The 54,844-nt window shown below is 67.8% G+C and carries 56 protein-coding genes and 1 tRNA gene (2 of these 57 running past the window's edge); 21 read left to right on the forward strand and 36 right to left on the reverse strand.

Annotated elements, in window-relative coordinates:
- The 8 genes from ptsP to AZOLI_RS12955 all read right to left on the reverse strand — a co-directional run.
- Positions 1-815 carry the 5' end (the start) of a phosphoenolpyruvate--protein phosphotransferase gene (gene ptsP / locus AZOLI_RS12920; RefSeq protein WP_014249106.1) on the reverse strand. It extends 1,057 nt beyond the left edge of the window, so the window shows 815 of its 1,872 coding nt (coding positions 1-815); the start codon lies at positions 813-815; its stop codon lies beyond the left edge, outside the window.
- The gene (locus AZOLI_RS12925; protein ID WP_014249107.1) at positions 805-1,107 is read right to left on the reverse strand and encodes an HPr family phosphocarrier protein; all 303 of its coding nucleotides are present in this window, start codon (positions 1,105-1,107) and stop codon (positions 805-807) included. The genes ptsP and AZOLI_RS12925 overlap by 11 nt, the downstream gene beginning before the upstream one ends.
- Positions 1,108-1,118: 11 nt before the next feature.
- Positions 1,119-1,517, reverse strand: coding sequence for a PTS sugar transporter subunit IIA (locus tag AZOLI_RS12930; protein ID WP_042690507.1), 399 nt, complete (start codon positions 1,515-1,517; stop codon positions 1,119-1,121).
- Positions 1,518-1,639: 122 nt separating this feature from the next.
- Positions 1,640-2,629, reverse strand: a complete 990-nt coding sequence (gene rapZ / locus AZOLI_RS12935; RefSeq protein ID WP_014249108.1) for an RNase adapter RapZ — start codon at positions 2,627-2,629, stop codon at positions 1,640-1,642.
- Positions 2,626-3,129, reverse strand: coding sequence for an HPr kinase/phosphorylase (locus AZOLI_RS12940; RefSeq protein WP_014249109.1), 504 nt, complete (start codon positions 3,127-3,129; stop codon positions 2,626-2,628). Before AZOLI_RS12940 ends, rapZ begins: the two co-directional genes overlap by 4 nt.
- 229 nt (positions 3,130-3,358) lie before the next feature.
- Complete coding sequence (locus AZOLI_RS12945) at positions 3,359-3,769, reverse strand: hypothetical protein (RefSeq protein ID WP_014249110.1); 411 nt, start codon at positions 3,767-3,769, stop codon at positions 3,359-3,361.
- 193 nt (positions 3,770-3,962) lie between these two features.
- Positions 3,963-5,666 carry a stimulus-sensing domain-containing protein gene (locus AZOLI_RS12950; protein WP_014249111.1) on the reverse strand — a complete coding sequence of 568 codons (1,704 nt, stop codon included), beginning with the start codon at positions 5,664-5,666 and terminating at the stop codon, positions 3,963-3,965.
- A gap of 43 nt (positions 5,667-5,709) precedes the next feature.
- Complete coding sequence (locus AZOLI_RS12955; protein WP_014249112.1) at positions 5,710-6,405, reverse strand: response regulator transcription factor; 696 nt, start codon at positions 6,403-6,405, stop codon at positions 5,710-5,712.
- 296 nt (positions 6,406-6,701) lie between these two features.
- Between AZOLI_RS12955 and AZOLI_RS12960 the strand changes: the two genes are divergently transcribed.
- The 3 genes from AZOLI_RS12960 to AZOLI_RS12970 all read left to right on the forward strand — a co-directional run bounded on the left by AZOLI_RS12960 (position 6,702) and on the right by AZOLI_RS12970 (position 10,964).
- A complete protein-coding gene (locus tag AZOLI_RS12960) occupies positions 6,702-7,523 on the forward strand; it encodes a HugZ family protein (protein ID WP_014249113.1) in 822 nt (273 codons plus the stop codon).
- Between the two features lie 527 nt (positions 7,524-8,050).
- On the forward strand, positions 8,051-9,874 hold the full coding sequence (locus tag AZOLI_RS12965) for a phosphoenolpyruvate carboxykinase (GTP) (RefSeq protein WP_044550167.1): 1,824 nt from the start codon (positions 8,051-8,053) through the stop codon (positions 9,872-9,874).
- Positions 9,875-10,154: 280 nt separating this feature from the next.
- A complete protein-coding gene (locus AZOLI_RS12970) occupies positions 10,155-10,964 on the forward strand; it encodes a DUF1003 domain-containing protein (protein WP_014249115.1) in 810 nt (269 codons plus the stop codon).
- A 27-nt stretch (positions 10,965-10,991) separates the two neighbouring features.
- Here the strand turns inward: AZOLI_RS12970 and AZOLI_RS12975 are convergent, their stop codons facing one another.
- Positions 10,992-12,722, reverse strand: a complete 1,731-nt coding sequence (locus tag AZOLI_RS12975; RefSeq protein ID WP_162488078.1) for a hypothetical protein — start codon at positions 12,720-12,722, stop codon at positions 10,992-10,994.
- Positions 12,723-12,838: 116 nt separating this feature from the next.
- Here AZOLI_RS12975 and AZOLI_RS12980 point away from each other — a divergent pair, with 116 nt between their 5' ends.
- Positions 12,839-13,087 carry a DUF1289 domain-containing protein gene (locus tag AZOLI_RS12980; RefSeq protein ID WP_065814219.1) on the forward strand — a complete coding sequence of 83 codons (249 nt, stop codon included), beginning with the start codon at positions 12,839-12,841 and terminating at the stop codon, positions 13,085-13,087.
- Here AZOLI_RS12980 and AZOLI_RS12985 read toward each other — a convergent pair.
- The 7 genes from AZOLI_RS12985 to AZOLI_RS13015 form a co-directional block, all read right to left on the reverse strand.
- Positions 13,071-13,307 (reverse strand): hypothetical protein, encoded by a 237-nt coding sequence (locus tag AZOLI_RS12985; protein ID WP_014249118.1) that lies wholly within the window; start codon positions 13,305-13,307, stop codon positions 13,071-13,073. The genes AZOLI_RS12980 and AZOLI_RS12985 overlap by 17 nt on opposite strands.
- A gap of 139 nt (positions 13,308-13,446) precedes the next feature.
- A complete protein-coding gene (locus tag AZOLI_RS12990) occupies positions 13,447-13,890 on the reverse strand; it encodes a ferritin-like domain-containing protein (RefSeq protein ID WP_014249119.1) in 444 nt (147 codons plus the stop codon).
- An 859-nt stretch (positions 13,891-14,749) separates the two neighbouring features.
- The gene (locus tag AZOLI_RS12995) at positions 14,750-15,031 is read right to left on the reverse strand and encodes a hypothetical protein (protein ID WP_014249122.1); all 282 of its coding nucleotides are present in this window, start codon (positions 15,029-15,031) and stop codon (positions 14,750-14,752) included.
- A 190-nt stretch (positions 15,032-15,221) separates the two neighbouring features.
- A tRNA-Gly gene (locus tag AZOLI_RS13000) sits at positions 15,222-15,295 on the reverse strand.
- A gap of 47 nt (positions 15,296-15,342) precedes the next feature.
- Positions 15,343-16,245 (reverse strand): lysophospholipid acyltransferase family protein, encoded by a 903-nt coding sequence (locus tag AZOLI_RS13005; RefSeq protein ID WP_014249123.1) that lies wholly within the window; start codon positions 16,243-16,245, stop codon positions 15,343-15,345.
- Between the two features lie 7 nt (positions 16,246-16,252).
- A complete protein-coding gene (locus AZOLI_RS13010; RefSeq protein ID WP_014249124.1) occupies positions 16,253-17,155 on the reverse strand; it encodes a GNAT family N-acetyltransferase in 903 nt (300 codons plus the stop codon).
- A gap of 389 nt (positions 17,156-17,544) precedes the next feature.
- The gene (locus AZOLI_RS13015) at positions 17,545-17,958 is read right to left on the reverse strand and encodes a MucR family transcriptional regulator (protein ID WP_014249126.1); all 414 of its coding nucleotides are present in this window, start codon (positions 17,956-17,958) and stop codon (positions 17,545-17,547) included.
- Positions 17,959-18,047: 89 nt separating this feature from the next.
- Between AZOLI_RS13015 and AZOLI_RS13020 the strand changes: the two genes are divergently transcribed.
- Positions 18,048-18,302, forward strand: coding sequence for a sulfurtransferase TusA family protein (locus AZOLI_RS13020; RefSeq protein ID WP_014249127.1), 255 nt, complete (start codon positions 18,048-18,050; stop codon positions 18,300-18,302).
- Positions 18,303-18,305: 3 nt separating this feature from the next.
- Here AZOLI_RS13020 and AZOLI_RS13025 read toward each other — a convergent pair whose 3' ends face one another.
- Entirely contained in the window at positions 18,306-18,776 is a 471-nt protein-coding gene (locus AZOLI_RS13025) for a GNAT family N-acetyltransferase (protein ID WP_014249128.1), read from the reverse strand.
- Positions 18,773-19,519 (reverse strand): tRNA (adenosine(37)-N6)-threonylcarbamoyltransferase complex dimerization subunit type 1 TsaB, encoded by a 747-nt coding sequence (gene tsaB, locus AZOLI_RS13030; RefSeq protein ID WP_014249129.1) that lies wholly within the window; start codon positions 19,517-19,519, stop codon positions 18,773-18,775. The genes AZOLI_RS13025 and tsaB overlap by 4 nt, the downstream gene beginning before the upstream one ends.
- 229 nt (positions 19,520-19,748) lie before the next feature.
- Between tsaB and ddpX the strand changes: the two genes are divergently transcribed.
- The 3 genes from ddpX to AZOLI_RS13045 all read left to right on the forward strand — a co-directional run bounded on the left by ddpX (position 19,749) and on the right by AZOLI_RS13045 (position 22,243).
- Positions 19,749-20,297, forward strand: a complete 549-nt coding sequence (gene ddpX, locus AZOLI_RS13035; protein WP_044550925.1) for a D-alanyl-D-alanine dipeptidase — start codon at positions 19,749-19,751, stop codon at positions 20,295-20,297.
- A 209-nt stretch (positions 20,298-20,506) separates the two neighbouring features.
- The gene (locus tag AZOLI_RS13040; RefSeq protein WP_014249131.1) at positions 20,507-21,559 is read left to right on the forward strand and encodes a polysaccharide deacetylase family protein; all 1,053 of its coding nucleotides are present in this window, start codon (positions 20,507-20,509) and stop codon (positions 21,557-21,559) included.
- A gap of 138 nt (positions 21,560-21,697) precedes the next feature.
- Positions 21,698-22,243 carry a hypothetical protein gene (locus tag AZOLI_RS13045; protein WP_244442488.1) on the forward strand — a complete coding sequence of 182 codons (546 nt, stop codon included), beginning with the start codon at positions 21,698-21,700 and terminating at the stop codon, positions 22,241-22,243.
- A gap of 39 nt (positions 22,244-22,282) precedes the next feature.
- Here AZOLI_RS13045 and AZOLI_RS13050 read toward each other — a convergent pair whose 3' ends face one another.
- Positions 22,283-22,486, reverse strand: coding sequence for a hypothetical protein (locus AZOLI_RS13050; protein ID WP_014249133.1), 204 nt, complete (start codon positions 22,484-22,486; stop codon positions 22,283-22,285).
- Positions 22,487-23,107: 621 nt separating this feature from the next.
- On the opposite strand from AZOLI_RS13050, the gene dnaK reads away from it, so the two are divergent.
- The 3 genes from dnaK to AZOLI_RS13065 all read left to right on the forward strand — a co-directional run bounded on the left by dnaK (position 23,108) and on the right by AZOLI_RS13065 (position 27,719).
- Positions 23,108-25,024, forward strand: a complete 1,917-nt coding sequence (gene dnaK, locus AZOLI_RS13055) for a molecular chaperone DnaK (RefSeq protein ID WP_014249134.1) — start codon at positions 23,108-23,110, stop codon at positions 25,022-25,024.
- Between the two features lie 152 nt (positions 25,025-25,176).
- Positions 25,177-26,328, forward strand: a complete 1,152-nt coding sequence (dnaJ, locus tag AZOLI_RS13060) for a molecular chaperone DnaJ (protein ID WP_014249135.1) — start codon at positions 25,177-25,179, stop codon at positions 26,326-26,328.
- 215 nt (positions 26,329-26,543) lie between these two features.
- On the forward strand, positions 26,544-27,719 hold the full coding sequence (locus tag AZOLI_RS13065) for a GGDEF domain-containing protein (protein ID WP_014249136.1): 1,176 nt from the start codon (positions 26,544-26,546) through the stop codon (positions 27,717-27,719).
- Between the two features lie 6 nt (positions 27,720-27,725).
- On the opposite strand, the gene AZOLI_RS13070 is transcribed toward AZOLI_RS13065, so the two are convergent.
- Positions 27,726-28,622 carry a helix-turn-helix transcriptional regulator gene (locus tag AZOLI_RS13070; protein ID WP_014249137.1) on the reverse strand — a complete coding sequence of 299 codons (897 nt, stop codon included), beginning with the start codon at positions 28,620-28,622 and terminating at the stop codon, positions 27,726-27,728.
- A gap of 120 nt (positions 28,623-28,742) precedes the next feature.
- Here AZOLI_RS13070 and AZOLI_RS13075 point away from each other — a divergent pair, with 120 nt between their 5' ends.
- The gene (locus tag AZOLI_RS13075) at positions 28,743-29,630 is read left to right on the forward strand and encodes an SDR family oxidoreductase (RefSeq protein ID WP_014249138.1); all 888 of its coding nucleotides are present in this window, start codon (positions 28,743-28,745) and stop codon (positions 29,628-29,630) included.
- A gap of 105 nt (positions 29,631-29,735) precedes the next feature.
- Here AZOLI_RS13075 and thpR read toward each other — a convergent pair whose 3' ends face one another.
- The 4 genes from thpR to AZOLI_RS13095 all read right to left on the reverse strand — a co-directional run bounded on the left by thpR (position 29,736) and on the right by AZOLI_RS13095 (position 33,303).
- Positions 29,736-30,278, reverse strand: a complete 543-nt coding sequence (gene thpR, locus AZOLI_RS13080) for an RNA 2',3'-cyclic phosphodiesterase (protein ID WP_014249139.1) — start codon at positions 30,276-30,278, stop codon at positions 29,736-29,738.
- A 162-nt stretch (positions 30,279-30,440) separates the two neighbouring features.
- Complete coding sequence (locus AZOLI_RS13085) at positions 30,441-31,496, reverse strand: NADP(H)-dependent aldo-keto reductase (protein WP_014249140.1); 1,056 nt, start codon at positions 31,494-31,496, stop codon at positions 30,441-30,443.
- A 28-nt stretch (positions 31,497-31,524) separates the two neighbouring features.
- Complete coding sequence (locus AZOLI_RS13090) at positions 31,525-32,676, reverse strand: FIST signal transduction protein (protein ID WP_014249141.1); 1,152 nt, start codon at positions 32,674-32,676, stop codon at positions 31,525-31,527.
- 6 nt (positions 32,677-32,682) lie between these two features.
- Positions 32,683-33,303 (reverse strand): arylesterase, encoded by a 621-nt coding sequence (locus AZOLI_RS13095; protein WP_014249142.1) that lies wholly within the window; start codon positions 33,301-33,303, stop codon positions 32,683-32,685.
- A 112-nt stretch (positions 33,304-33,415) separates the two neighbouring features.
- Here AZOLI_RS13095 and AZOLI_RS13100 point away from each other — a divergent pair, with 112 nt between their 5' ends.
- The 3 genes from AZOLI_RS13100 to AZOLI_RS13110 all read left to right on the forward strand — a co-directional run bounded on the left by AZOLI_RS13100 (position 33,416) and on the right by AZOLI_RS13110 (position 37,761).
- Positions 33,416-34,198: an ABC transporter ATP-binding protein gene (locus tag AZOLI_RS13100; protein ID WP_014249143.1), complete on the forward strand. Its 783-nt coding sequence runs from the start codon at positions 33,416-33,418 to the stop codon at positions 34,196-34,198.
- Positions 34,199-34,352: 154 nt separating this feature from the next.
- Complete coding sequence (locus AZOLI_RS13105) at positions 34,353-36,878, forward strand: ABC transporter permease (RefSeq protein ID WP_014249144.1); 2,526 nt, start codon at positions 34,353-34,355, stop codon at positions 36,876-36,878.
- Between the two features lie 145 nt (positions 36,879-37,023).
- Complete coding sequence (locus tag AZOLI_RS13110; protein ID WP_014249145.1) at positions 37,024-37,761, forward strand: Bax inhibitor-1/YccA family protein; 738 nt, start codon at positions 37,024-37,026, stop codon at positions 37,759-37,761.
- A gap of 80 nt (positions 37,762-37,841) precedes the next feature.
- Here AZOLI_RS13110 and AZOLI_RS13115 read toward each other — a convergent pair whose 3' ends face one another.
- From AZOLI_RS13115 to AZOLI_RS13145, 7 genes are all read right to left on the reverse strand, one after another.
- Positions 37,842-38,570, reverse strand: a complete 729-nt coding sequence (locus AZOLI_RS13115; protein WP_014249146.1) for an SAM hydrolase/SAM-dependent halogenase family protein — start codon at positions 38,568-38,570, stop codon at positions 37,842-37,844.
- 115 nt (positions 38,571-38,685) lie between these two features.
- Positions 38,686-39,390 carry a phosphate regulon transcriptional regulator PhoB gene (gene phoB, locus AZOLI_RS13120; protein WP_014249147.1) on the reverse strand — a complete coding sequence of 235 codons (705 nt, stop codon included), beginning with the start codon at positions 39,388-39,390 and terminating at the stop codon, positions 38,686-38,688.
- Positions 39,391-39,499: 109 nt separating this feature from the next.
- On the reverse strand, positions 39,500-40,246 hold the full coding sequence (gene pstB / locus AZOLI_RS13125) for a phosphate ABC transporter ATP-binding protein PstB (RefSeq protein WP_044550935.1): 747 nt from the start codon (positions 40,244-40,246) through the stop codon (positions 39,500-39,502).
- Between the two features lie 127 nt (positions 40,247-40,373).
- A complete protein-coding gene (gene pstA, locus AZOLI_RS13130; RefSeq protein ID WP_014249149.1) occupies positions 40,374-41,687 on the reverse strand; it encodes a phosphate ABC transporter permease PstA in 1,314 nt (437 codons plus the stop codon).
- On the reverse strand, positions 41,680-43,062 hold the full coding sequence (pstC, locus tag AZOLI_RS13135; protein ID WP_014249150.1) for a phosphate ABC transporter permease subunit PstC: 1,383 nt from the start codon (positions 43,060-43,062) through the stop codon (positions 41,680-41,682). The genes pstA and pstC overlap by 8 nt, the downstream gene beginning before the upstream one ends.
- A gap of 28 nt (positions 43,063-43,090) precedes the next feature.
- Complete coding sequence (locus AZOLI_RS13140) at positions 43,091-44,146, reverse strand: PstS family phosphate ABC transporter substrate-binding protein (RefSeq protein WP_014249151.1); 1,056 nt, start codon at positions 44,144-44,146, stop codon at positions 43,091-43,093.
- 120 nt (positions 44,147-44,266) lie between these two features.
- Complete coding sequence (locus AZOLI_RS13145; protein ID WP_014249152.1) at positions 44,267-45,913, reverse strand: ATP-binding protein; 1,647 nt, start codon at positions 45,911-45,913, stop codon at positions 44,267-44,269.
- Positions 45,914-46,051: 138 nt separating this feature from the next.
- Here AZOLI_RS13145 and AZOLI_RS13150 point away from each other — a divergent pair, with 138 nt between their 5' ends.
- Both AZOLI_RS13150 and AZOLI_RS13155 read left to right on the forward strand, forming a co-directional pair.
- A complete protein-coding gene (locus AZOLI_RS13150; protein WP_197541517.1) occupies positions 46,052-46,678 on the forward strand; it encodes a helix-turn-helix domain-containing protein in 627 nt (208 codons plus the stop codon).
- Between the two features lie 41 nt (positions 46,679-46,719).
- The gene (locus AZOLI_RS13155) at positions 46,720-47,259 is read left to right on the forward strand and encodes a GNAT family N-acetyltransferase (protein ID WP_244442489.1); all 540 of its coding nucleotides are present in this window, start codon (positions 46,720-46,722) and stop codon (positions 47,257-47,259) included.
- A 15-nt stretch (positions 47,260-47,274) separates the two neighbouring features.
- Here the strand turns inward: AZOLI_RS13155 and AZOLI_RS13160 are convergent, their stop codons facing one another.
- From AZOLI_RS13160 to AZOLI_RS13170, 3 genes are all read right to left on the reverse strand, one after another.
- On the reverse strand, positions 47,275-47,730 hold the full coding sequence (locus AZOLI_RS13160) for a PIN domain-containing protein (RefSeq protein ID WP_044550175.1): 456 nt from the start codon (positions 47,728-47,730) through the stop codon (positions 47,275-47,277).
- The gene (locus AZOLI_RS13165; protein WP_014249155.1) at positions 47,727-47,978 is read right to left on the reverse strand and encodes a type II toxin-antitoxin system Phd/YefM family antitoxin; all 252 of its coding nucleotides are present in this window, start codon (positions 47,976-47,978) and stop codon (positions 47,727-47,729) included. Before AZOLI_RS13165 ends, AZOLI_RS13160 begins: the two co-directional genes overlap by 4 nt.
- A gap of 105 nt (positions 47,979-48,083) precedes the next feature.
- Positions 48,084-50,348, reverse strand: a complete 2,265-nt coding sequence (locus tag AZOLI_RS13170; RefSeq protein WP_014249156.1) for an NADP-dependent malic enzyme — start codon at positions 50,346-50,348, stop codon at positions 48,084-48,086.
- Between the two features lie 331 nt (positions 50,349-50,679).
- Between AZOLI_RS13170 and rph the strand changes: the two genes are divergently transcribed.
- From rph to AZOLI_RS13190, 4 genes are read left to right on the forward strand one after another with little or no spacing between them, the layout of a single operon-like run.
- Positions 50,680-51,399: a ribonuclease PH gene (rph, locus tag AZOLI_RS13175; RefSeq protein ID WP_014249157.1), complete on the forward strand. Its 720-nt coding sequence runs from the start codon at positions 50,680-50,682 to the stop codon at positions 51,397-51,399.
- Between the two features lie 27 nt (positions 51,400-51,426).
- A complete protein-coding gene (gene rdgB / locus AZOLI_RS13180; RefSeq protein ID WP_014249158.1) occupies positions 51,427-52,026 on the forward strand; it encodes an RdgB/HAM1 family non-canonical purine NTP pyrophosphatase in 600 nt (199 codons plus the stop codon).
- On the forward strand, positions 52,014-53,183 hold the full coding sequence (gene hemW / locus AZOLI_RS13185; RefSeq protein WP_014249159.1) for a radical SAM family heme chaperone HemW: 1,170 nt from the start codon (positions 52,014-52,016) through the stop codon (positions 53,181-53,183). Before rdgB ends, hemW begins: the two co-directional genes overlap by 13 nt.
- 34 nt (positions 53,184-53,217) lie before the next feature.
- Entirely contained in the window at positions 53,218-53,712 is a 495-nt protein-coding gene (locus AZOLI_RS13190) for a dihydrofolate reductase (protein WP_014249160.1), read from the forward strand.
- A gap of 137 nt (positions 53,713-53,849) precedes the next feature.
- Here AZOLI_RS13190 and AZOLI_RS13195 read toward each other — a convergent pair whose 3' ends face one another.
- Together AZOLI_RS13195 and AZOLI_RS13200 are read right to left on the reverse strand one after the other, a co-directional pair.
- Positions 53,850-54,761: a ParB/RepB/Spo0J family partition protein gene (locus tag AZOLI_RS13195; protein ID WP_014249161.1), complete on the reverse strand. Its 912-nt coding sequence runs from the start codon at positions 54,759-54,761 to the stop codon at positions 53,850-53,852.
- Positions 54,758-54,844, reverse strand: partial view of a ParA family protein gene (locus AZOLI_RS13200; RefSeq protein WP_014249162.1) — the 3' end only. 711 nt of this gene lie beyond the right edge of the window; 87 of the gene's 798 nt are visible here — the last part of the coding sequence; the start codon falls outside the window, past its right edge; its stop codon occupies positions 54,758-54,760. Before AZOLI_RS13200 ends, AZOLI_RS13195 begins: the two co-directional genes overlap by 4 nt.

Genomic DNA, 54,844 nt, shown 5'->3' on the forward strand with positions numbered 1-54,844 from the left:
TGCAGGCCGTCGACGATCACCGTCACGCCGTTGCGCACACCCGCCAGCAGGCCGGGCGCGCCCAGCACCGCCGGCAGGCCGAGCGAGCGGGCGAGGATCGCCGTGTGGCCTTCCGCTCCGCCCAGCACGGTGGCGAAGCCGCCGACGATGGCGGGGTCGAGCAGGGCGGTGTCGGCGGGGGTCAGTTCCTCCGCCAGGATGATGCTGCCTGGGGGCAGGTTGCTGAAGGCCCGGAATTCCTGCTTCATCAGGTTGCGGGTCAGCCGCCGCCCGACCTCGCGGATGTCGTCGATGCGGCCGGCCAGATAGGCGTCGTCCATGCCGGCGAAGGTCGCGGCGATGGCGGTGATTTCCGCCTGGATGGCGGCCTCGGCGTTGATACGGTCCTGCTTGATGCGATGTTCCACCCCGCGGGTCAGGCGCGAGTTGGTGACCATCGACAGGTGGGCGTCCAGCAGGAAACCGATCTCTTCCGATGCCGAATCGGGCAGCACCAGAGCCTTGCTCTTCAGCTTCTTGATCTGGCGCCGGGCCTTGGCCGCCGCCTCGTTGAAGCGGGCGACCTCCGCCTCGACGGCTTGCGGTTCGACGGTGTATTCGGGAATGGCGACGGCGCCGCTTTCCACCACATGGGCCGGGCCGATGGCGATGCCGGGGGACACGCCCAGGCCGCGCAGGGCGCGCGCCGAACCGCTCCCCGAACCGCTCCAAGATTCGGGCGAGGGGACGCCGCCGGAACCGCCACCGGAGCCGCCGCGATCGGGACCGGCCACGGGGCCGTTGGCCGCGCCGGTTGAGGGCAGGTCACTCTTCATCGAACTTGCGATTGATCAGGTCCAGGAGGGCATCCATCGCCGCGTCGGCATCCGTGCCGGAAGCGCGCAGTTCCACCGTGGTTCCGGGGCCGGCGGCCAGCATCATCAGCCCCATGATCGACTCGCCGGACACGACGGACTCGCCGCGGCGCACCGAGATCTCGGCGTCGAATGTGGCGACCAGCTTCACGAACTTGGCCGAGGCGCGGGCGTGCAGGCCGCGTTGATTGGTGATGGTGGCGGTGCGGCGGATTTCACCGTCGGCGGGCGCCGTTTCGTCGGGGTGGCTCATCGCGGGCGGTTTCAGTCCGACAGGAGGGTGGAAGCGACGTTGATGTATTTCTGCCCGGCGTCGCGGGCGGCGATCACCGACTTGTCGAGCGGTTCGGTCTTCCGCACGCTGGCAAGCTTGATCAGCATCGGCAGATTGACGCCGGCGATCACCTCCACCTTCGCCTTGTCCATGATGGAGATGGCGAGGTTGGACGGCGTGCCGCCGAACATGTCGGTCAGCACCACGACACCCGACCCGTCGTCGACCTCCGCCACCGAGTTCAGGATGTCCTGGCGGCGCTGTTCCATGTCGTCGTCCGGACCGATGCACACGGCACGCACCTGCTGCTGTTCGCCCACCACGTGGAACAGCGCGGCGATGAATTCCTCGGCCAGCCGTCCGTGGGTGACAAGAACCATACCGATCATGGGACATCCTTCAAGGTTGGGTCCTCCCCGGAGACCTGCGCGAGAACCGCTGCCGCAAGGCAACCGCCCGCATCGCATCTGGATCGTTGGTTGGACGTATGGTCGTCAAGGCGCAATTTGCATCATCCCAGATTGCCGGCCGGATTGCCGGCCGAGGTGCCGATCTGGCTACCGGTCTGCCCGGCGGTGCGCAGGCCCAGCCGGTCGAGCTCCCGGTGGCTCAGGCTGACCCGCAGCCTCTGGTCCCTCAGCCAGGCGGCCAGCCGTTCGGCGATGAAGACCGACCGGTGCTTGCCGCCGGTGCAGCCGATGGCGATGGTCAGATAGCTCTTTCCTTCCTGGTTGTAGCGGGGCAGCAGCGGGCGCAGCAGCTCCGTCAGGTTCCGGAAGAAGGCGGGAAAGTCGGGGTCGCTTTCCACCCGTGCCGCGACGGCCGGGTTCAGGCCGGTCAGCGGCCGAAGCTCCGGGTCGTAATGCGGGTTGGTCAGGAACCGCACGTCGAAGACCAGATCGGCTTCGCGCGGAAGACCCTGGCGGAAGGAGAAGGATGTCACGAACACCTGCAGGGCTGCCTGGGCGTCACGCCGGAAATGCCCCGACAGGATGCGCCGCAAATCGTGAATGGACAGTTGCGTCGTGTCGATCGTGACGTCGGATTCCTCCTTCAACGGGAACAGCAGGGCGCGCTCGCGCTGGATGCCGTCGGGGACCGTCCGGTCCTCCGCCAGCGGATGGCGGCGGCGCGTCTCGGTGAAACGGCGTTGCAGAACCTCGTCGCCGCAATCGAGGAAGACCAGACTGACGTCCAGGTCGTCGCGGCCGCGCAGCTCCGCCAGCTCATCCAGGAAGTTCCGCGCGGAAAAGTCGCGGGTCCGGCTGTCGATCACCAGCGCCAGCGGCCGACGCTTCGGGTCTGCCTGCCGGAGCAGGGCGGGGACCAGCGACAGGCGCAGATTGTCGACCGCCTCGTATCCCAGATCCTCCAGCGCCTTCAGCGCCACCGACATGCCGGCGCCCGACAGGCCGGTGACGAGTACGACACGGCCACGGGCCGTCGGACTGTTGGCCGGCGCGCTGGTGGCGGGATCGGACGGCACGTCGGAAAGGCTCATGGCGCGACCGGACTGGATTGGGCCTGGCTGGACTGACCTTTGCTGGGCTGGGCCGACAGCCCGGCGGGCACCCGCTCCAGCCGTCCATCGCGCAGGCAGGCGGCGGCAAGACGGATCTTGGCGGGGGTGGAGGCGTCGAAGGCGTGCAGGCACAGCCGGGGAAGGGCGATGCCCATCAGCGTCTCGGTGTCCGCCTGCGGCAGGCGTTCCACCCCGTCGCGCGGGACCAGATCGACGACGAGCGCGACATCGGCCGACGCGACGGACGGCACCGGCAGGATGCCGACGCCCCGCACCTCCAGCAGTCCGGCCAGCATCGGCGGAGCGGAAGCGGTCAGCCGGCCGGACCCGGCGCGCAACGCCACCCGGTCATCCGAGACCAGCCGGGCGCCACCGTCGATCAGTCGCAAGGCCAAATCCGATTTTCCGCGCCCGGACTCCCCGCGCAGCAGAACGCCGATGTCGGAGAGCAAGACGCAGGTGCCGTGAATCGTCACCATAGTCTGGCGAAGGTGAGACGTGGCGCAGGTTCTGTCAATGGAAACGGAACGGTGGCCCAACGGATCAGGCGGGGAAACCTGACCGGTATCCCCCATCCGCTTCGGACCGTTCTTTCGGTGTGGATCGCACTCCGCCGGACCATGGGAGGAGACGGCCGATGAGGAGCCGCGATTGCAGGAGCGTTCCGCTTCCCGGCTCCACCAGCGCGGTTTCGGCCTGCGGAGCCGCTCAGGTCCCAGCGATCCCGCGGGGGGTACGGCGGATGGCCTCCAGTTCCAGGGCGAGGGCGTCGCGGCGGCGGATCATCTCGTCCAGATCCTCCAGTTCCGCCGCTTCCTGGCAGGCGTCGCGGAAGTCCTTTTCCCGCTGCAGCCGGACCAGCAGGACCCTGTAGTTGTCGGCGATCCTGGCGAGATGGCGTTGCGCGCCCTGCAGCGCCTCCGCCAGCTGGTTGCGTTCCCGTGCGCCGTCGCGCATCAGGCGAGCCAGTTCTCCCTGCTGCCGTCCCGCATCGCGGATCAGGCGGGCCAGCCGGTACCGGCGGAGGTCGACGACCTCGGCCGCTGCCGGTACGGGTCCACGGGGACCCGGCGAGGATAACCTGTTCGCAATCGACTCGGGCGGAGCGGAGTCAGGCATGGCAACCCCACATGTTCATTCCTGGGGATGGCCACCCTTCGATCACAGTATGGCCCGGCAGGAAACAACCGGCCCGATAAGGACCGGCCGCCGTGTCATCCGGCAAGCGAGAACGACCACCGCCATGATCCGTTGATAAATTGGGCTTGTCCACCCGATAGTGACGGAGATGTATGTATTTCGGTCGATGGTCTCATAGCAAAGGCAGGATAACGGTGAAGTCGGCACCCCCGACTGCTCCTTCCGATACCTGACGGTTCCGCGCGGATATCGAACCGTTGTGTGCACTGATTATCTGTTTTGCTATCGAAAGTCCGAGACCGGAGTGGGTTCCGAACTTCTCGCCCGCCGGACGTTCGGTGTAGAAGCGGTCGAAGATCGCCTCTTCCTTTCCCTCCGGGATGCCGGGACCCTGGTCTGACACCACCACCGTCACGGTGCGTCCGGTGCGCCGGGCGGACAGCCGCACCACGCCGCCGGGCGGCGAGAAGGACAGGGCGTTGTCGATCAGGTTCTGGAACACCTGGGTCAACCGCCCCTCCAGCCCCGGCACCACCAGCCGCTCGCCCTCGGGAATGTCGATCACGATGCAGGGCGGCATGGCCCGACCGTCCTCCGCGCCGGCTTCTCCAGGCGCTTCTCCCCCCCCGGCCGGCACCGTCTCGTCCACGGTTTCGGCAACCGTCTGGCGCAGCTCGGCCAGCATGGTCAGCAGCAGGCCGATGTCGACCGGCTCCGGCTCCGCCCGCGACAGCTCGGCGTCGAGGCGCGAGGCGTTGGAGATGTCGCTGATCAGCCGGTCCAGCCGCTGCACGTCGTCGGCGATGATCGCCATCAGCCGGTCGCGGTGGCGCGGATCGCTGACCCTGCCGGCGGTTTCCACCGCACTGCGCAGCGAGGTCAGCGGATTCTTGATCTCGTGGGCGACGTCGGCGGCGAAGCGTTCGATGGCGTCCATCCGCGTCCACAGCGCGTCGGTCATCTCGCGCAGCACGCCGGACAGCTCGCCGATCTCGTCGCCGCGGCGGGTCAGGTCGGGGATCTCGGCATGGCGGCCGTGGCTGGTGCGCAGCCGGTCGGCGGCTTGGGCCAGCCGGCGGATCGGCCGGGCGATGGTGCCGGCTAGATAGAAGGACAGGGCGACCGTCACCAGCAGTGCCACGCCGAACACCCGCAGGATGTCGAAGCGGACGGAGCGGATGGCCCGGTCGATCTCACCGCCGCTGCGCGCCAGCAGCACCGCGCCAAGCACCTCGCGGTAGCGCTGCACCGGCACCGCCACCGTCAGCAGCAGTTCCGGGTCGCCGCCCTCGCCGTCGACGCGCCAGACGGTGGCCGCCGCCTCGCCGCCGAGCGCCCGCTCGACGTCGGGGTTCGGCCGGCCGGGCGCCTCGCGGTAGGCCGGCAGCCCCTCGCGGCTGGGCACCACGTCGATCAGCCGGGTGTAGAGGTCGTTGATGGCGCGGCTGACCGGATCGCCGGCGGGCGGAGTGGGCAGCTCGCGGATTTCGATGCGCCCCTGCGAGCCGACCAGCACCCGGCTGTCGGACAGCATGTGCCCATCGATGTCGTACAGGCGGGTGCGGGTCGCCGTCGCTTCCGCCAGCCGACGGACCATCGGACGGGCCAGTTCGGGCGCCAGTTCGAACCGCTCGCCCCCCTCGTCGGTGGTGGATGCGCCGGTGGGGGAGGGCGCGGTCAGGATGCGGTTCACCGCGCCCTCGCCCAGGGCGGAGGCGAAGATGCGCGCCTCGGTCGCCAGCGCCTCGGTCTCCGCCTGGATCAGCCGGTCCTGGTAGCGGCCGAGATAGAGCAGCCCGGCCAACAGCACCAGCAGCGCCAGCACGTTTACCGCCAGAATGCGCAGGGTCAGCGGCGACACGCCGCGCCGCCGCACCGGCCTCTCCTTGGGTCTAACTCCGCCCGTCGCGGACACCGGTCTACTCCTTGTACCGGTAGCCGACGCCATAGAGCGTTTCGATCTGGGAGAAGTCGGGGTCGACCGCCTTGAACTTCTTGCGCAGCCGCTTGATATGGCTGTCGATGGTGCGGTCGTCGACGTAGACATGCTCGCCATAGGCCGCGTCCATCAGCTGGTCGCGGTTCTTCACATGGCCCGGCCGCTGGGCCAGCGCCCGGACCAGCAGGAATTCGGTCACCGTCAGGTCGATCGGCTGGCCCTTCCAGCTGCAGGCATGGCGGGCGCCGTCCAGCAGAAGCGGCCCGCGGGTGATCATCTGGCCGGGATCGGCGTCGGCGGTCTCGCCGCGCAGCGCCTCGCGCCGCAGCAGGGCCCGGATGCGCTCGATCAGCAGGCGCTGCGAGAAGGGCTTCTTGATGTAGTCGTCGGCCCCCATGCGCAGGCCCATCAGCTCGTCCAGCTCGTCGTCCTTGCTGGTCAGGAAGATGACGGGGATGTGGCTGGTCTGACGCAGACGTTGCAGCAACTCCATGCCGTCCATGCGCGGCATCTTGATGTCGAGCACGGCGAGGTCGGGCGGGCGCTGGGTCAGCGCGCGCAGCGCCTCGGCGCCATCCGTATAGGTGCGCACGTCGAAACCTTCGGCCTCCAAAGCGATGGAGACGGAGGCCAGGATGTTGCGATCGTCATCCACCAGGGCGACGGTGTGGGCCATGGTCGTAACAGCTTCCCAATCGGTCGGAACGGAACGGTCGAGCAGGGCGGAGCCTGAAATGTTAGCGGAAACATCGGGCATAGGCCGAGTGGTCATCCCAATACTTTATGCCAGAGTCCAGTTACCAGCGGCAGTTTTCTCTTTTCCCGCAGCATTTGTATGGTCCAATATGGCGGCAATGCGGCGCCGAACAACGGTGCCGCGCGGGAGAACGCACTCGTTTTGGAATGAGTTTTCTGAACGCCCTTTCGGCGTCCTCTCCGCCCGGCACCGTTCCGGATGCGAGGGAGGGCGCGATGCCTCCCGGCGACCGCCCGGGCGGCACGGCTCCGGCCAGCAGCGCCCGGCGCCTGATGCGCGCCTGCGACCGCGCCGCGCTGGCAACGGCCCAGCGGCCGGACGGCGTCGGCGGCGCGGATGCCGGCAGCACGGACAAGGGCGGCTGGCCCTATCCATCGCTGGTGCTGGTGGCGTTCGACCATGATGGCAGCCCGCTGCTTCTGCTTTCCACGCTGGCCGACCACACCCGCAACCTGCTGGCCGACGGCCGGGTCGGCCTGCTGTTCGACGGCACCGCCGGACTGGCGCAGCCGCTGACCGGTGCGCGCCTGTCGGTCCTGGGCCGGGCGGAGCGGTCGGACGACCCCGCCCACCGGGCGCGTTACCTGCGCCGCCATCCCGATGCCGCCTTCTATGCCGGCTTCGCCGATTTCGCCATCTACCGCGTGACGGTGGAGCGCGCCCATCTGGTCGCCGGCTTCGGCCGCATCCACTGGCTGTCCGCCGCCGATCTGGACCTGCCCGCTTCCGCCCCGGCGCTGGCGGCAGGAGAGGCGGACCTGCTCGACCGACTGAACGGCGAGGGCTACGGCCCCCGGCTGGCCCCCTCCACCGATGGAAACGGGGCGGGCGATGGGGAGGGCTGGAGCCTGACCGGGGTGGACCCGGAGGGGTGCGACCTGCGACGCGGGGGGTACGTCGCCCGCGTCGATTTTGAGCAGAGAATCCACGACCCGGAATCGGCTAGACTGATGCTGGATGCACTGATCCGGCCGCAGGACGGGACCGGACCGCCCGGACAGCCAGGACACGCGACAACCGGCGACGGGGGCGCCTGACGGACCCCGAAGCCCAATAAACAGGGCCGCCCGGAAAAGGGCCGATAAGAAGAGCCCGACCACAAAAGCCAAAGAAGCCGAAGGCGGAACAAGCCAAAAGGCGCGATCACAGACCGAGAGAGACGAGAAGCCAACCGTCAGCCCGAACGACCAGCCGAGAGGTCGCTTCGACACGACCGGGCGCCGCACCAAAAACAAGAAAGCGGCGCTTGGGCATGCGCAACCAGGAGAACACTTCAGTGGACCATAACGGATCGACCCGTTTCCCGTCCGGGCCAATGGCCCCCAGACCTGTCGCCTCAGGGCCGCCCTTTGCACCGTTTCGTCGCCGCGCCTGCGCGGTGTCGCCGATCCCGGCGGGCCTCCGGCCCTGCCGCCCGTTCGGACCGGCATCCTACTGATTGGGCCGCCGATCCGGCGGACTCTTTCCATCTGACACGACAACGGACAAAGACGGCCGGACCGGCCGCGGGACCCCGATGGGATGCCCGGCGCGGCGGTACCGGCCCAGCCTTCGAGAGGACGATATGACTGGCAATATGCGGACGCGGAACAAGAAGCTCCTGGCCTGGGTCGAGGAGATCGCGCTGAAATGCAAACCGGAGCGCGTTCACTGGTGCGACGGGTCGCAGGAGGAATATGATCGTCTCTGCAGCGAGATGGTGGAGGCCGGCACCTTCATCCGCCTGAACGAGGCCAAGCGCCGGAACTCCTTCCTCTGCCGCTCCGATCCGGGCGACGTCGCCCGTGTCGAGGACAGCACCTACATCTGCTCGCGCTCGCGCGAGGAAGCCGGGCCGACCAACAACTGGATGGCGCCGGAGGAGATGAAGGCCAAGCTGGACGGCCTGTTCGAGGGCTGCATGCGCGGCCGCACCATGTATGTGGTGCCGTTCAGCATGGGTCCGCTGGGCTCCGACATCGCGCACATCGGCGTGCAGATCTCCGACAGCCCCTATGTCGCCGTCAACATGCGCCTGATGACCCGCATGGGCCAGAAGGTGCTGGACATCCTGGGCGACGGCGACTTCGTCCCCTGCCTGCATTCCATCGGCGCGCCGCTGGAGCCGGGCCAGCAGGATGTGCCGTGGCCCTGCAACGCCGACAACAAGTACATCGTCCATTTCCCGGAGGAGCACCGCATCGTCTCCTACGGCTCCGGCTATGGCGGCAACGCGCTGTTGGGCAAGAAGTGCTTCGCGCTGCGCATCGCCTCCTCGATGGGCCGCGAGCAGGGCTGGCTGGCCGAGCACATGCTGATCCTGGGCGTGGAAAGCCCGACCGGCGAGAAGACCTATGTCGGCGCCGCCTTCCCGTCAGCCTGCGGCAAGACCAACTTCGCCATGCTGGTCCCGCCGAAGGAGTTCGAGGGCTGGAAGGTCCGCACCATCGGTGACGACATCGCCTGGATCAAGCCGCAGCCCGACGGCACGCTGCGCGCCATCAACCCGGAGGCCGGCTTCTTCGGCGTCGCCCCCGGCACCAGCGTGAAGTCGAACCCGAACGCGCTGAAGACGCTGGACCACAACGTCATCTTCACCAACGTCGCCCTGACCGACGACGGCGACGTCTGGTGGGAAGGCCTGACCGACGAGCCGCCGGCGCACCTGATCGACTGGCAGGGCAAGGACTGGACGCCGGGCTGCGGCCGCGTCGCCGCCCACCCGAACAGCCGCTTCACCGCGCCCGCCGCGCAGTGCCCGTCGATCGACCCGGCCTGGGAGGATCCGGCCGGCGTTCCGATCAGCGCCTTCATCTTCGGCGGCCGCCTGTCGAAGACCTTCCCGCTGGTGTTCGAGGCCTACAACTGGCGCGAAGGCGTCTATTGGGCCGCGACCATGGGGTCTGAGGCCACCGCCGCCGCCGTCGGCCAGGCCGCCATCCGCCGCGACCCGTTCGCCATGCTGCCCTTCTGCGGCTACAACATGGCCGATTACTGGAACCACTGGCTGTCGATGGAAGGCAAGGTCGAAAGCCTGCCGCGCATCTACCGCGTCAACTGGTTCCGCAAGGACGAGAACGGCAAGTTCGTCTGGCCGGGCTTCGGCGACAACATGCGCGTGCTGAAGTGGATCGTCGACCGCGTCCGCGGCCGTGTCACCGACGTGGCGGAATCGCCCTTCGGCTATTCCCCGCGCTACCAGGATCTGAACTGGTCCGGCCTGAACTTCCCGGCCGACAAGTTCGCCAAGATCATGGACATCGACCGCAAGGAGGCCGAGGCCGAGGCGAAGGACCAGGAAGAGCTGTTCAACCGCTTCGGCGACCGCCTGCCCGACGAGATCGAGCAGCAGCGCCTCGCTGTCCTGAAACGGCTGGAGAACAGCCCGGAGGTCTGGCGCATCGGCTGAGCGGCCGAAACCGTCAGCAGGTAAGGATAGGGGGCTGCCGAAAGGCGGCCCCTTTTCCTTAGGCGGCCGACAAGGATGAACCGCCTGTCATCTTGGATCGGCCAAGGCGGCGGCCGGCCATGTCTCGCACTGCGGCAAGTCTCCAGCCGTTGCAACGCTTTCTTCTCTCTGCCGACTCTCCGGCGGGCCTTGCGGTCTTTCAGCGATTTAACCGGCTTGTCGCAAGCGTCAGGCATAAAGTCGGCCACCCCGGTCCGCGCATTCGAGGGAGGGCGACATCATGACCGACCATCAGCTTCCGCCGGAAGACGGCGACGAGTCCGCAGTGCCGAACCTGGGCCCCGGCCAGGAGGATGCCGGCACGGAGGACGCCGGCCAAGAGGACGCCAGCCTGCTGGCCGCCAAGCGTCAGCCCTGCGCCATCAGCGGCAAGCGCCGGCCCAAGCGCGACCTGATCGCGCTGGACGCGTTGCGCCCCAACCTTGCCGACCGCATCCGGCAGGACCATCCGCATCTGGAGCCGGACTCGCAGATCAGCCGGCAGGAGCTGGCGCGCTACCGCTCGCTCTATGTGGCGGAGCTGCTGCAGGCCGAACATGGCGAGCTGAGCGAACTGGACCGCGAGGTCGCAGAAAGCCTCGCCCACCACGAGACGCTGGCCGAGAACCCGGAGGAGGAATATGACGACCGCCGCACGCTGGGCGAACGGTTGTCGGACGGGCTGGCCAGCTTCGGCGGCAGCTGGGCCTTCCTGATCTCCTTCGCCTTCTTCCTGTGCGTGTGGATGCTCATCAACATCCTCGAAGGCGACACGCGGGCCTTCGATCCCTACCCCTTCATCCTGCTGAATCTGCTGCTGTCCTGCCTGGCCGCCATCCAGGCCCCGGTCATCATGATGAGCCAGAAGCGGCAGGAGGCGAAGGACCGGCTGCGGTCCGAGAACGACTACCGCGTCAACCTGAAGGCCGAACTGGAAATCCGGCACCTGCACGAGAAGATGGATTACCTGATCCAGCGCCAATGGCAGCGCCTGACCGAAATCCAGCAGCTGCAATTGGAGATCATGCAGGAAAAGCGCCTGCGCAGGTGATCGCTTGCCGCAAGGACGGCAGCCGCGTCAGCGCTTGCGCTTGCCGTCCAGTTCCAGCATGCCGCGCAGTGCCGCGATGGTCTTGCTGAGCGGTGTCGGATCGACCGGCTTGGAACCCTGCCTGGCGGGCGGCTCCGTGGGCTCCGCCTCTTCCGCGGGAGGGGCGGGCGGCTCGCGGCGGGGCGGCGGGCGCGGCTTGCCGGCACGCGGTTTCGGCGGCGGGGCGGGCTGCGATGGCGGGGGCGGGGGCGGGGGCTCGGACGCCACCTCCTCCTCGATCAGGCCGCGCAGGGCCTTCATCGCCTCTTCGATTTCACGTTCTTGGGCGGAGCGGCGGCCGGCCGGCGCCGGGTCCCGGTCGGGGTCCGGCTCTGGATCGGGCTCTGGATCGGGCAGCGGATCGGCGTCGAAACCGGAGAGCGGATCGTCCCCGCTCCTGTCCTCATCCTGCCAAGCGGTCGCCGCGCCGGGGTTCCTGTCGCTGTTGCTTTCGGGGCCTTTGCCGATGCCCCTTGCCTCCGCAGCAGGCGGCTTCCGCGGCGGGGGCTGGGCATCGTCGTCCGGATCGTTGGCCGCATCCTCGATCATCGACCGCAGGGCGGCGAGGGTACGGTCGAAGCCTTCCTCATCCTCCGGCGGCGGGGGTGGGCGCTGGGCACGGCGTTCGGCGCGGTGCTGGTCGAAATCGAGCGGCTCATCGGCCGGCGGCGGCGCAGCGGGCTTGGCCGACCTGATCGCCGGCCACTCCGCCGGTCGGGCAGCCGGCTTTTCCGGGTCGCGGATCGCGAAGGACAGAATCTCCTCGTCCGACGGTTCCTCTTCCTCATCGAAGCTCTCCGCCGTATCGCGCTCCTCTTCCGCCCGCCGGCGGTCGAACTCGGCCTCGGGTTCTTCCCAGTCCTCCTCGAAGTCCTTGCGCACCAACATCTTATGAGAGAAGACCGCCGGCCCGTCCTCTTCGGTCGGCCCGTCGATGTCCTCTTCCGTCCCCGGCTGCTCGAAGCGGCGGGCGGTCGCCGGCGCAGGGGCTTCCGGTTCGTCGTCCTCGCTCCAATGGGCCTGGGCCAGCAGGCGATGCATCGCCGCCAGGGTCTCGTCCCCGCCCTCGTCCCCGCCCTCGTCGGGATCGGCGTCGGGATCGGCGTCGGGACCATTGTCGCGGGCGGTCTCCTTCCCGGCGGGGCGGCCAGGCGGGGCCGGATCGTCCCAACCGTCATCGACCGGTTCGCCGACATCCGGTTCGCCATCCCGGCCGGAGTCGTCGTCGCCCGGCCCGATCGCACCCAGCCGAGCCGCCATGTCCGCCAGGGAAACCGGCTCCCAGAGCGGAGCGGCGCCGTCATCGGCCGGACCATCGGCCACCAGATCGGCCAGCGGAAGCTCCGACAGCGGCTTGCTGCGCACCGGGGCGGCGGGAGCAAGGGGGGGAGGAGGAGGGGGAGAAACGGCCTGCTCTTCAGCAGCCGGTGCGTCGCCGCGCAGCGAGGCGAGCAAACCGTTCAGCGCCGCCAGCGGCGCGTCGAAGGACGGCTCCTCGTTCGCGGCCTCGAAGGAGGCGACCGGCGGCGGCGCCAGGATCGGCCGGCTTTCGATGTCGCGGGAGTCGCAGCGCGAGCAGCGGTAATGCGGCGCGATCGACAGCACCGGATAGTTCGGGCCGAAGCGCCGTTCCAGCATGGCACGGGGAAGCACGCCGCCATGCCCGCAGGCGCGGCAGCGCAGTTGCACGTCGGCGTCGATGTCGCGAAGGAACAGCATGCGGGCCATGCCGCACAGTATAGCGGCGGGCCTGCGGCTTTCCCATCCCATTCGGGAGACGTGGCCCGCTCAACGCGCCGCTTGCCGCGATGCGGCGGCCTTGGCACAGTCGCGCCATGACGCAAGCGACCCGCGACGATCAGGTTCCGTCCCCCTGCATCCGGCTCTGCACGCTGGACGAGCAGGAGGTCTGCGTCGGCTGTTACCGGACGCTGGGCGACATCAGGGTCTGGAGGGATCTCGATCCCGCCGGACGCCTCGCGGTGCTGGACGCGGCGGACCGGCGTCGTGCGGCGGCGGCGGGGACCGGGATATCGGGGCCGGCGCCGGCTGTGGCGCCCGGCCGGCTCACATCGCGCGGGTGACGGTCAGCCCCTGTTCGGACAGGCTGTCGAAGACATCCTTGAACTTCCGCAGATAGCGGGAGCGGTAGGCGTCGAAATCGGCGGCGATGGCCGCCTCGGCATTCTTGGACTTCTTGAATTCGGCCACGCGGTGGGCGTTCTCGGCGTGGTAGAGGGCGAAAGCGCCCTTGGTGACCAGATCGTTGCCGGACTGGTCTGCTTTCTGTTTGTCGCTGTTCATCAATCCATGTCCAGGTGGAGCCGACATCCGGCCACCATAAGCCGGAGGATCGGCGGGGCAGTTGGCCCGGCCATCGGGCGGGACCACGGACCGAAAGCCTACGCCCGCTCCGGCGCACCCGCAATGCTGCGACGCACCATCATGCCACCACCCCGCGCAACGCCGCCATGCGGTCACGGTCGACGCGGATGCGGTCCAGATGCTGGGCGATGACGGCGGTGATGGGCAGCGGAAGTTCCTTTGCCATGGCTTCGTCGTAGCGGCGCAGGCATTCGGTTTCACCGCGTTCGACCTCCGCAATGATCGCGGCGCGGTCGTGGCCCATCACGGCGGACTTCAGTTCCAGGAAGAAGCGGTGGGCACCGCCCATCATGGTGCCGCCCATGTCGGGTGCACCGCCCTGTTCGGCGACCAGCCTCTGGATCTCGCGGACGATGGCGCCACGCTGGGCGGCCAGATCGTTGAACAGGGCCTTCAGATCCTCGTCCTCGGCGGTTTCGGCGGCCTGCCGGTAACCCTCGTGACTGTCCTCGACGATGCGGATCAGGTCATTGAGCGTATCGACGATCTGGTCTTTTTCCATAACGGCAGGTCCTCCCAAACTTCCCCTTCGTTGCCACAACCCAGCCGTAGGGCCGAATGTTCCCGCATCGCACCGGGAGCAATCGGGGGTGCACCGGTGGGGTGCACAGGACGGGCAGGAGGACGGGCAGCCCCCGGAAGGCTCCGGCGCGCCACAGGGCGGCGACGCCATGCCCGGTCAGTTGCCGGCAGCCACGACGATGGAAACGGCGGTAAAGACGGGAAGATAATCCAGTAGAAATGCCGTCAAGGGGCGCCTTCGCATGAAGAGAATGCCGCAATGCAGCGAATGTGGTGGACGCCAGTCTCCGACGATTACCTGGTTATGAACGCCAGTACGACCGGAAACAGACCGAAAGATCACCGCTCCATGGCCTCAGACAACTGGCAGAGGCAATCATGTGAAGCGTGCCGAGGCCTGTGTTGACTATTGTGTGTTCTCTGCACGGTCGCTCTCATCCAAAGAGCTTTGAGCCGCCTGTCCCCACGGAAGAGCAACGATTTCGGGTTGGAACCTGTCCATCCTTGTTGTTGGCAATGCGGTGCGACGACGGCATTCTCGCTCCGCCACGACCGCGTTGTTATCGACGCCTATGGACCCGTTGTGGCCGTGATCGGGGGATCATCGCAAAGCTGGGGAAAGACCATGGCGCTGTACGGACGGCATCCCGCCTCGCTGGGATGGGAACCGAAGCCGAAATCGGCCAAGACCGGCGCCGCCCGCGCCCAATCCGGGCGTACGACGCGCAATGGTCCGCTGTGCTGCGCCTGCGGCCGGCCGATCCGCACGGGCGATCCGCATTGGGCCGGCCATGGTGACCAGCGCCCCTGGCATTATGCCTGCGCCGAGCGGGCGGGCCTCACATGGTCATGGGCCTCCCGCCCGGCCATGCCCCCTCTTCCCGCCGCGGAGATGGATTGACCGCGGTATTTCCATCGTCTGCGCTCACCGGGACTGCCGCGCCGCCCGATCCGGCCAGCGCCTCCTCGCGCCCTCGGCGATAGGCATCGCGCTCCGCCTCCAGGATGGTTTCCGCCAGCCGACGTTCGAACTCGCGCTCCACCAGGGCGGAGAACAGGTCGATGCGGAAGCGCGCTTGCAGGGACCGGCTGAGGCGGCGTGCTCGTTCGATTGGCTGCATGGGCGTTCCCCTTCGGGCGGACGGACGATACCGCCCAGCCTCAAGGATCGCCGCAAGCCCGGCAACCACCCCATCGGCGAACCGCCAACGCAGAAGAGAGGGCACATCCGTACCCATCGGCACAGACCGCTCAGCCATCACGACTAAATTTTCGAAAGGGAAATTTTCAAGCCGCAACCGATGCGGAGTTTGGAGCGGGTGAAGGGAATCGAACCCTCGTCGTAAGCTTGGGAAGCTTCTGCTCTACCATTGAGCTACACCCGCGCGCCCGCTGTTTATAGGCGACCGGCGCAGTGGATACAAGAGCGGAATCAAGCACTCCCATGCGCAGGATCGCTGATCGCCGGAGCGGAGGCGGGAGTGGGAGAGGCCGTTTCCTGCGGAGCGGTTTCCTTGGCGCGGACAGGCGCGTCGGGACGGCCGGAAATGGCGCGGGCGACGCCGTCGGCGACCACGCGCTGGCAATGGTCCGCCAGAGCCTTGCGGCTGGAAAAGCCGTCGATGGTCACCGGCGGGTGGAACTCCACCTCGATCGTCATGCCGCCGAGGCGGAAGGCCTGCCACAGGTGCGGCACCAGATCCATGTCGCCGTACCACGCATAAAAGGGGCGGAAGGCGATGCCCATCGGGATGCCGTCAAGCCGGGTGGCGGCGACGCTGACCGGCTGGACGGTCAGCGGGCGGCCGTCGATGCGGCGGGCGGCGACGGCGAACAGCGCGGTCTTGAAGGGGAGGGTGCGGTTGCCGTCGCTCGAGGTCCCCTCCGGGAACAGGATCAGGCTGTCCCCGGCATCCAGGCGGCCGCCGATGTCGTCGCGCTGCTTGTCGACCGAGGTGCGCGCCTTGCGCTCCACGAAGACCGTGCGCTGAAGCCGGGCGAGCAGGCCAAAGAAGGGCCAGGTCCCGACCTCCGTCTTGGCGACGAAGGAACCGGGAATCAGCGAGCCCAGCACCGAAATGTCCAGGTAGGAGGAGTGGTTGGACACGAACAGCACCGGTCCGCCGGCGACCTGTTCGCCGCGCACCACCACGTCCAGCCCCATCAGCCGGGTGCAGACACGATGATAGAAGCGCGGCAGGGTGCGGCACAGACGCCATCCCCGTGCCACGGCCAACGCCTGGAGCGGGATCAGCAGCAGGGTCCACAGCAGGTACAGGCTCAGGCGCAGGGCCCCGCGACCGGACGATCCCAGGGCGCGCGCGGTACGGGTCATGATCGCCTCAGCTGCCCTGGCTGTCGCGGCTGCGACGTTCGTAATGCTTGAAGTACTTGTCGGTGATCAGCTCGGTCTTCACCACGATGCAGACATCGGTGGTGTTGAACTGATGGTCGATGACCGCACCGTCGCCGATGAACCCGCCCAGGCGCAGATAGCCCTTGATCAGCGGCGGCAGGATGTTCAGTGCCCGCCGGGGATCGATGCGGTCCTTCGGCATGCGGTCGAGCGAGACGTGGCGTTCCGGCAGGGCCGTCGCCCGCAGCTCCGGCGGGGCGAGGTGATGGTGGTACAGGTAGGACAGCGGCTCCGCCAGGGCATCGGGATCGGTGCCGGGCAGGCTGGCGCAGCCGAACATCAGGGCGATGTCATGCTGGAAGACATAGGCGGCGATGCCCTGCCACAGAAGCTGCATGCTGCCGCGCGAGCGGTAGCCGGCATCGACGCAGGACCGGCCCAGCTCCAGCACCTCGCCGGGATAGCTGGCGAGTCGGCCGATGTCGTATTCGTCGCTGGAATAGAAGCGCCCGACCTTCTCGGCGGCCGGCCGGCGGATCAGGCGATAGGTGCCGACCACCATGTCCGGACCGTTGCCGCGCGCATGGTCGATGACCAGCAGATGGTCGGCCACATCGTCGTAGTCGTCGAAGTCGCGGCCCTGGGCCTGCATCGCGGGCGAGGGGATCGCCGCCATCTCTTCATAGAAGACGCGGTAGCGAAGGGCCTGCGCCCAGTCGATCTCCTCCGCCGAACGGGCCAGCCGCACCTCCAGCGTGCCCAGGCGGATGCCGTCCGCGAGCCTGCCGGAGACCGCCGCATCGGAATCGACGGCGTCCAATGTGGATGCTTCGCCCCGCTCCGGGCTGGTCCGGGTCATGTCCGGCTGGTCCAAGCTTGCATCAGCCATGTCGACGGTCCGCTGCGATGGTTCGGGACGATGCGCCGCGCCGCCTGTTTCCGCCGTGGCCCGGGCGGCCACGCCGGGACGAACAGCGTCGCACCCAGCGCAAGGGATAACACGATCAGGCGGTTCCCGGTCAACCGACATCGTATGGCGCCGCCGGCCGGCCGGGATCGGCATCCGCGGTCCTGCAGGCAGCGGCTTCGGGCCTATGGTTTGGGGGCGATCGCCTGCCCGGGACGGTTTTCAGGTAACCGCGATTGGGATGATCACGAAAGCGTTCGGGTCGGCCGCCCAGGAAGCAGGGCGCACCGGAAGAGGACCGGCCCGAAGAGGATGGACCAGAGCGGGGGCACCATGTTCGGCGCCCGCCCGCTCTGCGAAAATTCCGATCCTCAGGCGCCGCGGCGGGCGCGGGTGCCGAGACCGATCTGCTTGGCCAGCGAGCTGCGCTGGCGCGCGTAGTTCGGCGCAACCATCGGGTAGTCGGCCGGCAGGCCCCAGCGGTCGCGGTATTCTTCTGGCGTCATATTGTACGCCGTCTTCAGATGACGCTTCAGCATCTTCAGCTTTTTGCCGTCTTCCAGGCACACAATATAGTCCGGCGTGACCGACTTCTTGATCGGCACTGCAGGCTGCGGCCGCTCCTCCGCCACCACCGGTTCGGTGCCGACGTTGGCCAGCGACTTGTAGACCTGCTCGATCAGGGTCGGAAGATCGGTCAGTGCGACTGTATTGTTGGAGACATGCGCCGCCACGATCTCCGTGGTCAGAGACAACAGCGCGTTGGAAGGGGACCCGTTGCTCATGTAAGCTTGCTCCGCGGCATTCGTACCTCACCATATAAAGAGGTTTTCTGCGGCGTGCAATATCCATCCTTTGGAACAAAGAGGAATCGGTGACCGAAAAAAGCTCCACAGACTTGTTTCTCGACATCACCTCGCAGGTTTGTCCGTTAACCTTCGTCAAGACCAAGTTGATGGTGGAGCGGATGGACGCGGGGCAGACTCTCGAAGTCCGGCTGAATGCAGGCGAACCCTTGGAAAACGTTCCACGATCCTTGATGGAGTTGGGTCACAGCATTCTATCTGTCCACCCCGAACGATTGGATGAGCCGGAGGGAGTCCACCGCCTGATCCTGCGGAAAAATTAACCCCTATGCCCCGTCGAGATTGCGGCGCAGGACAAGCGCCGCGACCCGGCCGTCAGGTCGTTTGTAGTATCCGGGACGGCGTCCGACGGAAAAGAAGCCGCAAGCCTTGTATAGAGTCCATGCCGCCTGATTGTCTTCGGCGACCTCCAGAAACAGCGCAGTCGCTCCCAGGTCACGGGACCCGGCAACCGCGGCTTCGACCAGCTGGCGGCCGACGCCGCCCCGCCGGGCCTGCGGCAGAACGCCGATGGCCAGGATCTCCGCGTCCTCCGCCGCGACGCGGGCCATGACGAAACCGACCGGCTGGTCCTGCATGTCCAGCGCGATGACGGCGAAACCGGCAGGCGGGGCGGTCAGGGTGGCGACCGACGCCTCGTCCCAGGGATCCTCGGGGAAGCAGACATGCTGCAGGGCGGCGACCACCGCGGACTCCAGCGGGCCTGCGGGGTGAAGGCGGACGGCGGGTGCGGTCACGGCCCGTTTCCCGGACCGGTTTCGGCACCGGACTTCGCACCGGCGGCCTTCGGCAGGGTGACGTCGGGCGGACGAAGATAGAAGGGCTCGGCCGGCAGGCCGGTCGGACGGGCGGCTCCCAGCGCCGCCACCACCGCGGCATCCGGCAACCCGTCGCCCGCCGCCACCTCCAGCCCGGCCCGTCCGGCCAGCAGGGGGACCAGCGCCGCCGCCGCGTCGCCGGCCAGCAGCAACGGTCCGGCCGGGCACAGCGCATCGAGCCAGCCGGGGATCGCCGCCGGGTCCGGCATCGCCGGCTCCCCCACCGGCGCCAGCGCAGCGTCGTAGAGCTGCAGGAAGGGCTCGGCCCGCCGGCTGTCGACGGCGATCAGCAGGGGGCGCCCGGCGCGCTCGGCCTCGGGCACGCCATGGGCGATGGCGTCGAAGCTGGTGATGCCGACCACCGGAAGATCCCGCGCGACGGCGATCCCGCGGGCGGCGGCCAGCGCGATGCGCAACCCGGTGAAGGCCCCCGGCCCGACGGTGACGGCGATGCGGTCGAGGTCGTCGAACGCGGTGCCGGCTTCCGCCAGCACCTCCTGCGCCAGCGGCACCAGCACCTCCGCCTGCCCGCGCGCCATCGGGGCGCTGCGCCGCACCGTGACGCGCGGCGCACCACCCGGGGCACCCGCCAAGCCGACAGTCCCCTCCCACAGCGCGGCCGAACAGCCGGACGTCGCCGTATCCAGACCCAGAACCTTCATCGCCCCACCTTCCTTGCGGCCGTCGTATCGGGATTGCCGCCACGCCGGCCCATCTTCATACGAGACTGCCTTCACCATGGATTGCCGGCGGGGCACAACCCCTTATCGGCCGGCATGGGCCCGCATCGGCCGCCGGCCCCGGCATGGCAGATCCGCGACCATGGCAGGCGGCGCCGGCGCCATGCTAGAGGTCCTGCCTCTTCCCAACACGCCGACGATTGCCCTTTCCATGCTGACCGAAATCGCTCCCCCGGCCTTCGACATCGACCTGGAGCTTCTCTACGCCACCGCCGACAACCTGTCGGGCGCGCCGATCTACCGATCGGCGGTGTGCCTGCTGCACCCCGACGCGGCGCACCGGCTGACCGAGGCCATCAGGCTGGCGCGCGGGATCGGCTGCCGGTTGCGGGTGTACGATGCCTTCCGGCCGGCAGAGGCGCAATGGCGGCTTTGGCACGCCTTTGCCGATCCGACCTACATCGCCGACCCCCGGCTGGGCTCCAACCACACCCGCGGCGTGGCGATCGACCTGACGCTGGCCGATGCCGCCGGCGTGCCGCTGGACATGGGCACCGGGTTCGACGCGATGACGGAGCGGTCGCATCATGGCCGCAGCGACCTGACCGCGGAGCAGCAGCGCAACCGCGCCATGCTGCTGGGGGTGATGGTCGCCGCGGGCTGGGAGCACTACCCGTCCGAATGGTGGCATTACCAGCTGCCGGATGCCGGGCGCTACCCCCTGCTGACCGACGCCGCCGCCGGCGGCCGGCTGATGTAGGAGCGGCCGACACAGGCAGGGCGCCATTCCGACGGCGCCCGTATCGGTGCGTGTGCTGCGGATCACCCGTTCCATTGTTGCACGCGCGCACCGCATCGCTGCCCACAGCGGGAAAGTGGCGGTCGGCGCTTGTTCGCATGGCGGAGACTATGGCACACCCTTTGCGTCGGGACGGAGGTCGTCCCGGCCAGCCTATTCCGCAGGGCGCCATGCCGTTCCGTCGTGCCGTCAGGGTTTTCGCCGCCGCCGCGCTGTCCTTCTGGACTGCGCTCGTGCCGGCGTTGCGGCCGGCAGTGGCCGACTCCGCCCCTCCGCCGGGCGCCAGCGCGGTCGTCTTCGCCTATGACCGTTTCGGCGAGGACCAGAACCCCTCGATCAGCATCCGCATCGACCAGTTCGAAGCCCATCTGGACGAGCTGACGGACGGCGACTACCGCGTGCTGCCGCTGCCGAAGATCCTGGAAGCCCTGCGCACCGGAAAGCCGTTGCCCGACCGCACGGTCGCCATCACCATCGACGAAGCCAGCCGCTCCGCCTTCACCGAGGCCTGGCCGCGGCTGAAGGCGGCCAATCTGCCCTTCACGCTGTTCGTCGCGACCGACGCGGTGGACCGCGGCTCTCCCACCCACATGACCTGGGGCGAAATCCGGCAGCTGGCGGCGGCCGGCGTCACCATCGGCGCGCTCGGCACCTCCACCCAGTCGATGCTGGCGCGCAGCCCGGAGCACTTGGCCGCCGACCTGCGGCGGATGTCCGACCGCTTCCAGGCGGAGCTGGGACGGCGCCCGACGATCTTCTCCTACCCGCAAGGGGAATATTCGCTGGCGGTGCGGCAGCTGGTGATGGACCAGGGCTTCGCCGCCGCCTTCGGACAGCAGTCGGGCGTGCTGCACGCCCAGGCCGATCCCTGGAGCCTGCCACGCTTCGTCATGAACGAGACCTACGGCAATGTCGACCGGTTCGAACTGGCGGCCAATGCCCTGCCGCTGCCGGTGTCGGACCTGACGCCCGACGATCCCCTGGTCACCGTCAATCCGCCCCCGCTGGGCTTCACCATCGCCGACGGGGTAGGGGACAGTTCGAAGCTGGCCTGCTTCGCCACCGGCCAGGGCCGCACCGCACTGGAACGCATCGCGGAGGACCGGGTGGAGGTCCGCATCAAGGACCCCTTTCCGCCGGGCCGCGCCCGCGTCAACTGCACCCTGCCGACCGCCGATGGCCGCTGGCGCTGGCTGGGCGTGCAGTTCCTGATCCCGGAATGACGGTCTGAAGCCTTTCGCCGGGGATTGCCTCGAAGCCCAAGGGCTCCGATAGGGCATTGGCGACGCAGCCGGCGGCGCCTATGGTGCCGGCCCTGGCGCGCCGTTGCGGCGTGCGCGGCGAATTTCCGGGAGGGAGCGATGGCGCAAGGCCCCCACATGCAGGACGGACAAGTGACGAATGGACAGGGCTCCGACATCGGCTGGGCCGATACGGTGCGCTTCCGCCTGCCACCGGGATGGGCGGTCGATGTGGAGGAGCATGAGGGCCAGCCCGTCGGCACCTTCCGGCCGCCGTCGCCTGCCGCGGGCGTGCTGCGGCTGGTGACCGACAGGGTGACGCCGCGGCCGGAGTCCGGCGGCGCGGCCGGTACCCTGCAGGAGATGGCCCTTCGCTTCGTCAGGCCGCAGGATCCGCGGGCCGGCGACCGGACGGTGGAAAGCCGTGCCGACGGTGCGGTGATCGCCCAAGCGATGATGAGGACTGAAGAAGACGGGCGGGCCGAGACCCATTACCTGTGGCTGGTCGGCGCGGAACGCGTGGAAGCGGCAGGGGCCGTTGGAGGAACAGTGGCCGCGGTCGCGATGTTCAGCTTCGCGCTGCCCGCCCTGATGGATGGCGACGACTCCTGCGCCGAAATGCTGGGCCGGATCGACGACGCCATCCGCAACGCGGAAATACTGTAACTCCCGACGGCTGCCGCGCCCAGGTCGCCGGTATGCCGCTCAGCAGTGGCCCGCGCCGGTGGCCATCAGCGCTTTCAAGCGGACGGACTTCGGATCGTGGGCGACCGCCGCCTCTTCCGCGGCCAGGGCGGCGAGGCTGATGAAGCGCGCCAGGTCGTCCAGATCGCAACGCGTCGCGTCGCTCATCAGGCTGTCCAGGCAGGACTTGATGGCCAGGGCCACATCGCGTCGTTCGTCCATCATCGCGCTTCCCTTTCACACCTGTGTGTCCAGCTTTGCATGGAACCGCATTCTGTGGTGGCCGGGACGCGAACGTCGCCGGCCTGACCCTTTGCGGCCTTCCCCTATAGCGCAAAGGAGATAGCATATTCCTTTCGTGGTTTCACTAATAGATTTGCCGTTCCATGAATAATCACAACAACCGCGAATTGATTTAAAGCAGCTTTGCACGCCGTTGCTTGTTAATGAAAGGTTAACTTCAGAAGATGGTTCATGGTCGAACCATTATTCACTTGTAACACTTGTGACGAGTTGAATCAGATGCGGAGAATATCGGGATATTCATCTTCGCAGATTTGAATACACCGGTATTCTACTGCAACGGGGCGCGGTACGGCAACGCCTGCGGGAAGGACGGGACTGCAGCGTTTTTCCCCGCTTTTGCGGGCTGAAAGGCGCGCCACCCTGTTGCAGCCCGAAACGGCTCCGCCTATATCTCCGCCAGCACGGGCCGGACCCCACGGATCAGACCTCCATGGGCCAGACCCTCAAGCGCTCCACCGACGTTTCACCGACCCAATGGGGATCGCGGCGGTGCCGGACCAGACGGGCCGCCACGCATCTGCCGAACGAAAGAGGCTGAACATGAGCAAAGTGATTGGTATCGACCTCGGCACCACGAACTCGTGCGTCGCCGTGATGGAAGGCGGCAGCGCCAAGGTGATCGAGAACGCCGAGGGCGCGCGGACCACGCCGTCCATGGTCGCCTTCAGCCAGGGCGGCGAGCGGCTGATCGGCCAGCCCGCCAAGCGCCAGGCGGTCACCAATCCGGAAAACACCCTCTTCGCCATCAAGCGTCTGATCGGCCGCCGTTTCGACGATCCGCTGACGAAGAAGGACCAGGGCCTGGTTCCCTACCGCATCATCTCCGGCGACAACGGCGACGCCTGGGTCGAGGCGCACGGCAAGAAGTACAGCCCCAGCCAGATCAGCGCCTTCATCCTCACCAAGATGAAGGAGACCGCCGAGAACTATCTGGGCGAGAAGGTCACGCAGGCGGTCATCACCGTCCCGGCCTACTTCAACGACAGCCAGCGCCAGGCCACCAAGGACGCCGGCAAGATCGCCGGCCTGGACGTGCTGCGCATCATCAACGAGCCTACGGCCGCCGCTCTGGCCTACGGCATGGAGAAGAAGGGCACCGGCACCGTCGCGGTCTATGACCTGGGCGGCGGCACCTTCGACATCTCCGTGCTGGAGATCGGCGACGGCGTGTTCGAGGTGAAGTCGACCAACGGCGACACCTTCCTGGGCGGCGAGGACTTCGACAGCCGGGTCATCGAATATCTGGCCGACGAGTTCAACAAGGAGCAGGGCATCGACCTGCGCAAGGACAAGCTCGCGCTGCAGCGCCTGAAGGAAGCTGCGGAGAAGGCGAAGATCGAGCTGTCGTCCACCACGCAGACCGAAGTCAACCTGCCCTTCATCACCGCCGACCAGACCGGTCCGAAGCACCTGAACATCAAGCTGACCCGCGCCAAGCTGGAAGCCCTGGTGGACGATCTGGTGCAGCGCACGATCGAGCCCTGCAAGGCGGCCCTGAAGGACGCCGGCCTGAAGGCCAGCGAGATCGACGAGGTGATCCTGGTCGGCGGCATGACCCGCATGCCCAAGGTCATCGACGCGGTGAAGCAGTTCTTCGGCCGTGAGCCGCACCGCGGCGTCAACCCGGACGAGGTGGTCGCCATCGGCGCCGCCATCCAGGGCGGCGTGCTGAAGGGCGAGGTCAAGGACGTCCTGCTGCTCGACGTCACCCCGCTCAGCTTGGGCATCGAGACGCTGGGCGGCGTGTTCACCCGCCTGATCGACCGCAACACCACGGTGCCGACGAAGAAGAGCCAGACCTTCTCGACCGCCGAGGACAACCAGAACGCCGTCACCATCCGCGTCTTCCAGGGCGAGCGCGAGATGGCTGCCGACAACAAGATGCTGGGCCAGTTCGATCTGGTCGGCATCCCGCCGGCCCCGCGCGGCGTGCCGCAGATCGAGGTGACCTTCGACATCGACGCCAACGGCATCGTCAGCGTCACGGCGAAGGACAAGGCGACCGGCAAGGAGCAGCAGATCCGCATCCAGGCCTCGGGCGGCCTGTCGGACGCCGACATCCAGAAGATGGTGAAGGACGCGGAGGCCCATGCCGACGCCGACAAGAAGCGCCGTGAGCTGGTCGACGCCCGCAACCATGCCGACGCCCTGATCCACACCACAGAGCGGACCATCAAGGAGAACGGCGACAAGATCCCGGCCTCCGACAAGACCGCCGCGGAAGCTGCCGTCGCCGAGCTGAAGTCGGTGCTGGACAGCGAGGATCTGGACGGCATCAAGGCGAAGACCGATGCGCTGGCCCAGGTTTCGATGAAGCTGGGTGAGGCGATGTACAAGGCCGGCCAGGGCGAGGCCCCGGGCGCGGGCGGCGAGGCGCCGGGCGCCCAGCCGAACGAGCCGGGCGTCGTCGACGCCGACTTCGAAGAGGTCCAGGACGACAAGAAGAAGTCGGCGTAATCCCGACACCAGCTTCTTTTTGATACGGACCTGACGCGAGCATCGATGGCCCGCCGCCTTTTCCCGGCGGCGGGCCTTCGGTATGCTGGGTCAGGTTCTCAGCTTCGACGCGGACAGTTTGGACCAGAACGACTCAAAGGCGGTCGGCCCCCATGGCGAAACAGGATTATTACGAGCTGCTCGGTGTGGCGAAGAGCGCCAGCGCGGATGAGCTGAAAAAGGCTTATCGCAAGATGGCGATGCAGTACCACCCGGACCGCAACCAGGGTGACAAGGACGCCGAGCAGAAGTTCAAGGAAATCAGCGAAGCGTATGACGTCCTGAAGGACGATCAGAAGCGCGCGGCCTACGACCGGTTCGGCCACGCCGCCTTCGAGGGTGGCCGTGGTCCGGGTGCGGGCGCCGGGGCCGGCGGCTTCAACTTCGACTTCGGCGGCGGCGGCGGCTTCGCCGACATCTTCGACGAGATGTTCGGCGAGTTCATGGGCGGGCGCCGCGGCGGCGGCGGTGCGTCCGGCCGCGGCCAGGACCTGCGCTACAACCTGGAGATCGGGCTGGAGGAGGCCTTCAAGGGCACCCAGACCACCATCCGCGTGCCCACCACCGTGCAGTGCGACGGCTGCAACGGCTCCGGTGCGGCGGCGGGAACCCAGCCGATCACCTGCCCGACCTGCCAGGGCCATGGCAAGGTGCGGGCGCAGCAGGGCTTCTTCACCATCGAGCGGACCTGCCCCGGCTGCCACGGCGCCGGCAAGGTCATCAAGGACGCCTGCAAGAGCTGCGGCGGCTCCGGCCGGCTGCGCAAGGAAAAGACCCTGCAGGTCAACATCCCCGCCGGCGTCGAGGATGGTACCCGCATCCGTTTGGCGGGCGAGGGGGAGGCGGGCTTGCGCGGGGCGCCGGCCGGCGACCTCTACATCTTCCTGGCCATCGCACCCCACCCGATCTTCCAGCGCGACGGCGCGAACATCCACTGCCGGGTGCCGATCCCGATGACTACGGCGGCTCTCGGCGGTTCGGTGGAGGTGCCGACCATCGACGGCACCCGTACCAAGGTGACGGTGCCGCCGGGCACCCAGTCCGGCCACCAGTTCCGCATCAAGGCCAAGGGCATGTCGGTGCTGCGCAGCGCCCAGCGTGGCGACATGTACATCCAGGCGGTGGTGGAGACCCCGGTGAACCTGACCAAGCGCCAGCAGGAACTGCTGCGCGAGTTCGAGGGCGCCGCCAAGGAAGGGTCGAATCCGCAGTCGGAGGGTTTCTTCGCCAAGGTGAAGGAGCTTTGGGAAGACCTGAAGGACTGATCCGCCGTCAATCGCGGATCCGTTGAACGGGCGGCGTGTCGGTGACGCGCCGCCCGTTACTTTTTGTCGCATGGCCGGAGCTTTCCGTGCTTTCGGAGGGCGGTGACGCCATTTCTGCGCGAAAGCCGTTGAAGGGATGGTCATGCGCGTGTAATCACCCATCATGGCTATCTCTTCGGCGACATGCCCGGCTTACACCGGGGACAGGCGGCTGCATGCGGGTTGACAGGCTCCTCGCTGCCCTGTTCGACGCGTTCGTCCGGGGCGACGAACTGCCCACGCTGATCCATCCGGCCAACCACACGCCCATCCTGCAACGGCGGCGCGCCGCGATGATCCAGTCGCGCGTACGGATGGTGGCGCTGATCTTCGGCATCCTGACCCCCATGTGGATCGCCATCGACGTCACCGTCTTCGAATGGTCTCTGGCGATCTGGCTGATCGTCCTGCGCCTGACCGCCAGCGCCGCTTTCCTGGCCCTCGCCTTCGACCGCCGGTCTTGCGAGGACATGACCTGCGCCTGGTGGCGGCTGACAGCGCTGCTGGCGATCCCGACGCTGTTCTTCGCCATCTCGCACCCGCTGCTCTACAACCAGGGTGTCGACGATCTGCGCATCGCCGTCAGCGCCGGCTACGGCTATCTGCCTTTCGTGATGGTGGCGGGTCTCAGCGTCTTTCCGCTGACCGCGCTGGAGGGCGCGCTGTTCGCCACGCCGATGCTGGGCGCCCATCTGGCCGCCGGCTTCTACGGGTCGCTGGTGATGCCGTTCCCCTCCTACATCAGCGCGCTGTGGCTGCTGGCGCTGATCGCAGTGGTGGCGACGCTGGCGGCGATCAGCCAGCTGCATTTCATGATCGCGCTGCTTGAGCAGGCGGCGCACGATGCGCTGACCGGCGCCTTTTCCCGCCGCATCGGCGAGGAGTTGCTGAAACTCCAGGTCGCCCATGCCGAGCGGACATTACAGCCGCTGACGGCGATCTTCGTCGACCTCGACGATTTCAAGGCGGTCAACGACCGCTATGGGCATGAGGAGGGCGACCGGGTCCTGCGCCATGCCGCCAACACCATCCGCAGCCTGCTGCGCCAGTCCGATGCGCTGGTCCGCTGGGGCGGGGAGGAATTCCTGATCGTCTTGCCCGACACCCCGATGGAGGGTGCGATGATCGCGGTGGAACGGATGCGCCGCGCTGGGTTCGGCAAGCGGCCGGACGGCAGCCTGCAGACCGCCAGCATCGGCATCGCCGAACAGACGGCCGACCGCCCCGCCGATTGGGAAGCCCTGGTGGAACTGGCCGACCAGCGCATGTACCGGGCCAAGCAGGACGGCAAGAACCGCGTCATCGGGCCGGGCAGGACCGGAGACGAGCCCCGGGACAGCATCGTCGCCTGAAGTCCGTCAATCCTGCCCCCCGTCCGGCGATGTCGTCTTTCGTTCGGCTTCGACCCTCCGACGGACCAAGGTCCTGATCCGCTCTTTGACCTCCTCATCCAGCGGATTGTAGACCATGAGCCCGAGATCCGGACGGCCGTCGACGGCAAAGGCCGAGTATTCCATCCGGACATTGCCGAGCTGTGGATGCTTGAGCTGCTTGATCCCCTCGCTCGGCGCATAGACATCGGTCTCCGCCCAGAAGGTGGCAAAGTCCGAGCTGGTCCGGCACAACTCGTCGACGAGGCTGGTGATCTCCTCGGCGGCACCCACCCGTGCGGCATCGACCCGGAAGGCGCCGACCAGAAAGCGTGCCATGCCTTCCCAGTCCGTCTGCTTGGCACGGATTGTCGGATTGCAGAAGACGAGGCGCAGTATGTTCCGCTGATCTGCCGGCAGCGTGCCGTAATCGGTCAGAACGATCGCAGCGGCGTCGTTCCAGGCGACCACGTCCCAGGTCGGGGTCTTGATGAAGGCCGGGGAGGCATCGAAGACATCCAACAGCCGTTGCAGCCGTGGGCTGACCCCGTCCACCGGCCGGTACCGCAGTTCCGGCGGCCGGCCGAGCGCGAGGACGAACAGATGCTCGCGCTCCAGATCGGTAAGCATCAGGCCGGTGGCGATGCGGTTCAGCACGTCGGCGGACGGCGCACCGCCGCGCCCCTGCTCCAGCCATGTGTACCAGGTCGGGCTGATGTTGGCGCGCTGCGCCACCTCCTCCCTGCGTAGTCCCGGCGTGCGGCGGCGTCCCGAGAAACCGAAGGCCGCCGGGTCCAGCCGCATGCGGCGGTCGCGCAGGAAGGCAGCGAGCGTGTTGGCCTTGACGGTCTGCTTCGGCTCCGGCTGCTTGGACTCTGTCGGCATCGGCAATCCCGGCACTCATTGTACCCAGGTGATCATTATAATAGGAAAAGGTCACTACTTTAACAGGATAACACGCCGCATCAGACTTGGAGGCGACGCTCAATGAAGAGGTGATGGTCCATGCGTATCTTTCTTACCGGTGCCACCGGCTTCATCGGCTCGGCCGTGCTGTCCGAGCTTCTGCGGGCCGGCCATCAGGTCGTCGGCATGACCCGTTCCCGGGACGGCGCCCGCAGGCTGGAAGCCGCCGGTGCCGAGCCGTTCCACGCCACGCTGGAGGAGCCGGCCGGCATTCGCCCCGGTGCCGAGACGGCCGACGCGGTGATCCACACCGCATTCGATCACGACTTCTCGCGCTACGCCGAGAATTGCGAGAAGGACGGCCGAGTCATCGGCGCCCTCGGCGACGTGCTCAAGGAGTCGGATCGCCCGCTTCTGATCACCTCGGCGGTCGGTATGGGCGGTATCGGTCAGGGTCGGCCAGCCCGCGAGGACGTCTTCGACGAAGGCCACCGCCATCCGCGCATCGCCTCTGAACGGGCCGGCAACGCGCTGCTGGAGGACGGCGTCAACGTCTCGGTGTTGCGTCTACCGCAGGTCCACGATACGGAGAAACAGGGGCTGATTACCCCGCTGATCGCGATGTTCCGCGAAGCCGGCACTGCCTGCTACATCGGCGAGGGGAGCAACCGCTGGTCCGCCTGCCACCTGGATGATGCGGCCCGCCTCTATCGCTTGGCGATCGAGAGGAAGGAGCCCGGAGCACGCTATCACGCCGTCGGCGAAGAGGGGATCGGCTTCCGCGAAATCGTGGAGACGCTGGCGCGCGGCCTCGGCATCCCGGCGGTTTCCGTGCCGCAGGACAAGGCGGCCGACCATTTCGGCTGGCTGGCGGCCTTCGCCGGTATGGACATGTCCGCCTCCAGCGTCCAAACCCGAACTAAGCTCGGATGGCAGCCGCAGGGACCGGGCCTGATCGCCGATCTCCAGGCGACGCGATACGCCTAGATCGGATCGCGCAAAATCGGGATCGATTTAGAGCGTGAATCCGATCGCCAAACACAAAGCTACAGCGTCGTGCGTTTCATATTAAACGCACGACGCTGTAGCCCGTCAGGACTCCGCCAGCGGATACTCCCGCAAGGCCTCATACACCGCGCCGCCATTGCCGAGATGGCTGCGGTAGAGCGTGACATGCTCCACCGACATCGGCCCGGCGCGGAACAGGCCGCGGTCGGACAGGAAGCGGCCGATGCGGTCGGCCGGCGCGTCCTTCAACCGGGCCAGCGTGATGTGGGGTGAGAATTTCCTCTCCTCCGCCGGCAGGCCGCAGCGGACGAGCGCGGATTCGACCTTGGCCTGCAGATGGGCCAGCGCCTCGCTGCGCTCCACCCCCGCCCACAGAACCCGCGCCCGGCGCGCGCTGCCGTACACGCCGACCCCGTCGAGGGTAAGCGGGAAGGCCGGTGCGCGAATCTCGGCCAGCGCGGCGTCGATGTCCATCGCCTGATCCTCCGGCACCTCGCCGATGAAGCGCAGGGTGAGGTGCAGGTTGTCGGACTCGGTCCAGCGCGCACCGGGCACCCCGCCGGCCAGCCCCGCCAGCCGCTGGCGTAGCTCTTCCGTCAGGTCGATGGCGACGAACAGGCGGAGCATGGGACACCTCCGGGGTTGCCGACGGGGTTAGACCCCCACCTATCCTCCCCCGCTTCGCAGGGGAGGGACTGCCGCTAAACGCCGACAAAGGTCCATTTCCCTCCCCCGCCCAGCAGGGGAGGGTTAGGGAGGGGGCAAGCGGCTTGAAACTTTACCAACAGCTCACGGGCACGGATCCGGCATGCGGTTGTGCACGGCGTCGATCTCCGCCATCACCTCCGGCGACAGGGTCAGGTCGATGGAGTCGATGTTGGAGATCAGCGTCTCCATCGTCGTCGCCCCGATCAGGGACGAGGTGACGAAGGGTTGCTGCACCGTGAAGGCGATGGCCATCTGGTTGGGCGCCAAGCCGTGGCGGCGGGCGATGTCCAGATAGGCTTCCGTCGCCGCATCCGCGTTGACGGTGGCGTAGCGCGACGGCCGGTGGTCGAGCGCGCGGCGGCTGCCCGGCGGGATGGCGCCGTTCAGGTACTTGCCGGTCAGCGTGCCGGCGGCCAGCGGCGAATAGGCCAGCAACCCCACATCCTCGCGCAGGGCCACTTCCGACAGCCCGTTCTCGAAGGTCCGGTTCAGCAGGTTGTAGGCGTTCTGGATGGAGGCGACGCGCGGCAGGCCCGCCACATCCCCGGCAACCTCGGCGGCGCGCAGCCAGCGCATCACCCCCCAGGGGCTTTCGTTCGACAGGCCGACATGGCGGATCTTGCCGGCTTGCACCAGTTCGGCCAGGGCCGCCAGCGTCTCCTCGATCGGCACGCCGTCATGCTGCGGCTTGTGCTGGTAGGTGCGGACGCCGAAGCGGTTGGTGACGCGGTCGGGCCAGTGGATCTGGTAGAGGTCGATGTAGTCGGTCTTCAGCCGCGACAGGCTGGCCTCCACCGCCGCGAAAAGGTTGGCGCGGTCCAGCCGCGACTTGCCATCGCGCACCCAGCCGAAGCCGCCGGCCGGCGCGCCGATGATCTTGCTGGCGAGGATCACCCGGTCGCGCTTGCCGCGCGACTGGAACCAGCTGCCGATCACCTCCTCCGTCTTGCCATAGGTGTCGGCGGTGGGCGGGATGGCGTACATCTCCGCCGTGTCCCAGAAATTGATGCCGCGGTCGAGTGCCGCGTCCATCTGGGCATGGCCTTCGGCCTCGGTGTTCTGGCGGCCCCAGGTCATGGTGCCCAGGCCGATGGCGCTGACCGACAGGCCGGTTCGGCCGAGCGGACGATACTGCATCCGGAACGTTCCTTATTCGAAATGATCTTTACAGAAACAGCGTCAACACGCCGGTGTAGCCATAGAGCCGGTTGTGCGACACCTCGCCCGACGCGAAGAAACCCGTCAGCGGGATGTCGCCGAAGGTCTCGCGGATCATCGACAACTCGGCATTGGCGGCACCGAACAGGCTGGGACCGCGGGCGATGCAGCTGACATACACCGCACCCTTCGGCGTCGCCTTCACCCGTTTCTTGAGGCTGTCCAGCATCCGGCGCATGTCGGCGGCGGCGGTCTCACGATCGCGGCGGGTGAACATCACCGGCTGGCCGGTCGTTACCCGTTCGGCGATGGAGATCCAGCCGGCGCGCGGATCGATGGCGATCAGGTCGCGGACCAGATAGTCCTGGGTGTCGGACCCGGCGATGGGCAGCCCGGCGCAGATCAGCCCGGACACCTGCCGCAGGTCGGCGGCAAGCTCCGGACCGATGTCCTCCTTGAAGACGTCCAGCGCCGGGCGCCCGTCGATCTCCAGGATCACGTTGTCGTCGCTGGCGGTGACGGTGCGCGTCGGCCCGATGGGACGGCAGCCCTGGGTCAGGGCGGTGGCGACCGGCAGATTGGGCGCGAACAGCACCCCCGACACGCCGCCGTCGGTGACCGGATCGCCATCCTCCGCCCCGGCGGCGATCTGCGGGAACTCCCCGCGCGAGGCGGTCAGCCCGCCGACCAGGAAGACGCCGGCCTCCTCCGACAGGCGGGACACCAGCCCGGCCATGTCGGCATGGTGCGGATCGACATGGACCAGCGCCAGCGCCGCGCCATGCTTGTCCAGCCAGCCGCCGGCACTGCCGCGCAGCGGCTCCAGCCCGTCGGTCAGGGTGGGGAACAGGCGGAAGCTGTCCTCCGGCAGGCGGGCGGCCATGATCGCCAGCCCCGGCTCGTCGAACAGGGCGGCGCCGTTCGCCATCACGCCGATGCCGGCGGTTCCCACCCAATGGCGGATGCCGGTGACGCCGCGCAGCAGGGTGACGATGCTGGTCGCATGCTCCGCCAGCCCGTCGGTCAGGTAGAGAAAGCCCAGGTTGCAGCCGGCGACCGGCCCCAGCCGGTCCAGGCAGGCCTTGACCGTCGGTCCCCACTCCACCCCGGCGGCGCAGGCGGCGTGAAAGCGGGTGTCGCTGTCCAGGGTAACGGTCATGATGGGTCAGCCTCCGGGTTTTTCGGTAGTCTTCTGGATTTGCGGCAGACTGTCGAGCAGGGCGGTGACGGACGGCAGGATTCGCTCCACGATCACCGCCACGCCCTGGGCATTGGGATGCAGCCCGTCCTGCTGGATCAGCGACCGTTCCAGCGCCACCCCGTCGAGGAAGAAGGGGTAGAGCGGCAGGTCATAGCTCTTCGCCAAGTCCGGGTAGATGGCGTTGAACTTGTCGGTATAGGGCTTTCCCAAACTGGGGGAGGCGTACATGCCGGCCAGCAGGGTCGGAATCTTGCGATCCTTCAGCGTCTTCAGGATGGCGTCGAGATTGTCCTTCGCCTGAGCGGGATCGAGCCCGCGCAGCATGTCGTTGGCACCCAGCTCCACGATGGCGGCGTCAGGCTTGTCGGCCAGCGCCCAGTCCAGCCGTGCCCGACCGCCGGCGGTGGTGTCGCCCGACACGCCGGCATTGATGACGGTGACGCTGTATCCCTTGTCGGCCAGCGCCTTTTCCAGTTGGCGGGTGAAGCCCTGCGGTTCCGGCAGGCCGTAGCCGGCGGTCAGGCTGTCGCCCAGCGCCAGCAGCTTCACCGGCTGCGCGGCGTCCGCACGGGTCGGAACGGTCATCGATACCCCTGACGCAAAAACGAAGGCGAGCACGGCGCCGAACGCGCCCATGTTGAAAGCCCGGCGGGTCGTGCCATATGGCGATGGTCCGTTCCGCTTGTGCGAGAGTCGCATGTCCAAGGTCCAATCCTCTGCAACGTCGTCCAATTCCATCGCCCGACCCCTCCCCGATTCAATCGGCAACGATTCCATCGTGGAACTCGACGACGTCCACTTGAGATTGGACAGCGGTGCCGGGCCCGTCAACATCCTGCGGGGCGTGAATCTTCAGGTGGCGGCCGGGGAGCGGGTCGGCGTCGTCGGCCCCAGCGGCTCCGGCAAGTCGACCATGATGATGGTGATGGCAGGTCTGGAACGCCCCAGCGGCGGCACCGTCCGCGTCGCCGGACAGGAACTGAACCGGCTGGACGAGGACGGCTTGGCGCGCTTCCGCCGCCAGCATGTGGGGATCGTCTTCCAGGCTTTCCATCTGGTCCCGACCATGACGGCGCTGGAGAATGTCGCCATCCCGCTGGAATTCGCCGGGGTCGCCGACGCCTTCGACCGCGCCCGCATCGGACTGGAGCAGGTCGGCCTGGGCCACCGCATCCACCATTATCCCGGCCAGCTTTCGGGCGGCGAGCAGCAGCGCACCGCACTGGCCCGCGCCTTCGTGACCGAGCCGTCGCTGCTTTTGGCCGACGAGCCGACCGGCAACCTCGACATCGACACCGGCGCCACCATCGTGAAGCTGCTGTTCGATCTGGCCGAACGGCGCGGCACCACGCTGGTGCTGATCACCCACGACCCGAGCCTCGCCGCCCGCTGCGACCGGACCGTCCGGCTGGCCGACGGCCGCATCGCCGACGACGGGCAGGCGGCACGGCGCGCAAGGCTGCAGGCGGCGGGGGAGTGAGGGGGATGATGGTCCAAGCGCAGGGTGCCCCCTCCCTCCCACGGCTTCGCCGCGGGTCCCTCCCTCCCCCGCTTCGCGGGAGAGGGACGAATTGCAGTGCAGCGGCAGTCCCCTCTCCCGCGAAGCGGGGGAGGGTTAGGGAGGGGGCAACACGATGACCAACCTCACCCTTGCCATCCGCCTTGCCCGGCGGGAGCTGCGCACCGGCCTGAAGGGCTTCTGGGTCTTCCTCGCCTGCCTCGCCCTTGGCGTCGCGGCCATCGCCTCGGTGCAGTCGGTGTCGAGCGGGCTGCTCGACGGGCTGGCCAATGACGGGCGCTCCATCCTCGGCGGCGACGTCGCGTTGCGGCAACTCTACAGCCCGCCGGCCGACGAGCAGATGGCGGCGCTGACCGCCGGCGGCCGGGTGTCGACCTCCGCCGAGATGCGGGCGATGGCGCGCGCCGATGACGATGTCCGGTCTTCGCTGGTCGAGCTGAAGGCGGTCGACGACGTCTACCCGCTCTACGGGACTGTCACACTGGTGGGCGGCGGCGACCTGCAGGACGCGCTGGCACAGAAGGACGGCCGCTGGGGTGCGGTGATCGAGGCGAGCCTCGTCGACCGGCTGGGCGTGAAGACCGGCGACACCATCCATGTCGGCGAGGGCGCCTATCGCGTCGCCGCCGTGCTGGACCGCGAGCCGGACCGCGCCTCCTCAAACGCCTTCTCGCTTGGGCCGCGCCTGATGGTGGCGCTGCCGTCGCTGCAGGGCACCGGGTTGCTGCAACCCGGCAGTCTCACCTGGTGGAGCGCCAAAGTCGCGCTGCCGCCGGAAACCGACCTGAAAGCGTGGCAGGAGAGCCTGCGCACCCGCTTTCCCGACGCGCCCTGGCGGATGCGCGACTACACCAACGCCTCACCGCAGATCGAGCGCTTCATCGACCGCATGACGCTGTTCCTGACGCTGGTCGGGCTGACGGCGCTGCTGGTCGGCGGCGTCGGGGTGGGCAACGCCGTGCGCAGCCATCTGGACTCACGCGCCCGCACCATCGCCATGATGAAGTGCATCGGCGCGCCGGGCGCCCTGGTGTTCCAGCTCTATCTGGCGCAGATCCTGGTGCTGGCGTTGCTGGGCATCGTCATCGGGCTGGCGCTGGGCGCCGTGGCGCCGCTGGCGCTGGGCCGTCTGCTCGACGGCGTGCTGCCGGTGTCCGCCCAGATCGGCGTCTATCCCGGCGCCCTGGCGCTGGCCGCCCTCTACGGCGTGCTGACGGCGCTGACCTTCTCGCTCTGGCCGCTCGGTCGGGCGCGGGAAGTGCCGGCGGGTGCCCTGTTCCGCGACGTGATCGCCCCGGCCGCTGGCCGGCCGCGCCTGCCCTATACGCTGGCGATGATCGGCTCGGCGGTGGCGCTGGCCGGGCTGGCGGTGCTGACCGCGCACAACAAGCTCTTCGCCCTGTGGTTCGTCGGCGGCTCCATCGCCACCTTCATCGCCTTCCGCGTCGCGGCCGCACTGGTCACCTGGGGGGCGAAGCGCGTAGGCCGCGTCCGTCGTCCGGGATTGCGGCTGGCGCTCGCCAACCTGCACAGGCCGGGCAACCCGACGGCGGCGGTGGTGCTGTCGCTGGGGCTCGGCCTGACGGTGCTGGTCGCCATCGCGCTGATCCAGGGCAATTTCTCCCGCCGGGTGTCGGAGACGATCCCGCAGGACGCCCCCAGCTTCTTCTTCGTCGACATCCAGCGCGACCAGTTCGACCCCTTGCGCGACCTCGTCACCGGCATTTCCGGCACCAGCGCCTTCGAGGCGGTGCCGAGCCTGCGCGGCCGGATCGAGCGGGTGAACGGACAGGAGGCCGAAAAGGCGCTGGTCAACCCGGAGCAGGCCTGGATCCTGGCCGGCGACCGCGGCATCACCTATTCGGCGACGCTGCCGAAGCATTCCACCATCACCGCCGGCAGCTGGTGGGCGGCCGACTATGCCGGCCCACCGCTGATCTCGATCCACCAGAGCGTCGCCGAGGCCTTCGGCATCGGCCCCGGTGCCACGCTGTCGATCAACATCCTGGGCCGCAGCATCGAGGCCACGGTCGCCAACGTCCGCGCCGCCGATTTCAGCAGCATGGCGATCAACTTCACCATGGTCTTCGCCCCCGGCACGCTGGAAGGCGCACCGCAGACCTGGGTCGCCACCGTCCGCGCGACGCCGGATGCCGAAACGCAGGTGCAGCGCGCTGTGCTGCAGCGCTTCCCCAACATCACCATGGTCCGGATCAAGGACGCGCTCGACACCGTGTCGGAGATGCTGGGCCATATCGGCACCGCGGTGCGCATCGTCGCCGGCATCACGCTGACCGCCGGCACGCTGGTGCTGGCCGGCGCGGTCGCCGCCGGCCATCGCCGCCGGGTCTACGACGCGGTGGTGCTGAAGGTGCTGGGGGCGACGCGCGGCGACGTGCTGCGCGCCTTCCTGCTGGAATACGGGTTGCTGGGCCTGCTGACCGCGGTCATCGCCGGCGGCATCGGCACGCTGACCGCCTGGGCGGTGCTGCGCTTCCTGATGCATTGGGAGTGGAGCTTCCTGCCGTCGGCGGTGGTCACCACGGCCTTGCTCAGCACGGCGATCACACTCGCTTTCGGGTTCTATGGTACTTGGCGGGCTCTGGGCCAACCATCCGCGCCGTTGCTTCGGAACGAGTGACTCATACGGCGGAACGCCATAGCAAAAACGAATCGTGAAAGCTTTTTCATCTTGGAAAACCGCTGCCGATTCCTATTGAACCGAATTGCGGACTCGCCAATATGTCATGGCGACGGGATCACCCTATTCCACCGAGGAAACCAACATGGCAGACCCGACCTATAACCGCTTCGCGACCGCAGGCCGCGCGACAGATCGGGGATACTTCGACGAAGGCCTGCGCCAGCACATGCTGCGCGTGTACAACTACATGGGCGCCGGCCTGATCCTGACGGGCCTGGTCGCCGCGCTCGTGTCGTCCAGCCCGGCCATGATGGCGGCCATCTTCGGCACTCCGCTGAAGTGGGTGGTGATGCTGGCCCCGCTGGCGTTCGTGATGGTGCTGTCCTTCGGCATCCAGCGCCTGTCCTTCGCATCGGCACAGATGATTTTCTGGGCCTACTGCGGCGCGATGGGCCTGTCGATGTCGGCCATCTTCCTGGTCTTCACCGGGGCGTCGATCGCGCTGACCTTCTTCGTCACCGCCGCGACCTTCCTGGCGATGAGCCTGTACGGCTACACCACGAAGGCCGACCTGTCGAAGATGGGCTCGTTCCTGATGATGGGCGTCATCGGTCTGGTGATCGCCGGCTTGGCGAACATCTTCTTCCAGTCGCCAGCCCTGCACTTCGCGATCTCCGCCATCGGCGTGCTGATCTTCACCGGCCTGACCGCCTACGACACCCAGGCGATCAAGGAAAGCTACGCCGAGGGCTACGATCACGAGAGCACCGGCAAGCTGGCCCTGATGGGCGCCCTGACGCTGTACCTGGACTTCATCAACCTGTTCCAGTTCCTGCTGCAGTTCCTGCTGCAGTTCCTGGGTCAGCGCAACAACGACTGAGCCTGAAGACGCCTGATCGGACAAGCATCGCATCAATACAGCAGCCGCCCGGAAGCACCCGCTTCCGGGCGGTTTTCTTTTCAGGACCCGACCGTCACCGCATCGCCGACCTTGAGACCAAGCGCTTGATCGGCCCGCCCGCGGTTGACGGCGATCTCGGCCAGCCCGTTGGAGTTCTCGTACCACAGCGGCTCGCCCGGCCCGACGGCGCCGAAGGTGCGGGCGCGGGCGATGCGGGTGCCGGCGGCGGTCAGCATGGCGGCGGCGGGCAGGGTGGACGCCCGCATGCCGGTCATGGCGTTGCCGTAGACATCGACATAGACGATGCGCGCCAGCTCGTCCGGCCAGTCGGGGCGGTCGATGGCAGCGAGGGTGAGGCGGCTGCGCTGCACCGGCCGGCCGGTCGCCAGATCGGCGGCCACGGGGGCGAACAGGTCGCGGCCGTGGAAGCTGGCGGACAGCCGGTCCGGAATCCAGTCGATGGTCCAGGCCTTTAGCGACGTTGCGCGGCGGGCGATCAGGGCGAAGAGGCCGTTGTCGGGGCCGACGAACCACCGCCCATCGGCCTCCACCATCACCGGCCGCCGGTCGGTGCCGACACCCGGATCGACGACGCAGAGAAAGACGCTGCCGGCGGGGAAGGCCGGGGCGTAGGCGGCCAGAAGGTAGGCCGACAGCTGCGGGTCGAAGGCGGGGGCGTCGGCGAACAGGTCGATGACCGGGACGGTTGGCGCCTGCTGCGCCAGCACCGCCTTCATCTGGCCGGTGTAGGGGCCGGAGAGGCCGAAGTCGGTGAAGAGCAGGATCATGGAGGGCATTCTCACCAGTGTCGGCGGTCTTGCCCCCACCCTAACCCTCCCCCGCTGGGCGGGGGAGGGGACAAGTGCTTGTGCGGGGGAGGTTAGGCGGGGATCTGACCCCGAATCACATCGACTTCGTATCCAGCGCGTAGCCTGCCGACCGCACGGTGCGGATCAGATCCAGTTCTTCCTCTTCGTTCATCGCCTTGCGCAGGCGGCGGATGTGTACGTCGACCGTGCGCGGCTCGACGTACACGTCATGGCCCCACACCAGATCGAGCAGCTGTTCGCGCGAGAAGACGCGGCCGGGATGCTGCATGAAGTGGCGCAGCAGGCGGAATTCCGTCGGACCGAGATGTACGTCGCGCCCATTGCGGCGTACGCGGTGGGCGGCCAGATCCATCGTCACGTCGGCGAAGGTCAGCACCTCGTCCGTCATGCCGGGCGAGGCGCGGCGCAGGACCGCGCGCATGCGGGCCACCAGCTCGGTCGGGGAGAAGGGCTTGGTGATGTAGTCGTCGGCGCCGGAATTCAGGCCGCGCACCCGGTCGCCTTCCTCGCCGCGGGCGGTCAGCATGATGATCGGGATGTCGCGGGTCTTGGCGTTGCGGCGCAGCTGGCGGCAGACCTCCAGCCCGCTCATCAGCGGTAGCATCCAGTCGAGCAGCACGATGTGCGGCGTCTGTTCGCCGGCGGCCAGCAGGGCCTCCTCGCCGTCGCTGGCGGTGGCGACGCGGAAGCCTTCCTTTTCCAGGTTGTACTTCAACAGCGTCAGAATGTCGGCCTCGTCCTCGACGACCAGGACGAGCGGCTTCAGGGCCGCGTTCATGGAGGCTCCGTTCACAGCGCGCGTCTCGACGTTAACCGGCATGGGACAGCCTTTTCAACAAAGGAGGGAAGGGGCGCAAAATCAGGCAAGGCTTTTAGGAGCAGGGCTCTCAGCCGTAGCGGCCGGTGATGTAGCCCTGGGTGCGCTCGTCGCGCGGGTTCGTGAAGATTTCCTCGGTGTCGTCGCACTCCACCATCTCGCCCAGATGGAAGAAGGCGGTGCGCTGCGACACGCGGGCGGCCTGCTGCATGTTGTGGGTGACGATGACGATGGTGTAGTTGGCCCGCAGCTCGTCGATCAGCTCCTCGATATGGGCGGTCGCGATGGGGTCGAGCGCCGAGCAGGGCTCGTCCATCAGGATCACCTCGGGGCTGACGGCGATGGCGCGGGCGATGCACAGCCGCTGCTGCTGGCCGCCGGACAGGCTGGTGCCGGGCTCGCGCAGGCGGTCCTTCACCTCGCCCCACAGGCCGGCGCGCTTCAGCGAACTCTGCACCACCTCGTCCAGCTCGTCGCGGCCGGAAGCCAGGCCGTGAATGCGCGGACCATAGGCGATGTTGTCGTAGATCGACTTCGGAAACGGGTTCGGTTTCTGGAACACCATGCCGACGCGGGCGCGCAGCTGCACCGCATCGACCGCCTTGCCGTAGACGTCCTCGCCGTCCAGCGCGATCCGTCCCTCGACCCGGCAGCCCTCGACGGTGTCGTTCATCCGGTTCAGGCAGCGCAGGAAGGTCGACTTGCCGCAGCCGGACGGGCCGATCAGCGCCAGCACCCGGCTCTCGTGGATGTCGAGGTCGATGCCCTTCAGCGCCTGCTTGGCACCGTAGAACACCTTCACCCCGCGGGCGGTCATCTTGTTGGGCAGGACGGCACCGGACTGCTGCCCAGGGTGTTGACCGGGGCGCTGGTCGCCGCGGGGCCGCAGCTTCAGCGGACTCGGGATGCCGCTCGGGATGCCGCTCGTAATGCTCATGGGGCGCTCACCACCGTCTCTCGAAAATCTTGCGCAGGATCACGGCCGTCCCGTTCAGCAGGATCAGGACGCCGAGCAGGATCAGGATCGCCGCCGAGGTGCGTTCGGTGAAGGCACGCTCCGGGCTGTCGGCCCACATGTAGATTTGAACGGGCAGCACCGTGGCACTGTCGGTCAGCCCATGGGGCACGTCGACGATGAAGGCGACCATGCCGATCATCAGCAGCGGTGCCGTCTCGCCCAGCGCGCGGGCCATGCCGATGATGGTGCCGGTGAGGATGCCGGGCATCGCCAGCGGCAGCACATGGTGCAGAACCGTCTGCAAGGGCGAGGCGCCGATGCCCAGCGCCGCCTCGCGGATCGACGGCGGCACCGCCTTCAGCGCGACGCGGGCCGAGATGATGATCACCGGCAGCGTCATCAGCGCCATCACCAGCCCACCGACCAGCGGCGCCGAACGCGGCATGCCGAAGAAACCCAGGAAAACGGCAAGACCCAGCAGGCCGAAGATGATCGACGGCACCGCGGCGAGGTTGTTGATGTTCACCTCGATCAGGTCGGTCCAGCGGTTCTTCGGCGCGAACTCCTCCAGATAGACCGCGGCGGAGATGCCGACCGGCACCGACAGCGCCATGGTCACCAGGAGCGTCAGCAGCGAACCGACGATGGCGCCGCCGATGCCTGCCTGTTCCGGCTCGCGGCTGTCGCCGGCGGTGAACAGGGTGGTGTTGAAGCCCTGCGCCAGCGCGCCGGAGGCCAGCAACGCATCGGCCGCGGCGATCTTGGCATCGCTGAGCCCACGCTCGCTCTCCGGCAGGTCGCGGCGGTAGCGGCCCTTCACCAGCTGGTCGATCTCGTCGTCGGCGCGCACCCAGACGGTCAGGGTGGTGCCGACCAGCGCCGGGTTCTTGGCGACCATCGCCTCCAGCTCGTACGGCGCGCCCGACGACAGCAGGTCGTTCAGCACGCGTTTGCCGGCGCGGTCGGTCACCTGCGGGAACTGGGCATGGAGCGCCCGGCGCAGCAGGGGAGTGTAGTTGCGCTCGGCGACCTCGGCCGGGTCCAGCGTCACCTCCAGCCTGATCCGCGCTTCCCAGAAGGCGGTGCTGCCCTTGGCGACGATGGAGCCCAGCAGAACCACCAGCATCAGCGCCGCCAGCGCCACCGCCGCCGCCCCGGCCAACCGGAAGCGGCGTTCCGCGGCATGGCGGGCGCGCAGGCGGCGGGCGAAGGCTTCGCTCCGGACCCGCGACTTCGCCGCACCGTTGGAGCCGGGGGAGGGCGCCACGGCCGCCGCGTCCTGCTCGACGAGGTCAGTCATATTTTTCCCGATAGGTCCGGACCACCCGCAGGGCGACCATGTTGAGGCAGAGCGTGACGAGGAACAGCACGAGGCCGAGGCCGAAGGCCGACAGCGTCTTCGGGCTGTCGAACTCCTGGTCGCCGACCAGCAGCGTGGCGATCTGGGTGGTGACGGTGGTCACCGCCTGCAGCGGGTTGGCGGTCATGTTGGCGGTCAGGCCGGACGCCATGGTGACGATCATCGTCTCGCCGATGGCGCGGCTGACCGCCAGCATCACCGCGGCGACGATGCCCGGCAGCGCCGCCGGCAGAACCACCTGCTTGATCGTCTCCGACTTGGTGGCGCCCAGCCCGTAAGAGCCGTCGCGCAAGCTCTGCGGCACCGCGTTGATGACGTCGTCGGACAGCGAGCTGACGAAGGGGATGATCATCACCCCCATGACGATGCCGGCCGCCAGCGCCGATTCCGAACTGACGTCCAGCCCCAGCGCCTCGCCCACCGAGCGGACGAAGGGCGCCATGGTCAGCGCGGCGAAGAAGCCGTAGACCACGGTCGGAATGCCGGCCAGGATCTCCAGAGCCGGTTTCAGCCAGGTGCGCACGCCGCGTCCGGCATATTCGGACATGTAGATCGCCGCCATCAGCCCGACCGGCACCGCCACCAACATGGCGATGACGGTAATCAACAGCGTGCCGGCGAACAGCGGAATCGCGCCGAAGGAGCCGCTGGAGCCGACCTGATCGGCCCGCATCGCCATCTGCGGGCTCCAATGGGTGCCGAACAGGAAGTCGAGCGGCGAGACGACGGTGAAGAAGCGCAGCGCCTCGAACAGCAGCGACAGGACGATGCCGACCGTGGTCAGGATGGCGACCATCGAACAGACGACCAGCGCCACCCGCACCACCCGCTCCACCACCGGGCGGGCGCGCAGGTCCGGCCCGATGCGGTGGCGGCCCCAGGCGAGGCCGGCGACCGCCAGGCTGGCGCCGACGGCCAGCAGGCTCCAGTCGGCAAGCTCGCGCAGCTCCGCATAGCGGCGGGCGGCGTCCCGCACCAGCGGGTCGGGCTCGCGCCCGGTGGCGACGCCGCGGGCGAGGTTGAGGATGTCGGCCTTCAGCAGGGCGACCGACTGGCCGTCGCCGGTGGTCAGCCGCTCCGGCAGGGAGGACAGGACCAGCTGCATGGCGAGCCAGCCTTCCGACGCCGTCCAGGCCACGAACAGCAGCAGCGCCGGCAGCCCGGCCCACAGAGCCACATAGACACCGTGGTAGGAGGGCACCGAATGCAGTTCCGCCACCCGCCCGCCGACGGACGCCGCCGCGCGCGATCGGCCGGACATGAAGCCGATCACGGTGAGCAGGGCCAGGATCATGGCGAGGAGGGTCAGCTGCATGCGGGATGCCCGGAGGAAGACTGGGTGGTCAGAACTGCAGCGGCGTCAGGCCGACCGCCTGGGTGCGGGCGGCGTCGCGCAGGGCCTTCGGCTCCGGAATCAGGCCCTTGTCGACCAGATAGCCGTCCTCGCCCATCGCGCGCTCGGAGGTATATTCGCCGATGAACTCGCGGATGCCCGGAATGACCCCGGCATGGGCGTTCTTGACATAGATGTAGAGCGGACGTGCCAGCTCGTATTTGCCGGCCGCCACCGTTTCCGCCGTCAGCTCCACCCCGTCCATCTTCGCCGCACGCAGCGTGTCGCGGTTCTGGTCGAGATAGCTATAGCCGAACACGCCGAAGGCGTTGGGATTGGCGGTCAGTTTCTGGACGATCAGGTTGTCGTTCTCGCCGGCCTCGACATAGCCGCCGTCCTCACGGATGGTCATGCAGGCACGCTCGCGCGCCTTCTCGTCGGGGATCGCCTTGGCGACCTCGGCCACCTTCTTGCAGCCTTCCAGCATCGCCAGCTCGTTGAAGGTGTCGCGCGTTCCGGAGGTGGGGGGCGGGCCCAGCACCTCGATCGCCGCCTTGGGCAGCGACGGGTCGATGTCCGACCACAGCTTGTACGGGTTGGCGGCCATGGCGCCGTTCACCGGCACCTCCTTCGCCAGCGCCTTCCACAGCACGACCGTCGACAGGGACACCGGGGCCGCCTTCTTGGACGAGGCCAACGCGATGCCGTCATAGCCGATCTTCAGCTCGGTGATCGTGGTGACGCCGTTGGCGGCGCACTGGTCGACCTCGGACTTCTTGATGCGGCGCGAGGCGTTGGCGATGTCGGGATGGGCCGGGCCGACACCGGCGCAGAACAGCTTCAACCCGCCGCCGGTGCCGGTCGATTCGACGACCGGCGTCTTGAACTTGCCGGTCTTGCCGAAGGCCTCGGCCACCGCGGTGGTGAAGGGGAAGACGGTGGAGGAGCCGACTGCGCGGATCTGATCGCGCGTCTGCGCAGAAGCGGGGACGGCGGCGAGGCCGAGGGCAATGCCCAATCCCAGGCTCAAGGCGGTCGCGGCGAAGACGTGGGTCCGGGTGGTCATGGGTGCCCCTCCTTAAGGAAACGGAGACTGGTCCATCGGAATGGCGCGGACCATAGACCCGGAGGGCGACCGATTGATTGCGTTTTTATGACACTTTCATGACTCAGTCACAGAGCCGCTTCACCCCTCTCGCCCAGCTCCAAATCCTCTCTCCCCCCCGGAGAGAGGGTTAGGGTGAGGGGGTCGCGCGGCGGGAGCTCTGGAGAATGCACGCAGTGCCTCCCCCTCACCCCGGCCCTCTCCCCGGGGGGAAGAGGGGGATTGGGCCTCTCCCGCCGCGGGCAGATAGACGGTGAAGGCGCTGCCCACCCCCACCTCGCTTTCGATGGTCAGGCGGCCACGGTGTCGGTTCAGGATATGCTTGACGATGGCAAGCCCCAGCCCGGTGCCGCCCATGGCGCGGGACCGCGCGGCATCGACCCGGTAGAAACGCTCGGTCAGGCGGGGCAGGTGGGTGCGGGCAATGCCGTCACCATGGTCGCGCACCGACACCGACACCATGGATGTGCCGCTGCGCACCACGCGCTTGTCCTTCGCCATGATACCACTCGGAGTGGGCAAGCCCGCAAAGCCGACGGCCGCGCCGTCCGCCAGCGCCACGGTGACGGTCACGTCGGTGTCCTCGCGCGTGTACTTGATTGCGTTGCTGACCAGATTTTGGAAGACCTGGGTCAGCTGGTCCTCGTCGCCGACAACATAGGGCAGGGTCTCCGGCGCCTCCAGCCGCAGGCGGATGCGGCGCTGGGCGGCCTTCAGCTCCAGTGCGGCGATGACGTTCTCCAGCTCCTCCACCACATCGACCCGGCCGTTGGGCGGCATATGCTCGTCCAGCTCGATGCGGGACAGCGACAGCAGGTCGTTGACCAGCCGGGTCATGCGGCTGGCCTGATCGTGCATGATCGACAGGAAGCGGTCCTGCGCCTCGGGATCGTCGCGCGCCGGGCCGCGCAGCGTCTCGATGAAGCCCAGCAGCGAAGACAGCGGCGTGCGCAGTTCGTGGCTGGCATTGGCGATGAAGTCGGCCCGCATCTGCTCCGACCGGCGGGCGGCGGTGACGTCGTGCAGGGTCAGGATCGCCATGCGGGCGACGGTGGGCGGACGCGGCGCCGGCTCCTCCTCGATCTCGCCGTCCAGCAGCGAGGGATCGGGTTCCGGCACCAGCCGCTGGAAGGGCTTGACCTGTGCCTCGAAGCTGCGCTCCACCGGCACCGGCAGCGTGAATTCGATGATGCGGGACGCACCGCCGCGCAGGACCGAGTCCACGGCCTCCAGCACCGCCGGCGTGCGCAGGGAGGAGGCGAGGTCGCGGTCCACCACCTTGTCGCCGAACAGCTCCCGCGCGGTCTGGTTGGCGCGCACCACCTGCCGTTCCGCATCCATCAGCAGCAGCGGGGCGGGCAGGGCGTCGATCACCGCTTCATCCGCGTCCAGCTGCATCCGTACGCTTTCCGCCCGGCGCAGGCCGACCCGGTGCAGCCGGCCGATGGTCGCGGTCAACGCCTTCAGGGCGGGCCGCGTACCGGCCGGAACCAGCGGCTCGTCGGCTTCCGCCAGCCGGGCGGCGTAATCGGTCATCGCATCGGCATCGCGCCGGTAGGTGCGCAGCACCAGCATTGCACCCGTCAGCGCCAGCGCCGCTGCGACCAGTGCCAGCCCGCCATGCAGCACCCCGGCATGGACCGCCCAGGCCAGCACGCCCAGCAGGGGCGCCAGCATCAACAGGATCGCGGTCAGCAGCGGGGTGGGCGGCGACGCCTTCAGGCGCATGGGAACGGCACCGGATCAGTGGGGGAATAGGTGGGCAGCTTGACGATCAGCCCTTCTACACCATCGTCGTGCATGCCGCGCGAGGGTCATAAAAGATTCATGACCGGCTCTGTGCGCTCCCTCGTTGACTCCAGTATCATGGAACTTCATTCTATCATCATGGAGAACACGAAGACCGACATCGACAGGCGCATTGCCGTCCGCCTTCGAGCCCTGCGGGGCGAGCGCGGGCTGACCCTCGACGGCTTGGCCGAACGATCGGGCGTCAGCCGTTCCATGATCTCGCTGGTCGAACGGGGGGAAAGCAGCCCGACCGCCTCCGTCCTCGACCGGCTCGCCGCCGGGCTGGGCGTGACGCTGGCCGCCTTGTTCGCGGAGGCCGAACGGGCAGACGCCAACCCCGTCGCTCGCCGCACCGATCAGATTGCCTGGACCGACCCTGCCACCGGCTACCGCCGCCGCAACCTGTCGCCGCCGGGCTTCCCGTCCCCCATCGAACTGGTGGAGGTGGAGTTGCCGCCGGGTGCCCGCGTCTCCTACGACAGCGGCAACCGCGCCGCGACGGTGGAGCAGCAGGTCTATCTTCTGGACGGCACAATCGACCTGACGGTGGGGGAGGCGACGCACCGCCTGTCGACCGGCGACTGCCTCGCCATGCGGCTCGACCGGCCGACCGGCTTCCACAACCCGACCGACCGCGCCGCCCGCTACATCGTGGCGCTGACCACCGACGGCCGCCCCGCCTTAAACGCCTTTAAACGCTGAAGGAGCATGCCATGGACAGTGCTTGCGCGGAAGCCGGACGAGTGAGTGAGGGGAGCGGGGCGACCGCCGTGACGGTGCGCATGCTCTCGGGTCCGCAAGCCCATGCCGCCGTGCCGGGGCTGACCGATGTGCTGCTGGATTGCGTGGCGGGTGGCGCCTCCGTCAGCTTCATGGCACCGCTCGACCGCGCCACCGCCGAAGACTTCTGGCGGAACGTGGCGATGGGAGTGGAGCAGGACGACCGCATTCTGCTGGTGGCTGAGGACGGGGAGGGCGTGCTGGGCACCGTCCAGCTGGTGGTCGGCCAGCCGCCGAACCAGCCCCACCGCGCCGACCTGTCCAAGATGCTGGTCCATCGCCGCGCCCGCCGCCGTGGCGTCGGCGCCATCCTGATGCAGGCCGCCGAGGATGCCGCCCGCGCCGCCGGCAAGACCCTGCTGGTGCTGGACACCTCCTCACCCGATGCCGAACGCCTGTACACCCGCGCCGGCTGGGTGAAGGTGGGAGTCATCCCGAACTACGCCCTGTGGCCGGAGGGCGGGTTCTGCGACACGACATACTTCTACAAGGCGTTGCGGTGATGACGGGCGGGGCCTTTAGGACGTAAGGACCTCTTCAAGAGCCGAGGCGTTGGCCGGAGCGAACGGGTTCAGGAACCGGACTCCTTCAAGCTCCCGACCATCCTGCAGATCCTCGCTGAAGAGGACACGACCACCGGCACGCTTGACGACCGACCAGATCATGCCGTCCCAGAACTGGACACCATGGTCCCGGTGCACTCGCATGGCATCGGTGACATCCGCGAAAACAGCTTCACGCACGGGAAATACGCTGCTCCACACGTCTACGTAACGCGAGGCCCGGTCTGGCGGAGCATGGTACTTCCTGACCGCAACCGAATAGAACTCCGTCAATGTCTGAAGCGGCAGCAACCCGCGCCCGCTCGCACCAAGCCGATCCAGAAGATCGACCGCTCTCCGATGCTTTACCGGGTCGCCGGCGCCATCGGCGGCATAGAGGAGAATGTTGGTATCGATGCCGGCCAGCATCATCGGGAATGCACGTCGTCACGGTCGACTCCGCCTCGGAAGTCAAGCGGCAGCCCTTGCGCAAGCAGTTCCATCATCCGTCGATGCGCCGTGCTGCGATCGGTATCCGCGGTGGATGCATCGGCGGGCAACAGAATGGCGACCGGTTTTCCATCCTTGGTGATGGTGATGCGGGCACCATCCTGGACCTCGCGCAGCATTTTCGGGAAGTCACGGCTCGCTTCCGCCGCGCTGACAAGACCGTCCGGCATGGGCAGCCCTCAATCACAGGATTGCGCTCTACGCAATATAGAGCGCCCAGGCCCGAAATGCCATGTTCCCCCCTCCGCTAGGACGGAGGAGGGAACGCTATCACCTCACCACGGCAGCGAGTCATGCGCCGCCAGGGCCGCGGCGGTGACGATGTCGTTCACCGAGGCGCCCATGCTGACGATCTGCGCCGGCTTGTCCAAGCCGATCAGCAGCGGGCCGATCATCTGGCCGCCGGCCATCTTGTTCAGCAGCTTGGCCGAGATGTTGGCCGAATGCAGGCCGGGCATGATCAGCACGTTGGCCGGACCGGACAGCCGCGAGAACGGGTAGACCCGCTTCATCAGCTGGTAATCCAGCGCCACGTCGGCCGACATCTCGCCGTCATACTCGAAATCGACCCGGCGGCTGTCGAGGATCGACAGGGCCTCGCGCAGCGGATCGGTGTTCGGGTGCGGCGTCTGGCCGAAGTTGGAGAAGGACAGCAACGCCACCCGCGGCTCATGCCCCATCTGCCGGGCCTTGGCCGCGGCACCGACAGCGATGTCGGCCAGCGTCTTGCCGTCGGGGCGGACATGGACGGTGGTGTCGGCGATGAAGACGGTGCGGTTTCGGGTGATGAACAGGTGCAGGCCGAAGACCGGCTCGTTCGCCTTCGGGTCGATGACGCGACGGAGCTCCTCATAGGCGACGCCGAAGCTGCGGGTCAGGCCGGTCACCATGGCATGGGCATCGCCCTGCGCCACCATGCAGGCGGCGAAGACGTTGCGGTCCTGGTTGACCATCCGCTGGCAGTCGCGCAGCAGGGCGCCCTTGCGCTGCAGGCGGCGGTAGAGATGGTCGGCATAGCGGCGGTTGGCGTCCGACAGGCGGGCGTTGTGGATTTCGAACTGGACGTTGGGCTGGCCCATCGCCACCAGCTGTTCCCTGATCACCTCTTCGCGGCCGATCAGCACCGGCGTGCCGTAGCCGTGGGCGCGGAAGGCCATGGCGGCGCGGATCGTCCGCTCCTCCTCGCCCTCGGCGAAGACGACGCGGCGCGGGTTGGTCCGCACCTTCTCCAGGATCAGCTCCAGGCTGTCGGCGGTCGGGTCCAGACGGGTGCGCAGGGAATGCTTGTAGCTGGTCAGGTCGAGGATCGGCTTGCGCGCCACGCCGCTTTCCATCGCCGCCTGGGCGACCGCGGCCGGAACGGTGACGATCAGGCGCGGGTCGAAGGGCACCGGAATGATGTAGTCGGGGCCATAGCGCAGCCGGCGCCCGGAATAGGCTGCATCGACCTCGTCCGGCACATCCTCGCGCGCCAGCGCCGCCAGCGCCTTGGCGGCGGCGACCTTCATCGCCTCGTTGATGGTGGTGGCGCGGACATCCAGCGCGCCGCGGAACAGATAGGGGAAGCCCAGGACGTTGTTGACCTGGTTCGGATAGTCGGACCGGCCGGTCGCGACGATGGCGTCGCTGCGCACCGCCTTGACCTCCTCCGGCGTGATTTCCGGATCGGGGTTGGCCAGAGCGAAGATGATCGGCTTGGCCGCCATCGACTTCACCATCTCCGGCGTCATCGCCCCCTTGGCCGACAGGCCGACGAAGACGTCGGAGCCCGCCACCGCCTCTTCCAGCGTGCGCTTGTCGGTGTCGACGGCGAAGGACGACTTCCACTGGTTCATGCCGCTGGTGCGGCCGCGATAGACCACGCCCTTGGTGTCGCACAGGATGATGTTTTCACGTGAAACACCCATCGTGCAGAACAGCTCGGCGCAGGCGATGCCCGCCGCACCGGCGCCGTTCACCACCATCTTCACGTCCTCGATCTTGCGGCCGGTGATGTCGCAGGCGTTGATCAGGCCGGCGGCGGCGATGATCGCGGTGCCGTGCTGGTCGTCATGGAAGACCGGAATGTCCAGCAGTTCGCGCAGCCGCTCCTCAATGATGAAGCAGTCGGGCGCCTTGATGTCTTCCAGGTTGATGCCGCCGAAGCTGGGGCCGAGGAAGCGCACGCAGTTGACGAACTCGTCCACGTCGCGGGTGTCGACCTCCAGGTCGATGCCGTCGACGTCGGCGAAGCGCTTGAACAGCACCGCCTTGCCTTCCATCACCGGCTTGCCGGCGAGCGCGCCCAGGTCGCCCAGCCCCAGCACCGCCGTGCCGTTGGAGATGATGGCGACGATGTTGCCCTTCGCCGTGTAGTCGTAGGCGAGCGACGGATCCTCGGCGATGCGCAGGCAGGGCACGGCGACGCCGGGCGAATAGGCGAGCGCCAGATCGCGCTGGGTCGTCAGCGGCTTGGTCGGGGTGATTTCCAGCTTGCCGGGCCGGCCGCTGGAATGCAGCAGCAGGGCCTCTTCGTCGGTGACGCGCTTGGTGTCGGACATGGATGTCGTGTTCCTCAACGGAGTGTGCAGCCCGTCGGTCGTCGTTGATGCCTTTTTGTGCGGTGCGCTGCCGACGGTGGGGCAGCGATGGTATACGCCGAATGCGCAACTCGCCAAGCCTCCATCAACGCCATTTTGTACGAATCATGCATTTTTTTACCGATTAACGACACATCCAGTTTGCTTGCCTTCCCATCCAAGTCGCTTCCGCCCGGCGCACGGCCGGGCTCGCATGCCCATGGCGACGGGTATGCGGGACGCCATGCTGGACGGGAACGGACGGAGCCGTTAGCTTGCCGCCCCATTGCAACCGACCTTCGGAATGATGCCCATGCGCCCCTCCGGCCGCGCCTTCGACCAACTGCGCACCGTCTCCCTCGAACCCGGCTTCAGCCGCTATGCCGAGGGCTCCTGCATGGTGCGCTTCGGCAACACGCATGTGCTGTGCACGGCCAGCGTCGACGAGACGGTGCCGCGCTTCCTGAAGAACACCGGGCTCGGCTGGGTCACCGCCGAATACGGCATGCTGCCGCGCTCCACCCACAGCCGCACCGACCGCGAGGCGGCGAAGGGCAAGCAGTCCGGCCGCACCCAGGAGATCCAGCGGCTGATCGGCCGCGCCCTGCGCGCCGTCACCGACCGTTCGGCGATGGGCGAGAAGCAGATCAAGATCGACTGCGACGTCATCCAGGCCGACGGCGGCACCCGCACCGCCGCCATCACCGGCAGCTATGTCGCCCTGCATCTGGCCTTCCAGCACCTGATGCAGATCGGCGCGCTGAAGACCATGCCGCTGACCGATCAGGTCGCCGCCGTGTCCTGCGGCCTGTTCCAGGGCAACGCCGTGCTCGACCTCGACTATGACGAGGATTCCAAGGCCCAGGCCGATGCCAACTTCGTCCTGACCGGCAAGGCCGGCATCGTCGAAATCCAGGGCACCGCCGAGGAAACCCCCTTCTCCGAGCCGCAGTTCATGGAGCTGCTGGCGCTCGCCCGCAAGGGCGTGAACGAGCTGGTGACGTTGCAGAAGCAGGTTCTCGGCATCAAGTAAGGCCGTATCAGCCAGAGGTTCATAACCATGTCCGCTCCCCGCCGCTTCACCGGCGACACCCTCGTCATCGCCAGCCACAACAAGGGCAAGGTGCGCGAGATCGCCGACCTGCTCGGCCCCTATGTCGCCACCTTCACCTCGGCCGGGGAGCTGGGCCTGCCCGAACCGGAAGAGACCGGCTCCACCTTCATCGCCAATGCGGAGCTGAAGGCCAAGGCTGCGGCCGCCGCCGGCCATGTCGCGCTCGCCGACGACAGCGGGCTGGTGGTGCCGGCGCTGAACGGCGATCCCGGCATCTACTCCGCCCGCTGGGCCGGCCCGGCCAAGGACTTCGCCATGGCGATGCAAAAGGTCGAGGACGGTCTTGCCGGAAAGAGCGACCGCAGCGCCTATTTCGTCTGCGCCCTGTCGCTCGCCTGGCCGGACGGCCATGTCGAGACGGTGGAGGGCCGCTGCTACGGCACGCTGGTCTGGCCGCCGCGCGGGCCGCATGGCTTCGGCTATGACCCGATGTTCCTGCCGGACGGCCACGGCCTGACCTTCGGCGAAATGGATCCGGCCAAGAAGCACGAGATGAGCCACCGCGCCGATGCCTTCCGCCAGCTGGTGGAGCGGTGTTTCCGGTGAGTGCATCCGATCCCGGGTTTGCCGTCTACGTCCATTGGCCCTTCTGCAAGTCGAAGTGCCCCTATTGCGATTTCAACAGCCATGTCCGCGAGCGTGTCGACCATGACCGCTGGCGGGCCGGGCTGCTGCGCGAGCTGGACCATTACGCCGACCTGACCGCCGGGCGCACCGTCACCTCGATCTTCTTCGGCGGCGGCACCCCGTCGCTGATGGAGCCGGCAACGGTGGGCGCCATCATCGACCGCGTCGCCCAACGCTGGCCGGTCGCCGAGCGGCTGGAGGTGACGCTGGAGGCCAACCCGACCTCCGTCGAAGCCGACAAGTTCCGCGCCTTCCGCACCGCCGGGATCAACCGCGTTTCTCTCGGCATCCAGGCGCTGGACGATGCCAGCCTGAAGTTCCTCGGCCGTCAGCATAATGCCGCGGAGGCCACCGGCGCCATCGAACTGGCGGCGCGGACCTTCGACCGCTTTTCCTTCGACCTGATCTATGCCCGCCCCGGCCAGACGGTGGCGGCCTGGCAGGCGGAGTTGGCGCGGGCGCTGGATTACGCCGTCGGTCATCTCTCGGTCTATCAGCTGACGATCGAGGAGGGGACGGCCTTCTACCCGATGCATGCCCGCGGCGATCTGGTGCTGCCCGACGAGGATCTCGCCGGCGACCTCTACGAGGCGACGCAGAGCCAGCTTACGGCGGCGGGGCTGCCGGCCTATGAGATTTCCAACCACGCCCGTCCGGGCGAGGAAAGCCGCCACAACCTGACCTATTGGCGCTATGGCGACTATGTCGGCATCGGCCCCGGTGCCCATGGGCGTCTGACGCTCGACGGCGAGAAGTTTGCGACCCGCGCCCATCGTGCCCCGGAAATCTGGCTGGAGCGGGTGGAACGCGACGGCCATGGCGCCTCCGCTCCCGATCCGATTGACCATGATGCCCGTGGCACCGAGCTGCTGATGATGGGGCTGCGCCTGAGCGAAGGGGTGTGGCTTGCCCGTCTGGTGGAGGAATCCGGCCGGACGCTGGACGATTTCGTGGAGCCGGCGGCGTTGTCCCGCCTGATCGAAGGCGGCTTCCTCATCCGCGATAGGGATCGCCTGTCTGCGACATCGGAGGGGCTACAGCGACTGAACGCGGTGCTCAGCGCAATTTTGGCGTAAGATCTGCCCGTTCCGAACCACGAAAGGGCAGGGGATGCGCATCAGTCTGATTGTGGCCGCTGCGATGAACGACGTGATCGGCCGCGATGGCCGATTGCCCTGGGCTCTGCCCGGCGATCTGCGCCGGTTCAAGCAGCTGACCATGGGCAAACCGGTGCTGATGGGTCGCAAAACCTGGGAGTCGCTGCCGCTGCACCCGCTTCCCGGCCGCGACAACCTCGTCGTCAGCCATCAGGCCGCAGTCGGGGAGCATGACGGCGCCCGCTGGTTCTCCGGCTTGGGAGCCGCGATTGCCTGGGCGCAAGAGTCCGGCGCGGCGGAACTCTGTGTCATCGGCGGCGCTGCGCTGTTCCGCGAGACTCTGCCCATCGCCGACTGCCTGCACCTGACCCGCGTGGAGAGCGCGATGGAGGGCGACACGCTGATGCCGCCCATCGGTGCGGAGTGGGTGGAGGTCTGGTCGAGCGCGCCCATGGAAGAGAACGGGCTGTTCTACCGCTACATCGACCTGGAGAAGGCGCAGGGATAGGGAAAGTGCCTTTGCCCCCTCCCTGACCCTCCCCCGCGTTCCGCGGGAGAGGGAACTCCGCTGTTCTGGCCCTCAACTCCCTCTCCCGCGGAGCGGGGGAGGGTTGGGGAGGGGGAAAAACCCTTACGAACCTCCCCTTACTCCTCTCCCCCCAGCCGGTGCAGCACGTCATCCAGCTGGTCGAGCGTCTGGTAGTGGATGGTGATCGTCCCGCGCTGACCCTGCGGATTGATTGCGACCTTCAGCCCGATGCGGGCGGAGATCTCCTCCTCCAGATTGATCAGATCGACGTCCTTCATCGCCGGGGCGGTGCCGGATCCGTCATTCGCGGCCTTGCCCTTCTTCGCCTTGGGCTGGTCGCCACGCATCAGGTCTTCGGTCTGGCGGACGTTCAGGCCACGGCTGACCACCTCGCGGGCGGCTGCGGCCGGATCCGGGGCGGTCAGCAGGGCGCGGGCATGGCCGGCAGTCAGCGCGCCGTCCTGCACCATCGACTTGACCGGATCCGGCAGAGCCAGCAGGCGCATCATGTTGGCGACATGGCTGCGGCTCTTGCCGACGGCGCGGGCCAGATCCTCCTGCGTGTGCTCGAACTCCTCCATCAGGCGGCGGTAACCCTCCGCCTCTTCCAGAGGGGTCAGATCCTGGCGCTGGATGTTCTCGATCAGCGCGATTTCCAGCGCCTCGCGGTCGCTGAGATCGCGGATGATGACCGGCACCTCGTGCAGGCCGGCGATCTGCGCGGCGCGCCAGCGGCGTTCGCCGGCGATCAGCTCGTAGGAGTTCGCGTCCTCGGCGTCACGGCGCACCAGCAGCGGCTGAAGGATACCCTTGTCGCGGATGGACTCGACAAGGCCGCTGATCGCCTCTTCGTCGAACTTCCGCCGCGGCTGGTATTTGCCGGGGTGGACGAACTCGATCGGCACCTGCTTGGACTGCCGCACCTTGTCGAGCGCCGAATAATCCTCGGTCGCCTCGCCGAACAGGGCGGAGAGGCCGCGGCCCAGGCTGGCGCGGCGGGCGCCTCCTTGCTTGGTGTCGTCGATCATGCGGTCAGTCTCTTCTCACGGCGCAGCACCTCGCCCGCCAGATGGATGTAGGCCTGGGATCCGGGGCAGCGCATGTCATAGAT

The organism is Azospirillum lipoferum 4B (assembly GCF_000283655.1).
GTDB classification, from domain to species: Bacteria; Pseudomonadota; Alphaproteobacteria; order Azospirillales; family Azospirillaceae; genus Azospirillum; species Azospirillum lipoferum_C.

Excerpts from the sequence above, each read along its gene's own strand:
- AZOLI_RS13010 (WP_014249124.1), bottom strand. The coding sequence starts at position 17,155 with ATGGCTGATGCAAGCTTGGACCAGCCGGACATGACCCGGACCAGCCCG.
- AZOLI_RS12980 (WP_065814219.1), top strand. The coding sequence starts at position 12,839 with ATGACGCAAGCGACCCGCGACGATCAGGTTCCGTCCCCCTGCATCCGG.
- AZOLI_RS12975 (WP_162488078.1), bottom strand. The coding sequence starts at position 12,722 with ATGCTGTTCCTTCGCGACATCGACGCCGACGTGCAACTGCGCTGCCGC.
- dnaJ (WP_014249135.1), top strand. The coding sequence starts at position 25,177 with ATGGCGAAACAGGATTATTACGAGCTGCTCGGTGTGGCGAAGAGCGCC.
- AZOLI_RS12960 (WP_014249113.1), top strand. The coding sequence starts at position 6,702 with ATGCCTCCCGGCGACCGCCCGGGCGGCACGGCTCCGGCCAGCAGCGCC.
- AZOLI_RS13160 (WP_044550175.1), bottom strand. The coding sequence starts at position 47,730 with ATGATGCTGGCCGGCATCGATACCAACATTCTCCTCTATGCCGCCGAT.
- AZOLI_RS13085 (WP_014249140.1), bottom strand. The coding sequence starts at position 31,496 with ATGCAGTATCGTCCGCTCGGCCGAACCGGCCTGTCGGTCAGCGCCATC.
- AZOLI_RS12995 (WP_014249122.1), bottom strand. The coding sequence starts at position 15,031 with ATGCAGCCAATCGAACGAGCACGCCGCCTCAGCCGGTCCCTGCAAGCG.
- AZOLI_RS13190 (WP_014249160.1), top strand. The coding sequence starts at position 53,218 with ATGCGCATCAGTCTGATTGTGGCCGCTGCGATGAACGACGTGATCGGC.
- pstA (WP_014249149.1), bottom strand. The coding sequence starts at position 41,687 with ATGACTGACCTCGTCGAGCAGGACGCGGCGGCCGTGGCGCCCTCCCCC.
- tsaB (WP_014249129.1), bottom strand. The coding sequence starts at position 19,519 with ATGAAGGTTCTGGGTCTGGATACGGCGACGTCCGGCTGTTCGGCCGCG.
- AZOLI_RS13145 (WP_014249152.1), bottom strand. The coding sequence starts at position 45,913 with ATGCGCCTGAAGGCGTCGCCGCCCACCCCGCTGCTGACCGCGATCCTG.
- rph (WP_014249157.1), top strand. The coding sequence starts at position 50,680 with ATGCGCCCCTCCGGCCGCGCCTTCGACCAACTGCGCACCGTCTCCCTC.
- AZOLI_RS13090 (WP_014249141.1), bottom strand. The coding sequence starts at position 32,676 with ATGACCGTTACCCTGGACAGCGACACCCGCTTTCACGCCGCCTGCGCC.
- AZOLI_RS13065 (WP_014249136.1), top strand. The coding sequence starts at position 26,544 with ATGCGGGTTGACAGGCTCCTCGCTGCCCTGTTCGACGCGTTCGTCCGG.
- ddpX (WP_044550925.1), top strand. The coding sequence starts at position 19,749 with ATGCTGACCGAAATCGCTCCCCCGGCCTTCGACATCGACCTGGAGCTT.
- AZOLI_RS13115 (WP_014249146.1), bottom strand. The coding sequence starts at position 38,570 with ATGATCCTGCTCTTCACCGACTTCGGCCTCTCCGGCCCCTACACCGGC.
- AZOLI_RS13075 (WP_014249138.1), top strand. The coding sequence starts at position 28,743 with ATGCGTATCTTTCTTACCGGTGCCACCGGCTTCATCGGCTCGGCCGTG.
- AZOLI_RS13040 (WP_014249131.1), top strand. The coding sequence starts at position 20,507 with ATGCCGTTCCGTCGTGCCGTCAGGGTTTTCGCCGCCGCCGCGCTGTCC.
- AZOLI_RS13095 (WP_014249142.1), bottom strand. The coding sequence starts at position 33,303 with ATGACCGTTCCGACCCGTGCGGACGCCGCGCAGCCGGTGAAGCTGCTG.
- rapZ (WP_014249108.1), bottom strand. The coding sequence starts at position 2,629 with ATGAGCCTTTCCGACGTGCCGTCCGATCCCGCCACCAGCGCGCCGGCC.
- rdgB (WP_014249158.1), top strand. The coding sequence starts at position 51,427 with ATGTCCGCTCCCCGCCGCTTCACCGGCGACACCCTCGTCATCGCCAGC.
- pstB (WP_044550935.1), bottom strand. The coding sequence starts at position 40,246 with ATGACCGCCCGCGGGGTGAAGGTGTTCTACGGTGCCAAGCAGGCGCTG.
- AZOLI_RS12925 (WP_014249107.1), bottom strand. The coding sequence starts at position 1,107 with ATGAGCCACCCCGACGAAACGGCGCCCGCCGACGGTGAAATCCGCCGC.
- AZOLI_RS12930 (WP_042690507.1), bottom strand. The coding sequence starts at position 1,517 with ATGATCGGTATGGTTCTTGTCACCCACGGACGGCTGGCCGAGGAATTC.
- AZOLI_RS13045 (WP_244442488.1), top strand. The coding sequence starts at position 21,698 with ATGGCGCAAGGCCCCCACATGCAGGACGGACAAGTGACGAATGGACAG.
- AZOLI_RS13015 (WP_014249126.1), bottom strand. The coding sequence starts at position 17,958 with ATGAGCAACGGGTCCCCTTCCAACGCGCTGTTGTCTCTGACCACGGAG.
- AZOLI_RS12970 (WP_014249115.1), top strand. The coding sequence starts at position 10,155 with ATGACCGACCATCAGCTTCCGCCGGAAGACGGCGACGAGTCCGCAGTG.
- AZOLI_RS13110 (WP_014249145.1), top strand. The coding sequence starts at position 37,024 with ATGGCAGACCCGACCTATAACCGCTTCGCGACCGCAGGCCGCGCGACA.
- phoB (WP_014249147.1), bottom strand. The coding sequence starts at position 39,390 with ATGAACGCGGCCCTGAAGCCGCTCGTCCTGGTCGTCGAGGACGAGGCC.
- AZOLI_RS13070 (WP_014249137.1), bottom strand. The coding sequence starts at position 28,622 with ATGCCGACAGAGTCCAAGCAGCCGGAGCCGAAGCAGACCGTCAAGGCC.
- AZOLI_RS13105 (WP_014249144.1), top strand. The coding sequence starts at position 34,353 with ATGACCAACCTCACCCTTGCCATCCGCCTTGCCCGGCGGGAGCTGCGC.
- AZOLI_RS13005 (WP_014249123.1), bottom strand. The coding sequence starts at position 16,245 with ATGACCCGTACCGCGCGCGCCCTGGGATCGTCCGGTCGCGGGGCCCTG.
- AZOLI_RS13150 (WP_197541517.1), top strand. The coding sequence starts at position 46,052 with ATGGAACTTCATTCTATCATCATGGAGAACACGAAGACCGACATCGAC.
- AZOLI_RS13100 (WP_014249143.1), top strand. The coding sequence starts at position 33,416 with ATGTCCAAGGTCCAATCCTCTGCAACGTCGTCCAATTCCATCGCCCGA.
- dnaK (WP_014249134.1), top strand. The coding sequence starts at position 23,108 with ATGAGCAAAGTGATTGGTATCGACCTCGGCACCACGAACTCGTGCGTC.
- AZOLI_RS12955 (WP_014249112.1), bottom strand. The coding sequence starts at position 6,405 with ATGGCCCACACCGTCGCCCTGGTGGATGACGATCGCAACATCCTGGCC.
- AZOLI_RS13165 (WP_014249155.1), bottom strand. The coding sequence starts at position 47,978 with ATGCCGGACGGTCTTGTCAGCGCGGCGGAAGCGAGCCGTGACTTCCCG.
- AZOLI_RS13050 (WP_014249133.1), bottom strand. The coding sequence starts at position 22,486 with ATGATGGACGAACGACGCGATGTGGCCCTGGCCATCAAGTCCTGCCTG.
- AZOLI_RS12990 (WP_014249119.1), bottom strand. The coding sequence starts at position 13,890 with ATGGAAAAAGACCAGATCGTCGATACGCTCAATGACCTGATCCGCATC.
- AZOLI_RS12965 (WP_044550167.1), top strand. The coding sequence starts at position 8,051 with ATGACTGGCAATATGCGGACGCGGAACAAGAAGCTCCTGGCCTGGGTC.
- AZOLI_RS12945 (WP_014249110.1), bottom strand. The coding sequence starts at position 3,769 with ATGCCTGACTCCGCTCCGCCCGAGTCGATTGCGAACAGGTTATCCTCG.
- AZOLI_RS13170 (WP_014249156.1), bottom strand. The coding sequence starts at position 50,348 with ATGTCCGACACCAAGCGCGTCACCGACGAAGAGGCCCTGCTGCTGCAT.
- thpR (WP_014249139.1), bottom strand. The coding sequence starts at position 30,278 with ATGCTCCGCCTGTTCGTCGCCATCGACCTGACGGAAGAGCTACGCCAG.
- AZOLI_RS12940 (WP_014249109.1), bottom strand. The coding sequence starts at position 3,129 with ATGGTGACGATTCACGGCACCTGCGTCTTGCTCTCCGACATCGGCGTT.
- AZOLI_RS13195 (WP_014249161.1), bottom strand. The coding sequence starts at position 54,761 with ATGATCGACGACACCAAGCAAGGAGGCGCCCGCCGCGCCAGCCTGGGC.
- pstC (WP_014249150.1), bottom strand. The coding sequence starts at position 43,062 with ATGCAGCTGACCCTCCTCGCCATGATCCTGGCCCTGCTCACCGTGATC.
- AZOLI_RS12985 (WP_014249118.1), bottom strand. The coding sequence starts at position 13,307 with ATGAACAGCGACAAACAGAAAGCAGACCAGTCCGGCAACGATCTGGTC.
- AZOLI_RS13140 (WP_014249151.1), bottom strand. The coding sequence starts at position 44,146 with ATGACCACCCGGACCCACGTCTTCGCCGCGACCGCCTTGAGCCTGGGA.